Origin of the sequence: Stenotrophomonas sp. pho (assembly GCF_006228405.1) — a bacterium.
In the GTDB taxonomy this organism is placed as follows: Bacteria; Pseudomonadota; Gammaproteobacteria; order Xanthomonadales; family Xanthomonadaceae; genus Stenotrophomonas; species Stenotrophomonas sepilia.
The window spans coordinates 4497501-4555171 of the sequence record NZ_CP029759.1 but is presented as its reverse complement, the minus strand read 5'-3'; the positions used below and the strand labels follow the sequence as shown (position 1 = coordinate 4555171).

The 57671-nt window shown below is 67.8% G+C and carries 43 protein-coding genes and 6 pseudogenes (2 of these 49 cut by a window edge); 26 read left to right on the top strand and 23 right to left on the bottom strand.

Annotated elements, in window-relative coordinates:
* The 5 genes and pseudogenes from rnpA to DL544_RS21175 form a co-directional block, all read left to right on the top strand.
* On the top strand, window positions 1-402 hold the 3' portion of the coding sequence (gene rnpA / locus DL544_RS21195) for a ribonuclease P protein component (protein ID WP_072168770.1). It extends 93 nt beyond the left edge of the window; 402 of the gene's 495 nt are visible here — the last part of the coding sequence; the start codon falls outside the window, past its left edge; its stop codon occupies window positions 400-402.
* Window positions 402-2116: pseudogene (yidC, locus tag DL544_RS21190) on the top strand (membrane protein insertase YidC). Before rnpA ends, yidC begins: the two are co-directional and overlap by 1 nt.
* 115 nt (window positions 2117-2231) lie before the next feature.
* On the top strand, window positions 2232-4904 hold the full coding sequence (locus DL544_RS21185) for a polysaccharide deacetylase family protein (RefSeq protein WP_139728042.1): 2673 nt from the start codon (window positions 2232-2234) through the stop codon (window positions 4902-4904).
* Between the two features lie 3 nt (window positions 4905-4907).
* Window positions 4908-6256: pseudogene (mnmE, locus tag DL544_RS21180) on the top strand (tRNA uridine-5-carboxymethylaminomethyl(34) synthesis GTPase MnmE).
* Window positions 6257-6360: 104 nt separating this feature from the next.
* Window positions 6361-6948 carry a sce7726 family protein gene (locus DL544_RS21175; RefSeq protein ID WP_080104375.1) on the top strand — a complete coding sequence of 196 codons (588 nt, stop codon included), beginning with the start codon at window positions 6361-6363 and terminating at the stop codon, window positions 6946-6948.
* Here DL544_RS21175 and DL544_RS21170 read toward each other — a convergent pair whose 3' ends face one another.
* Window positions 6949-7977 carry a beta family protein gene (locus DL544_RS21170; RefSeq protein ID WP_479692428.1) on the bottom strand — a complete coding sequence of 343 codons (1029 nt, stop codon included), beginning with the start codon at window positions 7975-7977 and terminating at the stop codon, window positions 6949-6951.
* Between the two features lie 203 nt (window positions 7978-8180).
* Between DL544_RS21170 and DL544_RS21165 the strand changes: the two genes are divergently transcribed.
* Window positions 8181-9287, top strand: coding sequence for a glycerophosphodiester phosphodiesterase (locus DL544_RS21165; RefSeq protein ID WP_139728040.1), 1107 nt, complete (start codon window positions 8181-8183; stop codon window positions 9285-9287).
* Between the two features lie 93 nt (window positions 9288-9380).
* Here DL544_RS21165 and DL544_RS21160 read toward each other — a convergent pair whose 3' ends face one another.
* On the bottom strand, window positions 9381-10151 hold the full coding sequence (locus DL544_RS21160) for a rhomboid family intramembrane serine protease (protein ID WP_005421226.1): 771 nt from the start codon (window positions 10149-10151) through the stop codon (window positions 9381-9383).
* Between the two features lie 106 nt (window positions 10152-10257).
* Window positions 10258-11218: pseudogene (locus DL544_RS21155) on the bottom strand (TerC family protein).
* A 342-nt stretch (window positions 11219-11560) separates the two neighbouring features.
* On the opposite strand from DL544_RS21155, the gene DL544_RS21150 reads away from it, so the two are divergent.
* Both DL544_RS21150 and DL544_RS21145 read left to right on the top strand, forming a co-directional pair.
* A complete protein-coding gene (locus DL544_RS21150) occupies window positions 11561-12733 on the top strand; it encodes a class I SAM-dependent rRNA methyltransferase (protein WP_139728038.1) in 1173 nt (390 codons plus the stop codon).
* 138 nt (window positions 12734-12871) lie between these two features.
* Window positions 12872-14113, top strand: coding sequence for a dipeptidase (locus tag DL544_RS21145; protein WP_139728036.1), 1242 nt, complete (start codon window positions 12872-12874; stop codon window positions 14111-14113).
* Between the two features lie 93 nt (window positions 14114-14206).
* On the opposite strand, the pseudogene DL544_RS21140 reads toward DL544_RS21145, so the two are convergent.
* From DL544_RS21140 to DL544_RS21125, 4 genes and pseudogenes are all read right to left on the bottom strand, one after another.
* Window positions 14207-15632 (bottom strand): annotated as a pseudogene (locus DL544_RS21140) (amino acid permease).
* A 205-nt stretch (window positions 15633-15837) separates the two neighbouring features.
* Window positions 15838-16255 (bottom strand): annotated as a pseudogene (locus DL544_RS21135) (hypothetical protein).
* Window positions 16252-16881, bottom strand: coding sequence for a leucine efflux protein LeuE (gene leuE / locus DL544_RS21130; protein ID WP_049417162.1), 630 nt, complete (start codon window positions 16879-16881; stop codon window positions 16252-16254). Before leuE ends, DL544_RS21135 begins: the two are co-directional and overlap by 4 nt.
* A 14-nt stretch (window positions 16882-16895) precedes the next feature.
* On the bottom strand, window positions 16896-17867 hold the full coding sequence (locus tag DL544_RS21125; RefSeq protein ID WP_139728034.1) for a LysR family transcriptional regulator: 972 nt from the start codon (window positions 17865-17867) through the stop codon (window positions 16896-16898).
* 91 nt (window positions 17868-17958) lie between these two features.
* On the opposite strand from DL544_RS21125, the gene DL544_RS21120 reads away from it, so the two are divergent.
* Window positions 17959-18966, top strand: a complete 1008-nt coding sequence (locus DL544_RS21120; protein WP_111126914.1) for a zinc-binding alcohol dehydrogenase family protein — start codon at window positions 17959-17961, stop codon at window positions 18964-18966.
* A gap of 70 nt (window positions 18967-19036) precedes the next feature.
* Here DL544_RS21120 and DL544_RS21115 read toward each other — a convergent pair whose 3' ends face one another.
* Entirely contained in the window at window positions 19037-19642 is a 606-nt protein-coding gene (locus DL544_RS21115; RefSeq protein WP_139728032.1) for a glutathione S-transferase family protein, read from the bottom strand.
* A 45-nt stretch (window positions 19643-19687) separates the two neighbouring features.
* On the opposite strand from DL544_RS21115, the gene DL544_RS21110 reads away from it, so the two are divergent.
* The 3 genes from DL544_RS21110 to DL544_RS21100 all read left to right on the top strand — a co-directional run bounded on the left by DL544_RS21110 (window position 19688) and on the right by DL544_RS21100 (window position 22385).
* Window positions 19688-21238 (top strand): DNA recombination protein RmuC, encoded by a 1551-nt coding sequence (locus tag DL544_RS21110; protein WP_139728030.1) that lies wholly within the window; start codon window positions 19688-19690, stop codon window positions 21236-21238.
* Between the two features lie 83 nt (window positions 21239-21321).
* On the top strand, window positions 21322-21717 hold the full coding sequence (locus DL544_RS21105; RefSeq protein WP_065179037.1) for a hypothetical protein: 396 nt from the start codon (window positions 21322-21324) through the stop codon (window positions 21715-21717).
* A gap of 122 nt (window positions 21718-21839) precedes the next feature.
* Window positions 21840-22385 carry a glutathione peroxidase gene (locus tag DL544_RS21100; protein ID WP_139728028.1) on the top strand — a complete coding sequence of 182 codons (546 nt, stop codon included), beginning with the start codon at window positions 21840-21842 and terminating at the stop codon, window positions 22383-22385.
* Between the two features lie 101 nt (window positions 22386-22486).
* Here the strand turns inward: DL544_RS21100 and DL544_RS21095 are convergent, their stop codons facing one another.
* Genes DL544_RS21095 through DL544_RS21070 form a run of 6 tightly spaced genes read right to left on the bottom strand, consistent with a single transcriptional unit; the run spans window position 22487 to window position 26583 of the window.
* The gene (locus DL544_RS21095) at window positions 22487-23500 is read right to left on the bottom strand and encodes an MlaA family lipoprotein (RefSeq protein WP_139728026.1); all 1014 of its coding nucleotides are present in this window, start codon (window positions 23498-23500) and stop codon (window positions 22487-22489) included.
* Between the two features lies 1 nt (window position 23501).
* Entirely contained in the window at window positions 23502-23813 is a 312-nt protein-coding gene (locus DL544_RS21090) for an STAS domain-containing protein (RefSeq protein WP_111126908.1), read from the bottom strand.
* Window positions 23803-24465: an MlaC/ttg2D family ABC transporter substrate-binding protein gene (locus tag DL544_RS21085; RefSeq protein ID WP_053496740.1), complete on the bottom strand. Its 663-nt coding sequence runs from the start codon at window positions 24463-24465 to the stop codon at window positions 23803-23805. Before DL544_RS21085 ends, DL544_RS21090 begins: the two co-directional genes overlap by 11 nt.
* Window positions 24462-24986 (bottom strand): outer membrane lipid asymmetry maintenance protein MlaD, encoded by a 525-nt coding sequence (gene mlaD / locus DL544_RS21080; protein ID WP_065186607.1) that lies wholly within the window; start codon window positions 24984-24986, stop codon window positions 24462-24464. The genes DL544_RS21085 and mlaD overlap by 4 nt, the downstream gene beginning before the upstream one ends.
* A gap of 59 nt (window positions 24987-25045) precedes the next feature.
* The gene (locus DL544_RS21075; RefSeq protein WP_005414955.1) at window positions 25046-25795 is read right to left on the bottom strand and encodes an MlaE family lipid ABC transporter permease subunit; all 750 of its coding nucleotides are present in this window, start codon (window positions 25793-25795) and stop codon (window positions 25046-25048) included.
* Window positions 25795-26583 (bottom strand): ABC transporter ATP-binding protein, encoded by a 789-nt coding sequence (locus DL544_RS21070; RefSeq protein WP_065179062.1) that lies wholly within the window; start codon window positions 26581-26583, stop codon window positions 25795-25797. Before DL544_RS21070 ends, DL544_RS21075 begins: the two co-directional genes overlap by 1 nt.
* A gap of 189 nt (window positions 26584-26772) precedes the next feature.
* Between DL544_RS21070 and recC the strand changes: the two genes are divergently transcribed.
* Genes recC through recD form a run of 3 tightly spaced genes read left to right on the top strand, consistent with a single transcriptional unit; the run spans window position 26773 to window position 35674 of the window.
* The gene (recC, locus tag DL544_RS21065; RefSeq protein WP_111126906.1) at window positions 26773-30120 is read left to right on the top strand and encodes an exodeoxyribonuclease V subunit gamma; all 3348 of its coding nucleotides are present in this window, start codon (window positions 26773-26775) and stop codon (window positions 30118-30120) included.
* Window positions 30117-33797 (top strand): exodeoxyribonuclease V subunit beta, encoded by a 3681-nt coding sequence (gene recB / locus DL544_RS21060; protein WP_139728024.1) that lies wholly within the window; start codon window positions 30117-30119, stop codon window positions 33795-33797. The genes recC and recB overlap by 4 nt, the downstream gene beginning before the upstream one ends.
* On the top strand, window positions 33794-35674 hold the full coding sequence (recD, locus tag DL544_RS21055; RefSeq protein ID WP_139728022.1) for an exodeoxyribonuclease V subunit alpha: 1881 nt from the start codon (window positions 33794-33796) through the stop codon (window positions 35672-35674). Before recB ends, recD begins: the two co-directional genes overlap by 4 nt.
* 127 nt (window positions 35675-35801) lie before the next feature.
* Here recD and DL544_RS21050 read toward each other — a convergent pair whose 3' ends face one another.
* The 6 genes from DL544_RS21050 to DL544_RS21025 all read right to left on the bottom strand — a co-directional run bounded on the left by DL544_RS21050 (window position 35802) and on the right by DL544_RS21025 (window position 41452).
* Window positions 35802-36197, bottom strand: coding sequence for a hypothetical protein (locus DL544_RS21050; RefSeq protein WP_138953405.1), 396 nt, complete (start codon window positions 36195-36197; stop codon window positions 35802-35804).
* A 94-nt stretch (window positions 36198-36291) separates the two neighbouring features.
* Window positions 36292-38331 (bottom strand): FUSC family protein, encoded by a 2040-nt coding sequence (locus DL544_RS21045; RefSeq protein WP_139728020.1) that lies wholly within the window; start codon window positions 38329-38331, stop codon window positions 36292-36294.
* Window positions 38332-38334: 3 nt separating this feature from the next.
* Window positions 38335-39804: an efflux transporter outer membrane subunit gene (locus DL544_RS21040; RefSeq protein WP_065179029.1), complete on the bottom strand. Its 1470-nt coding sequence runs from the start codon at window positions 39802-39804 to the stop codon at window positions 38335-38337.
* The gene (locus tag DL544_RS21035; RefSeq protein WP_065186602.1) at window positions 39801-40718 is read right to left on the bottom strand and encodes an efflux RND transporter periplasmic adaptor subunit; all 918 of its coding nucleotides are present in this window, start codon (window positions 40716-40718) and stop codon (window positions 39801-39803) included. The genes DL544_RS21040 and DL544_RS21035 overlap by 4 nt, the downstream gene beginning before the upstream one ends.
* Window positions 40715-40924: a DUF1656 domain-containing protein gene (locus tag DL544_RS21030; protein WP_025875651.1), complete on the bottom strand. Its 210-nt coding sequence runs from the start codon at window positions 40922-40924 to the stop codon at window positions 40715-40717. Before DL544_RS21030 ends, DL544_RS21035 begins: the two co-directional genes overlap by 4 nt.
* Before the next feature lie 108 nt (window positions 40925-41032).
* On the bottom strand, window positions 41033-41452 hold the full coding sequence (locus DL544_RS21025; RefSeq protein WP_139728177.1) for a MarR family winged helix-turn-helix transcriptional regulator: 420 nt from the start codon (window positions 41450-41452) through the stop codon (window positions 41033-41035).
* Window positions 41453-42176: 724 nt separating this feature from the next.
* On the opposite strand from DL544_RS21025, the gene folE reads away from it, so the two are divergent.
* From folE to DL544_RS21005, 4 genes are all read left to right on the top strand, one after another.
* Entirely contained in the window at window positions 42177-42788 is a 612-nt protein-coding gene (gene folE / locus DL544_RS21020) for a GTP cyclohydrolase I FolE (RefSeq protein ID WP_065179742.1), read from the top strand.
* Window positions 42789-42900: 112 nt separating this feature from the next.
* Window positions 42901-44370: a DUF3375 domain-containing protein gene (locus tag DL544_RS21015; RefSeq protein WP_053496749.1), complete on the top strand. Its 1470-nt coding sequence runs from the start codon at window positions 42901-42903 to the stop codon at window positions 44368-44370.
* Window positions 44357-45058: a DUF4194 domain-containing protein gene (locus tag DL544_RS21010; RefSeq protein WP_005421303.1), complete on the top strand. Its 702-nt coding sequence runs from the start codon at window positions 44357-44359 to the stop codon at window positions 45056-45058. Before DL544_RS21015 ends, DL544_RS21010 begins: the two co-directional genes overlap by 14 nt.
* Before the next feature lie 16 nt (window positions 45059-45074).
* Window positions 45075-48455 (top strand): ATP-binding protein, encoded by a 3381-nt coding sequence (locus tag DL544_RS21005; protein ID WP_005421304.1) that lies wholly within the window; start codon window positions 45075-45077, stop codon window positions 48453-48455.
* A gap of 89 nt (window positions 48456-48544) precedes the next feature.
* On the opposite strand, the gene DL544_RS21000 is transcribed toward DL544_RS21005, so the two are convergent.
* The gene (locus DL544_RS21000) at window positions 48545-49324 is read right to left on the bottom strand and encodes a sulfite exporter TauE/SafE family protein (RefSeq protein ID WP_053496761.1); all 780 of its coding nucleotides are present in this window, start codon (window positions 49322-49324) and stop codon (window positions 48545-48547) included.
* A gap of 102 nt (window positions 49325-49426) precedes the next feature.
* Here DL544_RS21000 and DL544_RS20995 point away from each other — a divergent pair, with 102 nt between their 5' ends.
* Window positions 49427-49819: a YchJ family metal-binding protein gene (locus DL544_RS20995; protein ID WP_032954755.1), complete on the top strand. Its 393-nt coding sequence runs from the start codon at window positions 49427-49429 to the stop codon at window positions 49817-49819.
* A gap of 3 nt (window positions 49820-49822) precedes the next feature.
* On the opposite strand, the pseudogene DL544_RS20990 reads toward DL544_RS20995, so the two are convergent.
* Window positions 49823-51102 (bottom strand): annotated as a pseudogene (locus DL544_RS20990) (GGDEF domain-containing protein).
* 166 nt (window positions 51103-51268) lie between these two features.
* Here DL544_RS20990 and egtB point away from each other — a divergent pair.
* From egtB to DL544_RS20960, 6 genes are all read left to right on the top strand, one after another.
* Window positions 51269-52540 carry an ergothioneine biosynthesis protein EgtB gene (gene egtB / locus DL544_RS20985; RefSeq protein WP_065186601.1) on the top strand — a complete coding sequence of 424 codons (1272 nt, stop codon included), beginning with the start codon at window positions 51269-51271 and terminating at the stop codon, window positions 52538-52540.
* Complete coding sequence (gene egtD / locus DL544_RS20980) at window positions 52537-53511, top strand: L-histidine N(alpha)-methyltransferase (RefSeq protein WP_065186600.1); 975 nt, start codon at window positions 52537-52539, stop codon at window positions 53509-53511. The genes egtB and egtD overlap by 4 nt, the downstream gene beginning before the upstream one ends.
* Before the next feature lie 83 nt (window positions 53512-53594).
* A complete protein-coding gene (locus DL544_RS20975; protein ID WP_139728019.1) occupies window positions 53595-54863 on the top strand; it encodes a lytic murein transglycosylase in 1269 nt (422 codons plus the stop codon).
* A gap of 40 nt (window positions 54864-54903) precedes the next feature.
* Window positions 54904-55794: a D-hexose-6-phosphate mutarotase gene (locus DL544_RS20970; protein ID WP_065186618.1), complete on the top strand. Its 891-nt coding sequence runs from the start codon at window positions 54904-54906 to the stop codon at window positions 55792-55794.
* A 26-nt stretch (window positions 55795-55820) separates the two neighbouring features.
* Window positions 55821-56591 carry a DUF2628 domain-containing protein gene (locus DL544_RS20965; protein WP_065186598.1) on the top strand — a complete coding sequence of 257 codons (771 nt, stop codon included), beginning with the start codon at window positions 55821-55823 and terminating at the stop codon, window positions 56589-56591.
* A 71-nt stretch (window positions 56592-56662) separates the two neighbouring features.
* Window positions 56663-57208 carry a DUF2628 domain-containing protein gene (locus DL544_RS20960; protein ID WP_065186597.1) on the top strand — a complete coding sequence of 182 codons (546 nt, stop codon included), beginning with the start codon at window positions 56663-56665 and terminating at the stop codon, window positions 57206-57208.
* A gap of 9 nt (window positions 57209-57217) precedes the next feature.
* Here the strand turns inward: DL544_RS20960 and DL544_RS20955 are convergent, their stop codons facing one another.
* A protein-coding gene (locus tag DL544_RS20955; RefSeq protein ID WP_065179736.1) for a benzoate/H(+) symporter BenE family transporter crosses the window boundary here: on the bottom strand, window positions 57218-57671 show its end. It continues 734 nt past the right edge of the window; only the last 454 of its 1188 coding nucleotides appear in the window; its start codon lies beyond the right edge, outside the window — the gene reads right to left on this strand; the stop codon is at window positions 57218-57220.

Genomic DNA, 57671 nt, shown 5'->3' with positions numbered 1-57671 from the left:
GCCGAATACTCAACGGTCTTCAACGGCGCCCGCCGTGTGTCCGATCCGCTGATGACCCTGCACTGGCTGCCGGCTGACCGGCCGGCCAGGCTGGGTCTGGCGGTTTCCCGCAAGGTCGATCCGAACGCCGTTGGGCGTAACCGGATCAAGCGCGTCCTGCGCGACATCCTGCGTCAGACACGTACCGATATCCAGCCAGGCGACTTCGTCGTCGTGGCCCGTAGTGCTGCGCGTTCCGCCAGCAACGACGAGATCCGCCAGGCCTTCCTGCGCCTGCTGCGTCGCCTGCGTGCATTGCCCGCGCCGGGCGTGGACGGCACAATGCCGCCGCCTGATGGCATCGCAACTCCTTCTTTGACCGAGCCGGCATCGCGTCCCGGCCCCGCCGAGCCTGTCCGCTGATGAACCAGACCCGCGTATTCCTCATTTTTGCCTGGCTGATGGTGGCCGTGCTGCTGTGGATGGAGTGGAGCCGTGAAAAGGCTGCTCCGACCCCGCCACCGACGACCACGTCGGCCCCGGCTGCCGTACAGAGTGTTCCGGGCGCTGCCTCGGGCAGCATTCCCAGTGCACAGGTCCCGGGCGCCCCGGGCCAGGCCGCTGTGCAGGCGCAGGCCAGTGCCACCCGGCCAGCCAGCGCGTGACCGTCACCACGGACGTGCTGCGCCTGGTGCTTGATGGTGGCCGCGTGCTCGACGCCGAGCTGCTGCAGTTCCCGCAGACCAAGGACGAAGGCAGCCCGCCGGTTCGCCTGCTGACCGAAGACCCCGCGCATCCGTACAGCGCGATCAGTGGCTGGGCCAGCGAAGACAAGAACACCCCGGTTCCCGGCGCCGACGGCTTCAAGCTGGTCGGTGACACCAAGGACTTCGTGCTGGCCAAGGGCCAGAACGAGCTGCAGATCCCGTTCGTGTGGACTGCCGACAACGGCGTGACCATCAAGCGCACCCTGACTGTCTCGCGCAACGAGTACGCCGTGCGCTTCAAGGACGAAGTCAGCAATGCCGGCGCCGCGCCGTGGAACGGCTACGTCTACCGCACCCTGGACCGCACCCCGACCATCCTGTCGCGGAGCATGACCAACCCGGACTCCTTCAGCTTCAACGGTGCCACCTGGTACGACAACGACAAGAAGTACCAGCGTCGTGCGTTCAAGGACTACCTGGAAGACGGCACGCTCAACCAGAACATCACCGGCGGCTGGCTGGCGATGCTGCAGCACCACTTCTTCACCGCCTGGATCCCGCAGAAGGACCAGACCGCACACTACGTACTGTCGCAGGTGGCCGGTCGTGACCTGATCGAAGCGCGTGGCCCGGCCTTCACCGTGGCCCCGGGCCAGTCCACCAGCACCGAAGCCCGCCTGTGGGTCGGCCCGAAGCTGGTCAACCTGATTGCCAAGGAAGACGTGCCGGGCCTGGACCGCGTGGTCGACTACAGCCGCTTCTCGATGATGGCGGTGATCGGCCAGGGCCTGTTCTGGGTGCTGAACCAGGTGCACAAGCTGGTCGGCAACTGGGGCTGGGCGATCGTCGGCCTGGTGGTGCTGCTGAAGCTGGTGCTGTACCCGCTGTCGGCGACCCAGTACAAGAGCGGTGCCAAGATGCGTCGCTTCCAGCCGCGCATCGCGCAGCTGAAGGAACGCTATGGCGATGACCGCCAGAAGTTCCAGACCGCGATGATGGAGCTGTACAAGAAGGAAAAGATCAATCCGATGGGCGGCTGCCTGCCGATCCTCATCCAGATGCCGATCTTCTTCGCCCTGTACTGGGTGCTGGTGGAATCGGTCGAACTGCGCCAGGCGCCCTGGTTCGGCTGGATCCAGGACCTCACTGCACGCGACCCGTACTTCATCCTGCCGGTGATCAACGTGGCGGTGATGTGGTTCACCCAGAAGCTGACCCCGGCACCGGGCATGGACCCGATGCAGCAGAAGATGATGCAGTTCATGCCGCTGGTGTTCGGCGTCATGATGGCCTTCATGCCGTCCGGCCTGGTCCTGTACTGGGTGGTCAACGGCGGCCTGGGCCTGCTGCAGCAGTGGTGGATGACCAAGCGCCATGGCGGCGAGCCGGTCCCGGCCACCACCACTCCGGCCCCGGTCAAAAAGAAGTAATCGGTAGAGCCGGCCGCTGGCCGGCTGACCCCAGCAGAAGCCCGCCGCAAGGCGGGCTTTTCGCATGCGGCGGTAGAATCGCCGGCACACCGTTCCTCCCACCTTCGAGTCCGCCATGCCGCGTGCGTCGTCGTTCCGCCTGTTCCTGCCCTCGCTGTTGTTGACCCTGGTTGTTGCCGGCTGCGGCGACAAGGACGCGAAGGCGCCGGCGACCACCGTCACCCAGGCGAGCGCGCAGGCTGCGGCCGCCGCCGATCCTGCCGCTTCGCCGTTGCTGGCGGCGCTGCAGAAGCAGCTCGATGGCTACCGCCGGATCATCGTGCTGCTGGCCGACGAGGAGCCGCAGTCGACCGCCGACCGCGGCACCTCCACGCGTGTGGGACAGCAGCTGTTCCACGATGGCCTGGAACAGCGAACGACCATCGCCGCGCAGTTCGACACCCTGCTGCGCGGTTCCAGCCCGCAGCGCTTTGCCACTCTCGGCACGGTGCTGGACTACATCGAGTCTGCGCCGGAACTGTTCGACGCCGATCGCCTGGCCTTCCGTGAAGTGCTGCGTGACCTGCATGAGCGGGTCGGCACCGATTCCTCGCTGCCGGCGGTGAAGCTGCACCAGCGCATCGGTGAGGATCTGGAAGCGCTCGATGAGATCGAGCGCAACTACAACCAGGAACTGACCCGCATCTTCAGCCGCTTCGAGCGCACCCGCGCCATCGAACTGAAGCGCGAGAAGTGGGACGACTACATCGCCCACCTGCACAAGGACTACAGCCGTGAAGCGATCCTGCGCGACTACGGGGTGATCGAGCCGTATCCGATGTCGATGAAGGACAGTGACCGCGAGATCTTCGGCCGAGACCTGCCGGCCAAGACCGTGGTGCTGACCTTCGACGACGGTCCGCACAAGGCCTACACCGATGAAGTGGTGGCCATCCTCAAGCGTTACGACGTGCCGGGCGTGTTCTTCGAAGTGGGCCGCAACCTGGGCAAGGTCGAGGCCGATGGCAAGGTCAGCCTCGGCCCGATGGCGAAGATCAGCCGCAACCTGATGGAACAGGGCTATGCGGTCGGCAACCACAGCCTGACCCACGCCCAGCTGTCGCGCACCACCGGCGACGCCCTGCGCCAGCAGGTGCTGGACACCGACACGCTGCTGAAGGATGTCGACAGCAAGCGCGCGCCGCTGTTCCGCTTCCCGTACGGCGCGCGCAATGCCGAAGGCCTGCAGCTGCTCAACGAAGCCGGGCTGAAGTCGATCATGTGGAACATCGACTCGATGGACTGGGCTGACCCGGTGCCGGAATCGATCGTGCAGCGCGTACTCGACCAGGTGAACAAGGAGCAGCGCGGCATCATCCTGTTCCATGACATCCACGATCGCGCAGTGAAGGCGCTGCCGCAGATCCTCGACCGGCTGATCGCCGAGGGTTACCAGTTTGCCGGCTGGAACGGCCGCGACTTCACCGTGGCCCGTGCGCGCAAGGGTGATGCCGCTGCCGCCACCGTCACCACCGGCTACGAGAAGTCGTGGGCGATCGTGGTCGGCATCGACAACTACGCCAAGTGGCCGAAGCTGGAATACGCCAGCCATGATGCGCAGGCGGTGGCCGATACCCTGACCGGGCAGTTCCGCTTCCCGTCCTCGCAGGTGATCGTGCTGAAGAACGAGCAGGCCACGCGCAACAACATCCTCGCGGCCTTCCACGACCGCCTGGCTGACGATCGCACCGGGAAGAACGACCGCGTGTTCGTATTCTTCGCTGGCCACGGCGCGACCCGCCAGCTCGCCTCCGGGCGCGACCTCGGCTACATCATCCCGGTCGATTCTGATCCGAAGGAATTCGCCACCGACGCGATTGCGATGACCGACATCCAGAACATCGCCGAAAGCATGCAGGCCAAGCATGTGTTGTTCGTGATGGATGCCTGCTACAGCGGCCTGGGCCTGACCCGTGGCGGCCCGTCGTCGTCGTCGTTCCTGCGCGAGAACGCACGTCGCAGCGCGCGGCAGATGCTGACCGCCGGCGGCGCCGACCAGCAGGTGGCCGATGCCGGCCCCAACGGCCACTCGGTGTTCACCTGGGTGCTGCTGCAGGCGCTGGCTGGCAAGGGTGACCTCAACGGCGACGGCCTGATCACCGGTACCGAGCTGGCCGCCTACGTGGCGCCGGCCGTATCGGCGGTCTCGCACCAGACCCCGGCCTTCGGCAGCCTGCCCGGTTCGCAAGGCGGCGAGTTCGTGTTCCAGGTGCCGGACAGCCAGGAATTCCTCAATGCCGATACGCGCCAGCTGACCGCCGATGCGATCGCGCTGAACAACAAGGTGGAGGCCGCCAGCGAGGCCAAGGGCAGCCAGGCACCGGTGACGGTGGCTGACCTGCAGGGCGGCAAGGCCAAGCTGGTAGTGCCCTCCGCCGGACCGGCGTCCGACCGCCAGCGCGCGCAGCAGGCCAACGACCGTGGCCTGCAGCTGTACCGCGAGAAGCAGTACGACGAGGCAGCCGCGCAGTTCACCGAAGCGCTGAAGCTGCGTCCGGACTTTGCCCAGGCCGCCAACAACCTCGGCTTCGTCTACTACCGTCAGCAGCGCTACGCTGAAGCCGCACGCTGGCTGGAGAACACGCTCAAGATCGATCCGTCGCGTGCGGTGGCCTATCTCAACCTGGGCGATGCCTACTTCAACGCCGGCGACAAGGCCAAGGCGAAGCAGGCCTACACGACCTACCTGGCGCTGCAGCCGCAGGGCAGTGGTGCCGCGCAGGCACGCGCGCAGCTGGAGAAACTCTGAGCCATGAATGATGCAATCCGCACCGATACCATCGTGGCCATCGCCAGTGCCCCCGGCGCGGGCGGTGTCGGCCTGCTGCGCCTGTCCGGTCCGCGCGCAGCGGCCATCGCCAACGCGTTGGGTGCGCCTGCATTGCGCCCCGCCATGCGCACTACGCACGCCTGCGCGACGCTGATGGCGAGGTCATCGACGATGGCATCGCGCTGTGGTTCCCGGCGCCGAACAGCTTCACAGGCGAAGAGGTGGTGGAACTGCAGGGGCACGGCAGCCCGGTCCTGCTGCAGCAACTGGTCGCGCGCTGCATTGCGCTCGGTGCGCGCCAGGCGCGGCCGGGTGAGTTCAGCGAACGCGCGTTCCTCAACGGCAAGCTCGACCTGGCCCAGGCCGAGGCCATCGCCGACCTGATCGCGGCCGGCGACAACCGCGCCGCACGCGCCGCGCGACGTTCGCTGGATGGTGTGTTCTCGCGGCGCATCGACGCCGTGGTCGAGCAGTTGGTGCTGCTGCGCATCCACGTGGAAGCAGCCATCGACTTCGCCGACGAACCGCTGGATACCCTCGGTGGCGCGCAGGTGCGGCGTGGCCTGGAACAGGCGCGCAGTGATCTCGCCCTGCTGCGCCGCGACGCCGAACGTGGCCGCCGCCTGCGCGATGGCCTGCATGCCGTGCTGATCGGTCCGCCGAATGCCGGCAAGAGCTCACTGCTGAACGCGCTGGCCGGCAGCGAACGCGCCATCGTTACCGACATCGCCGGCACCACCCGCGACACGTTGCGCGAGACCATCCGCCTGGATGGCCTGGAGCTGACCCTGGTCGACACCGCCGGCCTGCGCGACGGCGGCGATGCCATCGAACGCGAAGGCATGCGCCGCGCGCACGTGGAAATCGAGCGCACCGACCTGGCGCTGATCGTGCTGGATGCGCGCGATCCGGCGGCCGGGCAGGCGGCGTTGGGTGACGCCGTGGCAGCAGTGCCGCACAAGATCTACATCCACAACAAATCGGACCTGCTCGGTGTGCTGCCGGCGCTGGACGACCCGGACCGCGTGTTCGTTTCGGCCGCCACCGGCGCCGGGCTGGACGACCTGCATGCGCGCCTGCGTTCGATTGCCTCGGCCGGGGCAGGGGAGCAGGTGGATGGCGAGTTCTCCGCGCGCACGCGCCATGTGCATGCCATCGAGCGAGCGCAGGAACACGCGCAGCGCGCCGATGGCGAGCTGGCGCACGAGCACCTGGAGCTGGCCGCCGAGGAATTGCGGCTGGCGCATGATGCGCTGGGTGAGATCACCGGGCAGATGAGTGCCGATGATCTGCTGGGAAGGATCTTCTCCAGTTTCTGCATCGGCAAGTAACACGGGGTCACATCCCCGAAGACGCTCTGATCGTCTAGCTTACCCATGACTGGCGGCAATGGGTTTCAAACCTGTGCGCGACACCTCCTTGATATCATCCCGCCATGAACCCGATTACCGACAGTGACGTGCGATCAGCTCTGCTGGGCAAGGTCATTGCTGAGCATGTCGCAAATCCAAACACGCTTGTGGTGGAGGAAATGGGGCTTGCGCGCGGCGCCTGCCGTGTCGATGTATGTGTCATCAATGGCCACCTGCACGGCTACGAGATCAAGAGTGATGTCGACACGCTGCGGAGACTCCCGTTGCAGCAGCAGTTCTACTCCGATGTCCTCGACAAGGCGACGATCGTGGTGGGTCAGCGCCACCTGGACCATGCATTGGAGACGTTGCCTGCTTGGTGGGGGGTCAGGCTGGCATCACGTGGAGCGCGCAACGCAGTGAGGCTAGAACTAGTGCGGCCTGCAAAACTCAATCCATCAGTGAGCGCGACGGCCGTCGCAGCACTCCTATGGCGCGATGAACTTTCTGCTCTGATCGGTGGGCGGACGCCGGAAAGATCAGCGCTGCGCGGCAACCGCGCAACGCTATGCGAACGACTGTCGGAGCTCTACAGTCTTGCGGAAATCCGTGCGCTGGTCAGGGAACAGTTGAAGCGCCGGTCAGACTGGCGAGGTCGCGAACAACCTTAGTCATATGGTGGTTGGTCGCCACCGTTGGCCAGGTCGAGCTTCCCCCGGTACTGGTGACACTGTTTGCGCAGTCTTCGATGTACGCATCGCCCCAGCTGTAGCCGCGCCCATGAAGACCACCGGCAGATCGGAGACCAGGTGCCTGCACAGATCACGGTACTGGTCGCGGCCATTGCGCTTGATCTGGGTACCCACAACAATCCGCCACTGATCATCGATCGTGTACTTGATCTTGGCGTTGGGGTCGAACAGGCGCGGATCCATCAGTTCCGTCTGCGGGGAAGCGCAGCCATAGTCACCAAACCACGGCATCCGTCCAGAATGCATGCCGGCTAGCCGCGTGTACGCGCGCCATTCCCGGCGATTCACATCGCCATGTGGGCGATAGCTCGAAGAGGGGCTCAGACTGGCAGGAAAACTGCCTCCTACGATGGTGATTGATCTCCAGTCGGCCAGATCCGGAACCGCCGCAATCCATGCCTGCCAAGTCGATGCCTGCAGCGTGGGTGAGTCGGCGACGTCGGCCGAGCTATCGAGGATCAGATCCACCTGACCAGATACCACTCCCAACAGTCTCAGCAGCCCGGAGATCCGAGCAAGGCGTCCTCCTTCAAGATCATCCGGTACGAGCCGCAATCCGCAGCCACGATCATCGCGTGCGACAATGCGTGCCACCGCCTGTTGGTAGTCGACGTGCCGGTCAATGCCGGTAACGGGAATGGCCTCGCATCCCGCGGTGCGAATGAGGTCGAAGATCCGCTCCAGATGATGCTGGCCGTCCGCCATGGTGTCGTCCCCAGCAAGATAGGGCGAATCAAACAGGCAGCGGCGCGACTTCCAGTTACTGCTCAGACGTCTGCCCACATTCTTCAGGTGGTCATCGAGTGACTTGGCCGGCGCATCGTTCTCGAAGTCCCACTGCTCGATAGGGATCTCGAACAGAGGATAGATCCCATCCTTGATTCCTTCGTTGGTACGACCCACCGCGAGATACTCACCCTGTCGCCATTTGAGGATCGGCATGTACATCGGTTGTTCCATGATCTGCCCCTGACAACCCGCTTTTGGTCATTCGAGGCTAGTCGCGGGCCATATAGCGCTTCAATCAGAATTGTTTGAAGAGTGGCGGCGGTCAGATCGGAGCCCCTGCCGGCATCCGCTCCCCCCTTCCCCCACCTGTCATATTGCCGCCGCATACTGACAGCCATCACATACCGCTTGGGGAAGTCGCAGTGAAGTCGTGGGGTTGTGCGTTGCTGTTGTCGCTGGCCGTGGCACCATCGGTGGCCATGAGTGCTGAATCCTCCACCCCGGCCGCACCCAAGGTGTCGGTCTATGGTCATCGCGGCGCAAGCGCACTGCTGCCCGAGCACACCCTGGCGTCGTACGCGCAGGCGATCGCCGATGGCGCCGACTACATCGAACCGGACCTGGTGATGACCAGGGACGGGGTGATGGTGGCCCGCCACGAGAACGAGATCGGCGGCACCACCGACGTCGCCTCGCATCCGGAGTTCGCCAGCCGCCGCACGAGCAAGGTGATCGACGGTCAGAAGGTCGACGGCTGGTTCACCGAAGACTTCACCCTGGCCGAGCTGAAGACCCTGTACGCGCGTGAGCGCCTGCCGGAGCTGCGCAGTACTGCCTACGACGGCCAGTTCCGCATCGCCAGCCTGGACGAGATCCTGGCCTTCCTGGTGCAGCAGGCCGGGCGTGCCAACCGCGGCATCGGCCTGGTGCCGGAGATCAAGCACCCGACCTACTTCCAGTCCATCGGCCTGCCGATGGAAGACAAGCTGCTGGCCGCACTGCGTGGCAACGCGTACACCAATGTCGGGCCGGTCACCATCCAGTCATTCGAGACCGCCAACCTGCGCTACCTGCGCGGGAGGATCGGCCGGGGCAGCAACATCCGGCTGCTGCAGCTGCTGTGGAAGGGCGATACCCAGCCGGCCGACATCGTCAAGGCCGGCGGCGCGCTGACCTATGCGCAGATGATGACCCCGGCCGGCCTGAAGGACATTGCCGGCTACGCCGATGGTATCGGCCCCGAGCTGCGTTCGATCATTCCACTGGATGCCAAGGGCGCGCTGGGCACGCCGACCTCGCTGGTACGTGACGCGCATGCCGCTGGCCTGATGGTGATTCCGTACACCTTCCGCCCGGAAAACCACTTCCAGCCCAGCAACCTGCGCCAGGCTGCCGACAGCGCGCGCAATGCCGAGGGATCGATCGCCGAGATGCGGGCTTACCTGGCGACGGGCATCGATGCCTTCTTCACCGACGACCCGGCACTGGGCAGGCAGGCGGTGGATGGGATGGGCGCGGCGGGGAACTGATTCTCCTGGTAGTGCCGGCCGCTGGCCGGCAACGCAAGGATTGCCAACGAAGGTTCATGAGGTTGCCGGCCAGCGGCCGGTACCACCCTCACCTCAACCGCGCGGTTCGTCCGGGCGGCGGAACGGGATCACCACGTAGTCCTGGCCCTCGCGCGGCTGCCACAATACCGGAACGCGCTGCGGTGACGGCGGCTCCAGTTCGTCGTCGGACAGCGGCTCGGCCTCGTCTTCTTCGTCTTCCCAGCTGTAGCGCTGGCGCGGTGGCAGTGGGTCGGCGTTGCGGAACAGCAGCGCGGCGATGATGCCGGCGAAGGCGCCGCCCATGTGCGACTGCCAGGACACACCATCGGCGTGCGGCAGGATGGTCATCAGCATGCCGCCGTAGAACAGCATGCCGATCAGACCGGTGGCGATCGCCGCACGGTCGCGGCGCAGCAGGCCGAGGCTGGCCAGCAGGAACATCAGGCCGTGGGTCACGCCACTGGCGCCCAGGTGCACGCTGCCCGGATTGCCCAGCATCCACGCGCCGAGGCCCGAACCCAGCCACAGCAGGGGCAGCGCGCGTACGGTGGCCTTCGGATACACGCTGCCGGCGAGCGTGCCGAGGATCAGGATGGCGATGCTGTTGGCGGCGATATGCTCGACCGAGGCATGCAGCATCGGGCCGCCGATCAGGCCGAGCAGGCCCTTGGCTTCCAGCGGTGCGACCGCCCACGGTCGCCAGTCGAACGTGCCCTGCAGGGCGAACACGGCCACCAGCACCAGCACGGCGGCCAGGCTGACATTGAACGCCCGCAGGATGCGCGAGCGATCATTGCGGGGGGGCGGCACGTCGCCGGCGGGCAGGGGCGCGTTGTTGTCCATACCTCAGCAATGGCGGTGACTGGCGCGAAACCAAGGCCACCGTAACGGGAGAGTGGAGGCGGCCGGCGGGACAATCCCACCGGCCGCACCGTTCAACGGGTCAGGCTCAGGCCTGGCCTTCGCCTTCCTTCGGCGGGTACTTCAGGCTCAGCACCACGGTGGCGGCGATGATCACCGCGACCACGCCCAGCGAGACCGGGGTCGGGATCTTGAACAGATCGATGATCATCATCTTGATGCCGATGAAGCCCAGTACCAGCGCCAGGCCGTACGGCAGCAGGTGGAAGCGGTCGGCCATGCCGGCCAGCAGGAAGAACATCGCGCGCAGGCCCAGCACCGCGAACACGTTGGAGGTGAGCACGATGAACGGGTCGGTGGTGATCGCGAAGATTGCCGGGATGCTGTCCACGGCGAAGATCACGTCGGTGACCGCAATCAGGATCAGCACCGCGAACAGCGGGGTGAACCAGCGCACGCCATCACGCTTCACGCTCAGCGCGTTGCCGGCGTAGTCCGGCAGCAGGCGCAGGTGCTTGCGCATCCAGCGCAGGCCGGATTGGTCTCCAGGTCCGGCTCCTGGCCGGCGGCGAACCACATCTTCCAGCCGGTGAACAGCAGGAAGGCACCGAACACGTAGAGCAGCCAATGGAACTGGCTGATCAGCACGCTACCGGCGAAGATCATGATCGTACGTAGCACGATCGCACCAGGATGCCGATGATCAGCACCTTCTGGCGCTGCTCTTCCGGCACCACGAAGTAGCTCATGATCATCAGGAAGACAAAGATGTTGTCGACCGCCAGCGCCTTCTCGACCAGGTAGCCGGTCAGGAACTCGAGGCCGACCTTGTTGGCCACGACCTGGCCGGCGGTCTCATTCAGGTAGTACCAGAGGCCGGCGTTGAACAGCAGGGCCAGCGCGACCCAGCCGATGGACCACCACAGGGCCTCCTTGAAGGTGACCTTGTGCGGTCCACCATGGCGCATCAACACGAGGTCGACCAGCAGGGCGATGACCACCACCGCTGCGAAGCCGCCCCACAACCACACGTTACCGATCGTCTGCATTGGGAATGTCCGTTGGAAAGATGAATGCCAGGCCGGACGGCGAGGATCTGCAACGGAGGATCGGGAGGGGATCCAGGGACAGAGCTTCGCCAGTACGGCGAAGGTCTCGCTCGCAGTTCCAGTCGGCTGGAACTGCCGTTGCACCGGAGCCTGCGGGCTCGAAATGACGGCGACAACGTCTGGGAGCTACTCCCCTTCTGGCGCCGATTCTGCCGTCTGGCCCCGCCGCCGTCAAATGGGGAGGCCAGGGGTCGGATCCCCAAAGGGGCTCCGACCTCATCGTCGCCACACTGGGGTCAGAGCCCCTGCGGGGATCCGACCCCGGCGCCCGGTTTACAATGGGTGGATGAATACCCCCTTCCGATTGTCCGCCTCAAGAATGCGTGGCGCTCCAGCCACCCGTGGATCTTCCAGAAACTGGTCGAGAAGCCGACCGTCCGGCCCAAGCCCGGTTCCATCGTCGACGTGGTCGGCATCGATGGCGAGTTCATTGGCCGCGGGTTCTACAACGGGCACTCGCGCATTGCCGTGCGCATCCTTGAAACCGACCAGAACGTACCGGTGGATGCCGGCTGGTTCTCGCGCAAGATCGCCCAGGCAGTGTCGCTGCGCCGTGAGGTACTCAAGCTCGATGCGGTGTCCGATGCCTGGCGCGTCGTGCACAGTGAAGGCGACGGCCTGTCCGGCCTGGTGGTGGACCGCTACGGCGACCTCGTGGTGGTCGAGTTCTTCGCCGCCGGCATGTTCCGCCACCGCGAATGGATCTACGATGCGCTGCGCGAGCAGTTCCCCGGCTGCCGCTTCCACAGCTTCGCCGACGAGCACGTGCAGAAGCAGGAAAGCTTCGACTTCCACGGCAACACCACCACCGAAGCGTCGGTGATCACCGAGTACGGCATCAAGTTCCGCGCCGACCCGGCCGGTGCGCACAAGACCGGTTTCTTCGCCGACCAGCGCGAGAACCGCGAGTGGCTGAGCCAGCAGGTGGAAGGCAAGAGCGTGCTCGACCTGTGCTGCAACACCGGCGGTTTTGCCGTGTACGCGGCGGCGCGTGGTGCTTCGGAAGTGATCGGCATCGACATCGACGAGGACGTGATCCAGATCGCCAAGGGCAATTCGCGCCTGAACAACGTGCGTCCGAAGTTCATCCAGTCCGATATCTTCCCGTGGCTGCGCGACGCCGCCAACCGCGGTGAGCAGTACGACGTGGTGATCCTGGACCCGGCGAAGATGACCCGCGACCGCGACCAGGTCATCACCGCACTGAAGAAGTACCTGGACATGAACAAGCTGGCGCTGGGCGTGGTCAAGCCGGGCGGCCTGTTCGCCACCTTCTCCTGCACCGGCCTGGTGGCCGAGGACCAGTTCCTCGACATGCTGCGCCGCGCGGCCTATTTCTCCGGCCGCACGATCCAAATCCTGAAGGTGGCCGGCGCTGGTCCGGACCATCCGTTCATGGCCCACGTGCAGGAATCGCGTTACCTCAAGGCCGTGTTCTGCCGCGTAGTGGATTGACCGCAGGACGCTGTAGAGCCGAGCCCATGCTCGGCTGATCTGCCTGACAGCCTCAAGATCCGCCGGGCGTGGCCCGGCGCTACCCAATGCGCGGCCACGGCGCTATGGTCGGGCTCTTCCCCATGCCGGTGAGAGCCCATGCCTTCGTTGCGCCATCTGTCCGTCGTGCTCGCCCTGGCGCTGTGCGCGCCGCTGACCGCCCACGCCATCGAGTTCAGCGCGCAGGAACTGGCCCGTGCCAAGGCGCTGCAGCAGCGCCTGGTCACCCTCGACAGCCACCTCGATACACCGGCCAATTTCGGCCGAGCCGGTTTTGACATCGAGCAGCGCCACGACCGCAACGCCCTTTCGCAGGTGGATTATCCACGCATGGTCGAAGGCGCGCTGGATGGCGGCTTCTGGGCGATCTACACCGATCAGGGCGACCGCAGCGCCGCCGCGCATCTGGCCGAGCGTGACCATGGGCTGCAGCGATTGATGCAGATCCGCGAGATGCTGGCGGCCAATCCCGAGCGCTTCGCGCTGGCGCTGACCGCCGATGACGCAGCGCGGATCAAGGCTGCCGGCAAGCGCGTGGTCTACATCAGCATGGAAAACGCCAGCCCGCTGGTGGCCGACCCCAGCCTGCTGTCGTTCTATCACCGCGCCGGCCTGCGCCTGCTCAGCACCGTGCACTTCGCCAACAACGAGTTCGCCGATTCGGCCACCGATCCCAAGGGCGCGGAATGGAAAGGACTTAGCCCGGCCGGCAAGGAGCTGGTGCGGCAGGCGGTCAAGCTGGGCATCGTGATCGACCAGTCACATGCCTCGGATGCGGTGTTCGACGATCTGCTGGCGATGATGCCGGTGCCGTTCGTGCTGTCGCACAGCTCGGCCAAGGCGGTCTACGACCATCCGCGCAATCTTGACGACGCGCGGCTGCGCAGGCTGGCCAAGGCCGGCGGCGTGATCCAGGTGAACGCCTATGGCGGCTACCTGATCGACACCGCAAAGACGCCCGAGCGCAAGCAGGCCGAGGAAGCGCTGAGCAAGCAGCTGGGCGGCTGGGAAGGCATGGGCATCGAACAGGGCGTTGCCCTGCTGAAGGCCGAACAGGCGCTGGACCATGAGCATCCGGTTCGCCACGCCAGCCTGGACGACTTCTTCGCCCACTTCGAGCACATCCTCACGGTGGTCGGCCCCGAGCACGTGGGCATCGGCCTGGACTGGGATGGGGGTGGCGGACTGAGTGACCTGCCCGATGTCAGCCAGCTGCCGAAGATCACCGCGTGGCTGCTGCGCAAGGGCTATACCCAGAAGCAGATTGCCGGCATCTGGGGCGGCAACCTGCTGCGGGTGATGCGCCAGGCGCAGGATTACGCCGCAAAGCAGCGCGGTTGAAACGCCCTGCGGTAGTGCCGGCCGCTGGCCGGCATTGCTCGTATCAACAGGATGCGAGGTGCCGGCCAGCGGCCGGCACTACCGGCGAGCCGGTTACTTCGCGATCAGTGCGTGGCGGCGGCTGTACAGGAAGTACAACACCAGGCCGACCACGTTCCACAGCAGGAAGTACAGCTGAGTGGTGTGCGGCAGGCTGATGAACAGGTAGATGCAGCCCAGTGCGGCCAGCGGGCCGACCACGAAAGCCACCGGCGTGCGGAAGGTGCGCTCGCGGTTCGGCTCGCGCAGGCGCAGCACCACCAGACAGATGCCCACCGCAGTGAACGCGGCCAGGGTACCGGCATTGGCCAGCGCCGCGATCTCGTCCAGGCGCGCCACACCAGCCAGCGCCGACACCACCACCGCAGTGAACAGTGTGGTCGCCACCGGCGTGCCGGTGCGTGCGTTGACCTTGGACAGGCCACGCGGCAGCAGGCCATCGCGGCTCATCACAAAGAAGATGCGGCTCTGGCCGTACAGGAAGGCCAGCAGCACCGTCGGCAGGGCGATGATCGCGATCACGCCGATCACCATTGCCGCGGTCGGATGGCCCAGCTGGCGCATGATCAGCGCCAGCGGCTCGGCGCTGTGGCCGAACACCGCGTAGCTCATCGCACCGACGGCCGCCAGCGCCACCAGCACGTAGACGATGGTGCAGCCGATCATCGAACCGATGATGCCGATCGACAGGTCGCGGCCGGGTTCTTGGTCTCCTCGGCGGCGGTGGAGATCGCATCGAAGCCGTAGAAGGCGAAGAAGATGATGGCTGCCGCCGCCATCACGCCGTGCTCGACGCCGTCGGGGCCCATCGATTTGGCAAAGCCGTACGGCATGAACGGCTGCAGGTTGGCGCTGTCGAAGGCGGGCAGGGCCACGGCGACGAAGATGGCCAGCGCGATCAGCTTGAACACCACCAGGATGGCGTTGAGCGTGGCGCTTTCCTTGGTGCCGGCCATCAGCATGCCGGCCACCAGCCAGGTGATGATGATCGCCGGCAGGTTGATCATGCCGCCTTCCACGTGCGGGCCGGCGGCCAGCCAGGCCGGCAGGTGCACATTCCAGCCGAACTGGGTATGGACCCATTCGAGGAAGCCGACGAAGTAGCCTGACCAGCCCACCGCCACCGTACTCACCACCAGCGAGTACTCCAGGATCAGGCTCCAGCCCACAACCCAGGCGAATACCTCGCCCAGCGCGCTGTAGCTGTAGGTGTAGGCACTGCCGGCGGCCGGCATCATCGTCGACAGTTCGGCGTAGGACAGTGCCGCGCAGGCGCAGACCGCACCGGCAATCGCGAAGGAGATCAGCACGGCCGGGCCGGCCAGGTTGGCACCCACGCCGATCAGCGTATAGATGCCGGTACCGACGATGGCGCCGATGCCCAGCGCGATCAGGTGCGGCCAGCTGAGCGTCGGATCAGGCGCCTGCCGGCTTCGTGGACGGTGACGGAATCTAGGGACTTGCGCCGGAACAGGGACATGCAGGCCTCGGAAGGGGTGACTAAGAACGACAAGTTCCCGAGTGTGACCGAACGCAGCGCAGCATTACCACTGACGGGGGTCATACCCGGGTTGGATGCGTCGCTGATGGAGGCTGAACGCCGTCAATGATGACGAAATCAGCACAATGTGAGCAACAAATCGAACTCGTCCTACGATCGTCCAGCTGGCAGGGCAAACCGAGGGTCAGGGTGATCGCGGCCAATGGCAGCCATCCTCCTGCCAAGCTTCGGGTCGTCGTGGAAGGTCGTGCTGTGGCCGTCGCGGGCGCCTTCGTATCGCAGATCCAGCACCAGCGCGCCCTGGGTGCTCAACAGGTAGCGGCCGTTGAGGCGGCCATCGATGCGCTCTTCCCAGACGCTGTCAAACTGGTACGGGCGATCTTCGGCCAGCACCGTGGTTTGCATCGAGATCCGGCGCAGGGGCAGGCGCTTGCGCTGGCCGGCGTAGCGCACGTCGGACTGTCCGTCCTCCAGCCAGCGCCATTCCAGGTGGATGCTGCCGTTGCGACCGCGGTCAGGCAACGATGGTCCTGTACGGTGGCGCCAGAGGCGGTGCCGGCGAACAGCAGGGCCAGGCCGAGCAGCGGCAGCCGCCCGTTCATCCGTTCAGCCCCAACCGGATGCCGAACCCCACCAGGAACAGGCCGGCCACGCGGCGCAGCGCGTCGCTGATCCGCGGGTGCTGGATCAGCCGGCGACGGGCCAGGTTGCCCACGCCGATCAGCATCGAACAGTAGGCGATGCTGACCACCAGGATGATGCCGGCCAGCGCCGCGAAGGTGGCGATGCCCTGGTGTGCCTTGGGATCGATGAACAACGGCAGGAAGGCCATGTAGAACAGGATCGCCTTCGGGTTGAGCAGGCTGACCAGGATCGCCTGCTGGAAGTAGCGGCCCGGTTGCATGCGGATCGGGCCGGCATCACCGCCCTCGTGCTTCGGTGTGCGCAGCAGGCCGATGCCGACCCACACCAGGTAGGCCGCACCCAGGTACTGCACGGCGTGGAACACCAGCGGGTTGGCCTTGAGCAACGCGGCCACGCCGGCCAGCGCCAGCCACATCAGGATCTGGTCGCCGACCAGCAGGCCGGCCAGTGCGGTGTAGCCGCCGCGCACGCCACCACGGCCGGTGGCGGTCAGCAGGGTGAAGGTACCGGGGCCGGGCAGGGCGAGAAACACCAGCACGGCGACCAGAAACGTCCACAGGTCCTGGATGCCCATCCACGGCATGGCGGCGTTCTCTCTTACGGGGGGCCGCCATTGTCGGCCAGCGCCGGGACCGGCGACAGGGGGCCGGCAGGACCCTCGGGCATGCCAGACAGCAGAGGTTGCAGGTGCTGGCGCAGCTGCGCGTGCAGCTGCCGCACCGCCGGCGAGAACTGCTTGCGGTGCGGGCAGACCAGCTGCACCGGTATGTGGCTGCCGATGCCGTCGAGCAGCAGCTGCAGGCGCCCTGCGAGCACATCCTCGCGCAGGTCCAGCCAGGATTTGTAGGTGATGCCTTCGCCGGCCACCGCCCAGCGCCGCACCACATCGGCGTCATCGCAGACCAGCGGGCCGCGCACCGGAATCACGCTACGGCGCCCGTCGACCTCGAACGACCAGCGATCATAGGCGCGGCCACTGAGCTGGTAGACCAGGCAATGATGCTCGCGCAGATCGTCCAGGCGCGTGGGCGTGCCGCGCCGCTGCAGATAGTCGGGCGACGCCGCGAGTACGCGCCGATTGCCTTCCAGCAGGGGCAGGGCGACGTAGTTGGCGTCGTCGAAGTGGCCGATGCGGATGGCCACGTCGACCGGGTCGCGGAACACGTCGGCCACTTCGTCGGACAGGCGCAGGTGCAGGCGCAGCCGGGGGTGCGCGGCGCGAAAGGCGCTCAGCCAGGGCAGCAGCAGATTTCGACCGAAGTCCGACGGCGCCGACAGCTGCAGGGTGCCGTGCAGTTCGGCGTCTTCGCCCTGAACGCGCGCCTGGCCCTCGCGGAGGGTGGCCAGCACCTCCTGCGCATACGGCAGGTACAGCGCCCCCTCGCCGGTCAGGCGCAGGCTGCGCGTGGTGCGCACGAACAGGCGCAGGTCCAGCTCGCGTTCCAGCCGCGCCACCGCCGCAGCAACCTGCCCCGGCAGCAGGTCGGCTTCGCGGGCCGCCTGCGAGAAGCTGCCCAGTGCGGCAGTACGGACGAACAGCTGCAGATCGTCGAAGCGGATCATCTTCATCGCCAGAGTGAAAGTGCTGCCCGATTCTGCGCCTTTCCGAGGGACCGCGCGCGGCGCAACCTGTCGCCTCCTTCCCCACTGGACCGCTGCCATGCGCGCCATTGCCTACACCCAAGCCGGCCTGCCGATCGATGATGCCCAGGCCCTGATCGACATTGAACTGGAACTGCCGCAGCCCGGCCCGCGTGACCTGCGCGTGGCGGTACGCGCGGTGGCGGTGAACCCGGTCGACACCAAGGTCCGCCGCGGCGTGGCCACCGATGGCCCGCGCGTGCTGGGCTGGGATGCGGTCGGCATTGTTGATGCGGTGGGCAGCGAGGTGACCCTGTTCCAGCCCGGCGACGCGGTCTACTACGCCGGCGTCATCGACCGCCCGGGCAGCAATGCGCAGTACCAGCTGGTGGATGAGCGCAGCGTCGGGCGCAAGCCGGCCAGTCTCGACGATGCCGCCGCCGCAGCGTTGCCACTGACTGCAATCACCGCCTGGGAGCTGCTGTTCGACCGCCTGCGCATCCCGGAGGGTGGTGGCGAAGGCCAGACCCTGCTGGTGATCGGTGCTGCCGGTGGTGTCGGTTCGATCCTGGTGCAGCTGGCACGGAAGCTGACCAGGCTGACCGTGATCGGCACCGCCTCGCGCCCGGATACCCAGGACTGGACGTACGCAATGGGGGCACACCACGTGATCGACCACAGCCTGCCGCTGGCCGAGGGACTGGCGCGGCTCGGCATCAGCGAGGTGCAGCATGTCGCCAGCCTGACCCACTCCGACCAGTACTACGCGCAGATCGTGGAACTGCTGGCACCGCAGGGCCAACTGGGGCTGATCGATGACCCGGGCCAGGTGGACGTGATGGCGCTCAAGCGCAAGGCACTGTCACTGCATTGGGAGTCGATGTTCACCCGGCCGCTGTACCGCACCGCCGACATGCAGCGCCAGCACGACCTGTTGAACCGTGTGGCCGAGCTGATCGATACGGGCGTGCTGCACACCACCCTGGGCGAGCACTTCGGGCGCATCGACGCGGCCAACCTGCGGCGCGCCCACGCGTTGCTGGAAAGCCAGCGCGCCAAGGGCAAGATCGTGCTGGAAGGCTGGTAACACCGGCGGTTCCCGCGCCCCCTTGGGGTCAGATCCCTTTCCCCCCAGGGAAAGGGATCTGACCCCTGCCTCAGGCCACGCCGTTGTCGACGTGGGTGGTGAAACCGGGCTGCTCGCGCAGCCGTTCGAACCACGCCGAGAGGTGTGGCAGCACGGGCTTGTTGCCGGGCGTGCTGCGCCAGCGCTGGGCCGATAGCCCGAGCACGATGTCGGCCAGGGTGAAGGCGTTGCCCGTCACGTGGCAGTGGCCACCGGCCAATTGTGTGTCGAGTACGCCCATCAAGTGGTTCCACTGCGCCAGGCTGGCCTCGGCGCGGGCATCGTCCGGGTAGTCTGGGTGCCGCCGCACGCGCGCCATGAACACGTGCCGCCAGGCGCTGTTGAGGTCGCTGGCCTGCCAGTCCATCCACTGCTCGACCCGGGCGCGGCCCTGCGCCGTGCCGGGCAGCAGGTCATCACGGCCAGCACGTACGGCCAGGTAGCGGCAGATGCTGTTCGATTCCCACAGCACGAAGCCGCCATCGCGCAGGACCGGCACCTGCCGGTTCGGATTCAACGTGGCCAGCAGGTCCGCCGGTGGTTCTGGCTCGTGTTGGAGTGGCAGGTCGAGGCCGGCGCACAGCCACAGCACCTTGCGCACGTTGATGGAGGTGGGCTTTCCGTACAGAGCGAGCATGGTCCTGACGCAGCAGCTGAGACTCGGCCAGCCTACACTTGCCCCATGCAAACCGAATACCTGCTCATTGCCGGCCTTCTATTGGCCGTGCTCATCCTGCAGCTGGTCGCCCTGCTGCGCCGCCCGCCGCATGACCGCCTGGAACAGGCCGTGCGCGAGGAGGCGCGCGCCGGGCGCAGCGAACTGCGCGAACAGCTCGATGGCTTCGCCCGCGCGCTGACCGATCTGTCCACCCGCACCGATCAGCGCCTGGACCTGCTGCGCGAAGCGCTGGGCGAAGATGCCCGCAAAGCGCGCGCTGAAGTGGCCGACAGCCAGCAGCGCGGCGCAGCATTGATGGGGCAGCGGCTGCAGGAACTGCGCGGCCAGCTGGAGACCTTCGGCCAGCAGCAGGAGGCACGCATCCATGCGTTTGGCCAGCAGCTGCAGGAGCTCACTGCGCGCACCGATACCCAGCTCGGGGCGCTGCGCCAGACCCTGGTGGACGATGCACGCAAGGGCCGCGAGGAGGGCGCGCTGTCGCAGCAGCGCCTGACCGACAGTCTGGGCCTGCGCCTGCAGGAACTGACACAGCGCAACGAGCAGCGCATCGCCGAGATGCGTGCCACGCTGGAGGAACAGCTGCGCGCGCTGCAGAACGACAACGCGCAGAAGCTGGAGCAGATGCGCCACACCGTGGACGAGAAGCTGCAGTCGACGCTGGAAACGCGACTGGGCAATTCCTTCAAGCTCGTCTCCGAGCGCTTGGAACAGGTGCAGCGTGGCCTCGGCGAGATGCAGCAGCTGGCCACCGGCGTGGGCGACCTCAAGCGCGTGCTGACCAACGTCAAGAACCGCGGCAGCTGGGGCGAAGTGCAGCTGGAGAATATCCTCGAGCAGACACTCACCCAGGAGCAGTACGCGCGTGCGGTGAGGGTGCGCCCGGATAGTGGCGAGATGGTCGATATCGCCGTGCGCCTGCCGGGCCGCAGCAGCGACGACACGCCGGTGTGGCTGCCGATCGACTCCAAGTTCCCGCGCGAGGACTACGAGCGCCTGCTGGACGCACAGGAACAGGGCGATGCCGAAGGCGTGCGCCTGCAGGGCATCCAGCTGGAGCGCGCGGTGCGCGTGCAGGCCAAGTCGATCTGCGACAAGTACATCGCACCCCCGCATACCACCGATTTCGCAGTGATGTTCCTGCCCACCGAGGGGCTGTACGCCGAAGTGATCCGCCGCCCGGGACTGGTCGATCTGCTGCAGCGCGAGCACCGCGTGGTCGTGGCCGGGCCGACCACGGTCACCGCGCTGCTCAACAGCCTGCAGATGGGGTTCCGCACGCTGGCCATCGAGCAGCGCTCCAGCGAGGTATGGAGCCTGCTGGGCGCAGTGAAAAGCGAGTTCGGCAAGTTCGCCGGCATCCTGGAGAAGGCCGAGAAGCAGATCACCACCGTCGGGCGCAGCATCGGCGAGGCCAGCCGCAAGACGCGCACCATCGAACGGCGCCTGCGGGGTGTCGAGTCGCTGGCTGCCGAGCAGGCCCAGTCGCTGCTCGGCGACCTGGCCGAGGGAGATGCCACGGCCGAGGAAGAGGCGAGCGACGGCGAGGAGGCCTGACCGGGAGGCCTGACCGGCGCCGACACGCCGCCTGCATCGCCGGTGCGTATGCTGGCGGCCTGCCCGCCCGATCCGGTACCACGATGCGCCTGCCCCTTTGCACCAGCCTTGTCCTGACCGCACTGCTTGCTGCCTGCAGCAGCGCGCCACCGAGCGTGGACACGACCGCGCAGGCCACGGCCACCAGCCCTGAAGCTGCCGAGGCCTATCGCGAAGCGCGCGACGTCGACTGCCAGGCCGCCGGTGGCACCCTGCAGCGGCTCGGCCGGCTGCAGCGCGAGCAATGCGTGATTCCCTATGCCGACGCCGGCAAGGCCTGCAGCCGCAAAAGCGACTGCACGGGCCAGTGCCTGGCCGCAGGCGAGGCAATGGCCGGTGATGTGGCGTCCGGTACCTGCCAGCGTGATGCCAGCCAGAACTTCGGTTGCCGCCAGCGTATCGATGACGGCAAGGCGCAGGGCACGATCTGCGTGGATTGAGGATGCCTGTAGAGCCGAGCCCATGCTCGGCTGCCATGGCATCAGCCGAGCATGGGCTCGGCTCTACAACAGCGCGCGCGGCGCTATGCTGGTGGGCCATTCCCGCCGTAGCCGGAGCCCGCGTGAGCACCCCGATCCAGGACATTCCCCTCACCACCATCGACGGCCAGCCGTCCTCGCTTGCCGACTACCAGGGCAAGGTGCTGCTGCTGGTCAACGTCGCCTCCAAGTGCGGCCTGACCCCGCAGTACGAAGGCCTGCAGGCGCTGTATGCGGAAAAGCACGCGCAGGGCCTGGAAGTGCTGGGCTTCCCCGCCAACAACTTCCTCGGCCAGGAGCCGGGCAGCGAGGCCGAGATCCAGCAGTTCTGCCAGCTTACCTACGACGTCAGTTTCCCGATGTTCTCCAAGATCAGCGTGGCTGGCGAGGACACCCACCCGCTGTACCAGCGGCTGACCGCCGCCCAGCCGCAGTCGATCGGCGAAGGCCCGCTGCGTGAGCGCCTGGCGAGCAAGGAGATTCCGATCCACGCAGCACCGGCGGTGCTGTGGAACTTCGAGAAGTTCCTGGTCGGCCGTGATGGCAAGGTGGTTGCACGCTTTGCCCCGGACGTGGCGGCCGATGACGTGCGCCTGCGTGACGCCATCGAGGCCGCGCTGGCGGCCTGAGCAAAGCGTGCCAACCCAGGTTGGCACCTGCCGGAAAAGAAACTCGCTGGAAAAGAAAAACCCCGCCGAGGCGGGGTTTTCTCATGCATCGCAGAGCGATCTCAGTGGGTCCATTGCGGCATCGGCATCGCATCCACGGGGATCGGCGAATTGGCATCATCATGGCCGCGGTCGCGCTTGCTGCGCAGGTCGTTCTCGATCTGGTAGTTGCGGCGCTGCATCCACGCATCGCGCACCAGCGAGTACTCGTCCACGGCGGTGTCGCGCAGATCGTCGATCGCCAGCAGCTGTGCGCGGGTGTCGACCAGCTGCAGGCCCTGCAGGCCAATGCGGACCTTGTCTTCCTCGATGCGGCGGATCGGCGACAACGGGATGTCACCGGCCAGGCCGAACACGTCGCGCACGGTACGCGGGCCGAAGAACGGCAGTTCCACGTAGCGCGAACGACGCCAGCCCCAGGCTCCCAGGGTCTGGCCGAAATCTTCATTGCGACGCGGCACCATCGCCTTGCTGGCCGGATCGAACAGGCCACCGATGCCCAGCGTGCTGTTCATCAGGAAGCGGCCGAGGCTGTCCCACGCATCGGCACCGCGGCCCTGCAGCAGCTGGTTGGTGATGGTCACCGGCGCACGCAGGTTGCTGAAGAAGTTGCTGACGCCGGTACGCGCGAAACGCGGCACCACGTGGGTATAGGCGGTGGCCAGCGGGCGGGCCACACCGCGGTCGACCGCATTGTTGAACTTGTGGACCTTGCGGTTGAACGGTTCCCACGGATCGTAGGCCGCGGCACTGCCGGTGTTGCCGGTGCCACCATACAGGGCGTCGAAATCATCGTCGCTGGCGGCGGTGGATGCTGCGGTCTTCGGTGGGCTGGCCTCTGCGCCCTGCGGCGCAGTTGTCGGCACCGCAGCGGCAGGCGTTGCCGGGCTGGCCACGGGAGCGACCGGAGCAGTACCGACCACCCCGGTATCGGCCGTTGCGGCCGTCGCCTCGGCAGCAGGGCCGGGCGCGACCACGGTGCTGGCGACCGGTGCGTCGCTGCGCGCGGGCTTGCCGGCACAGGCGGTCAGGGCGGTGGCCAGGAGGATCAGGGGGAAAGTGCGTACGACGTTCATGTCAGCTCGCAGCAGAAGTAGCGTTGAAGTCCAGGTCGGGCGACAGCCGGTAGGCTGCGCTCAGCTCGTTGAAGCCGACCGGCGCGCCGGAAATGGCCAGCGCATGGCCCGCCTTGCGTGCCCGGGCGGCCAGTTCGGCCAGCAGGGCCAGGCCGGCGCTGTCCACGCGCTCGACCTCGCCCAGCTCCAGCCGCGCCAGCTGGGCTGGCAGGGCCTGCAGTTGCGGCCACAGTGCAATCACCGCGGCACGGTCGAGCACCCCGCGCAGGCGCAGGGTGTCGCCTTCCAGCAGCGCCAGTGCGTTACTTGCCATTGCCCGCCGGCCCGGCCTGCAGGCTGCCGCTGTGCAGCTCGCTGGCCACCTGCTTGATGCCCTTCTGGCGCAAGGGCGTATCGAACTGGTTGCGGAAGGTCTGCACGTAGGAAATGCCTTCGATGTTGACGTCGAAGATCTTCCACTGGCCGTTCACGTTGCGCATCCAGTACTCGACCGGGGTCGGTTCGTTGCCGGCGCGCACCAGTTCGGTGCTGACGCGCACGCCACGGTTGCCCGGCAGCGGGCTTTCACCCTTCAGGCGGAAGCTCGGCTTGCCCTGGATGTTGAGCAGGGTCGAACCGTAGCGCTGCATCAGGCTGTCGGCCATCGCATCGGCGAACAGCTTGATGTCGCCGTCGGAGGCGCCGCGGGCGTGCGGGCCCAGCACCAGGCGTGCCGCATAGTCGCGGTCAAAGGTGCGGTTCAGTTCGCTGTCGATGTAGCTGCGCAGGCTGGCCGGGTTGCTGCTGAACTCGCTGCGGCGCTGCTGCAGCGTGGTGAGAATGCGCGTGCTGGCATCGATCACCACCTTGCCGGCCTGGCCCTGCGCTGCGGCAGCGGCGGGGGCGGCCGCCTGGGCCTGGGCAAGGAACGGGGTGGCCATCAGCAGCGCCGAGGCGAGCAGGGCGGGAATCAGTTTCATTTTCATGGTTGCGGTTCCGTTGCAGGCGCCTGCGCGCCATCGTTGGGCTTCTGGGCAGGGCCACCACCGGCGCCGCCACTGAACATGTACTTGCCGACCAGCTGGATCAGGTCCACCGCCGGTTGGGTGAAGACGATCTCGTCACCGGCCTTCAGCACGTCCGGGTCACCGCCCGGCTGCAGACCGATATAGCTCTCGCCGAGCAAACCACTGGTGAAGATGCCCGCCGAGGTGTCCGCCGGCAGGTCCTTGACCTTGCTGTCCATGCGCAGGGTCACGATGGATTCGAACTTCACCGGATCCAGGTCGATGGAGGCGACCTGGCCGACGGTGACGCCGCCGATCTTCACCGGCGCCTGCTTGCGCAGCTGGCCGACCTGGGAGAAGCGCGCCTTCAGCTCGTAGCCCTGGCTGCCCCAGCTCCAGCGCTGGTTGGTCGAGGCCACGGCCAGCACCATCAGCGAGGCCAGGGCCAGCAGCAGGAATGCGCCGACAGAGAATTCGAGTCTGGGACCGCGGATGGCCATGTGGATTACCTGATCGAGTCGTGGTGGCCGCGCGCGCATGCGCACCGCCGGTGGAGGGGTTAGGTGAACAACATTGCCGACAGCACGAAGTTGAACATCAGCACCAGCAGCGAGGCATTGACCACCGCACGGGTGGTCGCCACCGAGGTGCCCTCGATGGTCGGCTCGGCGTGGAAACCAACATAGGCGGCGACCAGCGCTGCGGTGCCGCCGAAGATCGCCGACTTCAGCATCGCCACGCCGAAGTCGTCCCAGAAATCGACGCTGTTGCGCAGTGCCGACCAGAACACGCCATTGTCCAGGCCCAGCACATGCACCGCTTCGAAGTAGCTGGCGCTGATCGCCAGCGAGCAGAAGATGCCGGTCAGCAGCGGCACGGTCAGCACCGCCGCCCAGAAGCGCGGCGCGACGGCCTTGGCCACCGGGTCGATCGCCATCAGCTCCAGTGCCTTGATCTGGTCGGTGGCGCGCATCAGGCCCAGTTCGGCGGCGATCGAGCTGCCGGCGCGGCCGATGAACAACAGCGCGGTCAGCACCGGCGCCAGTTCCCGGTACAGCGACAGGCCGAGCAGGGTCGACAGCGCGTCGGCCGCACCGAAGGTGGTCAGCGTGCGGTAGCCCTGCAGGGTCAGCACCAGGCCGACGAAGGCACCACCGACGGCGATGATCGGCAGCGAGCGTGCGCCGATCTTGTAGATCTCGCGGGTCAGCTCGGCCAGGAAATCACGGGTTGGCAGCGAACCACGCAGCACGGTCAGCGAGAACAGGCCGGCGCGACCCAGCGAGCGGGTGGCTTGGACGAACGGCATCAGGCGACCCTCGCGCGCGGCGCGGCATCGAACGGAATGGGGCCATCGGGCTGGCCGTGCAGGAACTGCCGAAGCAGCGGGTCCTGACTGGACTGCAGCGCCTCGGGCGTGCCCTGGAACACGATGCCGCCATTGGCGATGGCGATCACCTGGTCGCAGATCGGCAGGGTCTCGTGCACGTGGTGGCTGACAATGATGCTGGTCAGGCCCAGGCTGTGGTTGAGGCGCTGGATCAGGCTCATGATCACGCCGGAGGCGATCGGGTCCAACCCGGTCAGCGGCTCGTCGTAGATCATCAGTGGCGGATCCAGTGCCAGCGCGCGGGCCAGCGCGACGCGGCGCGCCATGCCGCCGGACAGTTCGCGCGGCCAGGCATCGGCAGCGGCCAGCAGGCCCACGGCATGCAGCTTCATTTCCACCAGGCGGCGCAGCACGGCGGTCGGCAGGCGGGTATGCGTGCGCAGTGGCAGCGCGACGTTTTCGGCGACGGTCAGATCGGTCAGCAGGCCGTTGCCCTGCAGCAGCACACCCACGCTCTTGCGCATCTCCAGCAGCGCGCCGCTGTCATGCGGAACCGGCCTGCCGAACAGGGTGACCTCGCCGGCGACCGGACGCAGTTCGCCGGTCAGTGCCGCCAGCAGGGTCGACTTGCCACTGCCCGACGGGCCCAGCACGGCCGTGATGCTGCCCTTGGGCACCTGCAGCGACACGTCACGCAGGATCGTGCGCCCGCTCCGGTCGATGCGGACGTTGGATAACTGCACCAGACTGGAGGCGGAAGCCGACATGGGCACCATTAACGTTTTTTAGACATCGAAGGATCGGGCCCATCGGCTGAACATAAGCAGACTGGACGGTCCAGTATTGTGGCACGGCATGACCCTTGCCAGGCCGGGACAATCGGCCGGCAGCGCGGAACAATCCGTACCGGCGATGGGCTGGCCATTGAATACTGCCTGCCGTGCTGCACACTGTGCATGATGAGTGACCCGGGCAGCGATTTCCGCCTCTACCATTCCAACTCCCTGGACGTGCTGGCTGCGCTGCTGGCACGCAACGTGCGTGTGCCGGTTCCGGGCCAGCCGTTGCTCGCGCCGGAGGTGGTGCTGATCCCGCAGGTGGCGATGCGGCGTTGGCTGCAAGCGACACTCGCTGCCGAGTATGGCGTGGCCGCCAACCTCGAGTTCCTGACCCCGGGCGAGTTCGTTGCCCGTGCACTCAATGCCAATGTGCCGGGCGAACGCGACGACCTGGACGCGGCGGGCCTGCACTGGAAGCTGTACCAGGCACTGCGCGACCCGGCGCTGCTGGCGCAGCCACCGATGCGCGCGCTGCAGTCCTATCTTGCCGGCGGCGACGCCCTGAAGCCGTGGGCACTGGCCGGTGAACTGGCGTCGGTGTTCGAGAAGTACCAGGCCTGGCGCCGCGACTGGTTGCTGCGCTGGGAGGCCGGCGCCGACCCGGCCGACCCGCAGGCGATCCTCTGGCGCACCATCGCCCATGGCCGCGACTACCGCGCGCGCCGCATCCAGGCGTACCTGGATCGCTTCGAGGGTGCCGGCCAGCCGCTGCCGCAGGGCCTGCCACCGCGGATGTCCGCGTTCGCGACGCTCAACATCTCGCCCGACGTGCTGCGGGTGATGGCCACCCAGGCGCGGGTGGGCGAGCTGCACTTCTATATGCCCACTCCGGTGCAGTCGTACTGGGGTGACCTGCAGACGCTGGCCGAGCGCCTGCGCAGCGGCGCGCCCGATCCCTTCGGTGAAGCGGCCGGTGAGAACCGCCTGCTGGAGGCCTGGGGTGCGGCCGGCCGCGACTTCATGGCGGTGCTGGGCAGCTACGAGGTGGTGCACCCGGCCGGCGAGATTGCCGCGTATTCGGATCCGGAAGAAGACACCCGGCCGACCCTTGACGAAGGCGGCCTGTCCGACAGCCTGCTGCATCGCCTGCAGCGCGATCTTTTCCATCGCCGCGCGTTGCCCTCGGGCGAGCTGCGCGATGGGCTGCGCAGCGACGACCCCAGCCTGCAGGTGCATGCCTGCCACACCCGGCTGCGCGAGCTTCAGGTGCTGCACGACCAGCTGCGCAGCCTGCTGCAGGACCCTCGCTTCGACCCGCCGCTGCAGGCGCGCGAGATCGCGGTGCTGGCGCCGGACATCGATCCCTATGTGCCGTACCTGGAGGCAGTGTTCGGCGGCCGCGGCGGCGAGGAGGAGCACATTCCCTACGCGCTGGCCGACAGCAGCCCACTGGCAGGAGAGCCGCTGGCCGATGTGTTCGTGCACCTGCTGGGCCTGCCGGTCTCGCGTTTCGGCCTGAACGAAGTGCTGGACCTGCTGGCCAGCGCGCCGCTGGCCGAAGCGGCCGGACTGGAGGCGGTGGACTTCGATCGCCTGCACGGCTGGCTGCAGCAGGCCGGCGCACGCTGGGGCCTGGATGCGAAGCACCGCAACCAGCACCAGGCGCCGGCCGACGACGCCTACACCTGGCAGTTCGCACTGGACCGCCTGGTGCTCGGTCACGCCACCGGCAGCGAGGCGGACCTGGCCGGCGTGGCGCCGTGGATCGAACTGGAAGGCGGCGCGCTGGAAGCACTGGACCGGCTGCTGCGGCTGCTGCGCGTGCTGGCGGTCTACCAGCGTCGCCTCGGCGAGCTGCTGACCCCGGCGCAGTGGCGGCAACGGCTGCTGTCGCTGCTGGACGCGCTGCTGCCGACCGCGCCCAGCTCGCCCAACAGCCAGCGTGCCCTCGAGCGCCTGCGCAAGCTGCTGAATCAGTTCGCCGACGATGCCGCCAAGGCCGGTTTCGAAGATGGCGTGCCGCCTGAGGTGGTGCGTTCGCACTTCGCCGGCGTACTGGGCGAGGCCGATACGCGCGCGCCGCTGCTGACCGGTGGCATCAGTTTCGGCCGCATGGTGCCGATGCGCCTGCTGCCGTTCCGGGTGATCTGCGTGCTCGGTCTCAATGACGGCGATTTCCCGCGCCGTGACCCGGCCGCGGGCCTCAACCAGCTCACCGCCGAGCTGGACACGCCACGCCGCCGCCCGGGCGATCGCTCCACCCGCGAAGACGACCGCTTCCTGTTCCTGCAGCTGTTCGCCGCCGCGCAGGAGGTGTTCTACCTCAGCTACCTCGGCGCCGATCCACGCGATGGCAGCGTGCGTGAGCCGTCGGTGCTGGTCAGTGAACTGATCGATGCCGCCGCCGCGTATCACCTCGATCCGCCTGCGGCGGTCCGCGACTTTACCGTGCGCCATGCACTGCAGCCGTTCTCACCGGCGGCGTTCGGAGAGGGTGATCCACGCCGCTTCAGCTATCGGCGGCAATGGCATCCCGCTGCCGGCCGCCTCACCGGCCAGCGTGGTGGCCTGCAGCCGTGGTTCGATGCCCCGCTGCCGCCGCCGCCCGACGATGCCGTGGAAGACGAGCTCGCGCTCGACACCCTGCGCCGCTTCCTGTGCGACCCGGCCGGGCAGTTCCTCGCACAGTCGCTGGGTCTGCGCCTGGCCGACGATGCCGGGGAAGTTGATGACCTGGAACCGCTGGTGCTGTCATCGCGCGGCCCGGAAAAGCGCAGCGTGCAGGCGGCGGTGGTGCGCGCCACGCTCAGCGGTGATACCGAGCCGTTGTACCCGCGGCTGCGCGCGCGTGGCCTGTTGCCGTCCGGTCCATTGGGCCAGCGCCAGTTCGAGGTGGAGCAGCTGAAGACGCGTCCGTATGCCAGTGCGCTGCTGGGCTGGATGCAGGGCGAGCCATTGGAAAGCCGTCGCTACGAAGTGGACATCGATGGCGTGCGCCTGCACGGCCGCGTGGCCGATCGGCATCCCGAAGGCCTGGTGCGGCTGCGCGCCGGCACGCTCAATGGCAATGCAGTGATCCGCCAGGGCCTGGACTGGCTGCTGGCCAACGCCGCCGGCGACGCACTGCCCCTTGTGCAGTTCCACGATGGCGGCGACGCCGGTCCTGGCCCGCATGTACTGCCGGCACTGAGCGCGCCTGCTGCACGCGCGGCGCTGCGCGCGCTGCTGCAGTTGCGCCAGCGCGGCCTGCGTGAGCCGCTGCGCTTTGCCCCGTATACCGGCTGGGCGCTGTACAACGCGCCGGCAGAGAAACAGCGCAGCGAGGGCTGGAAGCAGTGGCACGGCAGCGACCGCAGCTGGGGTGAATCCAGCAGCGACGCCTGGCAGCTGCTGCTGCGGGGGGCCGACCCGTTCGCCTCCGATGCCAGTTATGCCGACCTGCTGCGCAACAGCCAGGTGGTCTTCAGCGCGGTGCGCGAAGGCCGCACCCTCGGCGCCGAAACGCGCCAGGAGGGCAGCGCATGAGCCCCGCCTTCATCGATGAGCGAGCCCAGTGCATGGCGGTCGATCCCTATCTGGCCCTGCCGCTGGATGGCATCCGCCTGATCGAAGCCAGCGCCGGTACCGGCAAGACCTTCACCCTGGCCACGCTGTTTACCCGCCTGGTGGTAGAGCAGGGCCTGCGCATCGGCCAGATCCTGGCGGTGACCTTCACCGATGCGGCTACCCAGGAACTGCGCAAGCGCATCCGCGAGCGCCTGGCGCTGGCGGCGCGACTGGTCGATCTGGAAGCGGTCGAAGGCGAAGCACCGGACGTGCGGCTGACCCGCGAGGTGCTGCAGCGCCATCTGCAGGGAGGTACCGAGCGCGCCACCGCACTGAAGCGCCGCCTGCAGGTCGCCGCCGATGAGATCGACCTTGCGTCCATCCTCACCATCCATGGCTTCTGCACCCGCGTGCTGCGCGAGCATGCGCTGGAGAGCGGCCACACCTTTGATCCGCCGGGGCTGCTGGCCAGCGACCGTGAGTTGCTGGAAGCGCTCGCGGCCGACCTGTGGCGGGTATATGCCAATGACCCGGCCACGCTGGAACCGCTGACCTGGCTGTGGTCCACCCCGGACGCACTGGCCGCCGATCTGCGCGCGCTGCTGGCCGCGCCGCCGCTGCACCCGTTGCCACAGGCGGTGGCGCTGCCCGATCCGCAGGCCGCCCTGCAGAGTGTTGCCGAAGAGCTGTCCGCAAGCGTGCGCGAGCATGGCGAGCAGTTCTTCATCGACCTCTGCGATGCGGTCGACAACAAATGGATCAACGGCGTGTCGTACAAGCTGGGCTGGCTGCACCCGCTGGGCCGGCAACTGCTGGGCTGGGCCGAACGCGCCGACCCGCGCGAGCTGCTGACCAGCGAGCGCCTGCCGGCACTGCTGCCGGAGGCGCTGGCAGCCAAGACCAACAAGAAATTCGCCGAGCGCACGCCATCGTCGCCATTGCAGGCGCCGTTGGCCCGCTATGTCGCGCTTCTGGCCGAACGCGATGCCTGGCTCCGTGCCACCGCGTTGAACTTCCTGCACGTGCTTCGCGACGAAGCCAGACAGCGCCTTCAGGCGCTCAAGCGCACCCGCCGGGTGCAGACCTACGACGATCTGATCGATGGCGTCGCACTGGCCCTGGAAGGCCCGCAGCGCCTGGCATTGGTCAAGCAGCTGCGCGCGCAGTACCGCATCGCGCTGGTCGATGAGTTCCAGGATACCGACGACCGTCAGTGGGGCATTTTCCACACCGTGTTCGGCGATTCACCGGAAGTGCGCGAGCTCGGCCTGGCACCGGCGCTGTTCCTGATCGGCGATCCCAAGCAGGCGATCTACGGTTTCCGCGGCGGTGATATCCACACTTACCTGAAGGCCAAGCGGGTAGCGCAACAGGCGCCGGTGCTTGACCAGAACTTCCGCTCGCGACCGGCCGTGCTGCGCGCGCTGCAGGCGCTGTACGACAACGGTGGCGAAGACGCCTTCCTCGAGCGTGGCATCCAGTTCGAGCCGGTGCGGCCCGGTGGCGTGCGCAGCGATGCGGACTACCAGCGCGACGGCCATGCTGCCCCGGCACTCACTCTGCGCGTGCTGCGCAGTGGCGGTGACAAGGCGATGAGTGCCGATGCCTCGCGCGAAGCAGCCGCCCAGGCCTGTGTGGCGGCGATCCACCAGATCCTGGTCGAGGCGCGCGCCGGCAATGCGGTGCTGCGTGGGCGCCCGGTACAGCCGGGTGACATCGCGGTGCTGGTGCGTTCGCATCGCGAGGCCACGCTGGTGCAGCGCGCGCTGGCCGCGGTCGGCATTCCTGCCGTGGCAGCGGGCAAGCAGAGCCTGTTCGCCACCAGCGAAGCGCGTGATCTGCGTGCACTGCTGCTGGCGCTGCTGCAGCCGGCTGACGAAGGTCGCCTGCGCGCAGCGCTGGCCACAGTGCTGCTCGGCCAGCGCGCCAGTGCGATCGCGGCGATGGAGCACGAGGGCGACCTGCAACGCGGGTTCCAGGCGCAGCTGCTGCATTGGCGCGAGCGCTGGCAGCGCGGCGGCCCGTTCGCGGTGATCGCCGACGTCTGCGCCGCGCAGGGCGAGCGCCTGCTGGCGCTGATCGATGGCGAGCGCCGCCTGACCAACTACCTGCAGCTGGGCGAACTGCTGCAGGAAGCCTCGGCGCAGGCGCTGGGCATGCACGGCCTGCTGGACTGGCTGCAGGGCCAGATGGCCAGCGCCGACCAGGATGACGAGCAGCAGCTGCTGCGCCTGGAATCGGATGCGCGCCGCGTGCAGATCATCACCCTGCACAAGAGCAAGGGCCTGGAGTACCCGCTGGTGTTCCTGCCCTTCGTGGGCATCGACGGCGGTGCGCCCAACACCGCCTCGCACTGCACGGTGCATGTGGGCGGCCAGCGCCAGCTGCACTGGAAGCTGGGCAAGGACGAGGCCTGGGAAGCGGCCACTGCGCAGCGCGAGCGCGAGCAGCGTGCCGAGGATGCCCGCCTGCTGTATGTCGGCCTGACCCGCGCCGAGCACGCGCTGTGGATCGCCGTGGGTGATCTGGCCGGGCTCGGCAGGACGCGGCTGGCACCGCTGCTGGGTGACCTGCAGGCGCTGCGCGCGCATGCCGATGTGCGCATCGATGACAGTGAGGTACCGGCTGCGCTGCCGCAGCTGGCGGCCGAAGTGGAAGGGGATCTTCCGGCGGTGCGTGCACTGACCCGGCGCGTTCCGCACGACTGGTGGGTGTACAGCTTCACCCAGCTGGCCCACGCCGATGCCGGCGCGGGCAGTGACATCGAAGCCGCTGCCACCGCGCTGCCGGCGCCGGCAGCCGACGAACCCACCGGCCCGGAGCTGCCGCTGGAACCGGCACTGCCGGAAGCCGCCGCGGAGGCCGAGGACAGCGCGCCGCTCGACCCGCGTTTCATGGGCAGCCGCTTCGGCAACGTGCTGCACGAGGCAATGGAAAACGTCGACTTCGCCGCATGGGCTGACTGGCAACCAGGCCGGGAAGCTCCCGAGGGCCAGGCCGAGGTGCTGCGCAAGGCGCTGCACGATGAGGGCTATGCCGACGTCGATCTGGACGATGGCGTGGCGGTGCTGGTGCCGCTGGTGGGCCACACGCTGACCGTACCGCTGCCCGAAGGCGGTGCGCTGCACAGCCTCGGTGAAGGCGAGCGCCGCGCCGAAATCGACTTCCATTTCGCCATCGAGGCGACCACCGTGCCGGCGCTGCTGCAGGTGCTGCATGCGCATGGTGTTTCCAGTGGCCGCCGCGGCTTCGGCCAGCGCCGCCGCCTGGAGGGGCTGATGACCGGCATGATCGACCTGACCTACGTGCGTGATGGCCGGTGGTACGTGCTCGACTACAAGTCCAACCGCCTGCCCGGCTACAGCCCGGACCTGCTGGCCATTGCCATGCGCCACAGCGAATACGATCTGCAGGCGCTGATCTACACCGTGGCCCTGCATCGCTGGCTGCGCTTCCGCTTGGGCGCCGCCTACGACTACGAGCGCGACATGGGCGGCATCCGTTACCTGTTCTGCCGCGGCCTGGATGGCACGGGCAACGGCGTGCACGTGGATCGTTTCCCGTTCGCGCTGGTGGATGCACTCGACGCGCTGTTCGCCGGCGGCGAGCAGGCCCAGGCCCAGCTCGCCGCGCGTGCCCGAGGAGCCAGCGCATGAGCCTGCTGAAGGAACTGCACCAGAAGGGCCTGCTGCGCACCCTCGACCACGCATTGGCGACCAGCCTGCAGCGGTTGCGCGACGACACGCCCGACAATGTGGCACTGGCGGCGGCGCTGGCTTCGCTGGCGGTGTCGCAGGGCCACGCCGCGTTCGATCCGGCTCAACCGCAGCGGTTGCTGGAAGGCGTGCCCGAGTGGCCCGCCGCGCAGGCCTGGCTGGCGCAGCTGCGCGCATCGCCATGGGTGGCCACACCGGAGCAGGCTGACGCCATCGCCGGGGATGCCCCCTTGGTGCTGGAGAACGGGCTGCTGTACCTGCGCCGCTACCGCGAGTACGAGCGCCAGTTGGCCACCGGTCTGCAGCGCATCGGCCGGCATCCGCTGCCGGCGCCGGACATGGCAGCGTTGGCGCCATTGTTCGCGCAGCTGTTCCCGCACGCATCGCACGGCGAAGATCACCAGGCACGCGCAGCCGGCGTGACCCTGCGCCATCCGCTGGCGCTGGTCACCGGCGGCCCCGGCACCGGCAAGACCACCACCATCGCACGCCTGTTGCTGCTGCTGGCCGCGCAGGCCCGGCACGCCGGCCAGCCGCTGCCCGAGGTGGCGCTGGCCGCGCCCACCGGTCGCGCCGCCGAGCGGATGGCCGAGAGCCTGCGCATGGCCGTGCAACGCCTGCAGGAACAGGGACTGGATCCGACGCTGTGCGCGGCACTGCCCAGCAGCGGCACCACCCTGCATCGACTGCTCGGCGTGATTCCCGACTCACCACGCTTCCGCCACCACACCGACAATCCGCTGGCGGTGGACGTGGTGGTGGTCGACGAAGCGTCGATGATCGATCTGCCGATGATGGCCAAGCTGGTCGATGCAATTGCCAGCGGCACCCGCCTGATCCTGCTCGGCGACCCCGATCAGTTGCCGTCGGTCGAAGCCGGTGATGTGCTCAGCGCGATCCTGCGCGCCAGCGGCGATGGCATCGGCACCCGCGCCGACGATGCGCTGGCGCTGCATGGCCTGCTGGCACCGGCCACCTTGCAGCCGCAGGCCGCACCACGCGCCTTCGCCGGCCGTCGCGTGCAGCTGCAACGCGGCTACCGGCAGAGTGATGCGCTGGACCTGGCACCGCTGGCGCATGCCGTGCGTGAAGGTGACAGCCGCACTGCATTGCAGCTGCTGCGCGGTGGTGGATTGGCTGGCGTGCACTTCCACGAAGGTGAGGCGGACCCGCTGCGTGGCCAGCGTGAGCACCTGCTGGGCCACTGGCGTGCACTGGCCGAGGCCGCGGATCCGGTACGTGCCCTGCAGCAGGCCGGTCGCCTGCGCGTGCTGACCGCGCTGCGCGAAGGCCCGCAGGGCGCGCGTGGCCTCAACAGTCGTATCGAGCAGTTGCTGGCGGGCAACACCCCGGGCTACTTCCAGGGCCGCCTTCTGCTGGTCACCGAGAACAGCTACCGGCACCGCCTGTTCAACGGCGACATCGGTATCTGCCTGCGCGACGACAGCGGCGCGATCGTGGCCTGGTTCCCGGGCGACACCGTCGAGCAGCCACGCGCCTTCCACCCGGCCGCACTGCCCGCGCACGAAAGCGCCTTTGCGATGACCGTGCACAAGGCACAGGGCTCGGAGTTCGATGAAGTGTGGCTGCAGCTGCCACGCCAGGACAGCCGCGTGCTGTCGCGCGAGCTGGTCTACACCGGCCTGACCCGCGCCCGCCAGGTACTGCATGTGGCCAGCAGCGCCGACGTGCTGCAGGCCGCACTGAAGCGGCACGCCAGCCGGTTGGGCGGCCTGGCCTGGCGGTTGGGTGCCGAAGATGTGGCCGAACAACCGGCGCCCATCGAACAGCCCACGGTGCAGGGCACGTTGTTCTGACGCGGGCGTGATGCGCTGCCTGTAGAGCCGGGCCATGCTCGGCTGATGGGCCACGGAGTCGAGCGTGGCTCGATTCTACAAAAGCGCGCTTCGATCGTTCTGGTGGTCATCCACGCATGGCGTGGATCTACGCGATGAGTACCAACCCATCAGGAAACACGATCGCCGCTTCATCCGCACTCACGTCGAAGAAGCCCACGCCGTGCTTCTCGGCCAGATCCTGCACCCGCCCGTGCGCGCGCTCGGCCACCGAGTAGGCGAACGCGCCGTAGATCACCTGCCGGCCGATGCTGTACTCGGTCACCTCGGCGCGGTCGTCATCGTCGTTGCTCAGTGGTCCGTTCAACGGCGGGAAGTCCTGCGCCATCTCCGCAAACCACGCTTGCAGCGCCGGGCTGCTGACGGCCGGGTCGTCGTACTCGTGGCGCTCGTTCCACTGCGTCTGCTTTTCGAACCAGGCGATGAAAGCCGCCGCCTCGCGTGGCGCGGCGCTGGCCTCGAACACCATCATGTCGTAACTCATTGGAGCTTCCTGTGCAGAGCAGGGGTCAGAGCCTTCGCCCGCGGCGAAGGATCCGACCCCGGCAACGGGGTCTGTGGACGCACAGGGTAGCGCGCTACGGCTGCGTCGCCGTGTCCATGGCCAGGCCCGGCGCCAACGCCCTGGCCTCCGGGAACAGCGCGAAGCGCAGGCCGATCAGGCCCATCAGCGCCTCGTCGCGGGCCTTGCACGCCGCCACGCTGCCAACCCGGCCCAGCGAGGTATCCAGCCGCTCGCGCAGCGCCTGGTCTGCAGCAATCGGCTTGCGCGCCGCGATCTGCCGCCGGTAGTGCCCAGCGATCTCTTCCAGGATGTGCTCGACGGCTTCGCGGCTGCGCTCGGGCAGTTCCAGCCGTGCACGACGCAGCTGCAGGATGTTCAGGCCGATGCGCGCCTCGTTGAGCATGTCCACCGAGGCAATGTCGCTGCCCTCCGGCGTCGCTGCCAGGCGCGGTGCGAGCAGGCCCAGCAGGTCGAGCATGCGTGCGGCGAAGCGTTGCCGATCCTGCTGGCCACGTCCTTCGGCGGCTTCGGCCAGCGTGGTCCAGCCCTGCCGCACCAGCCGGCGCGCGGTCCACTCGGCACCCACCGAACGGAACAGGCGGGTCATCACCACTGCAAAGCCAATGCCGATGAACATCGCGATCGACGAATTGAGGAAGGTCTGGATGTTGGCGCTGTAGGTGTTCTGCAGGCTCAGCAACGCAGCCAGATTGACTGTCAGCGGCAGCGCGAACAGCGCACTCTTGGGATGATGCAGCAGCAGTCCCAGCGGCAGGAAGGCCACCGCCAGCACAAGCGCCAGCAGGCCGAAGTCGTGCACGGCTGGGAACACGCCGAACAGGTACACGCCCGCCACCACCGAGGCGACCATCGCCCACACCAGGAACTGCACCATGCTGGGGGCCGGATCGTCCTGTGCGGCGAAAAATGCGGCCGTCACCGCCGCCATCATCGCGCCGTTGCCGCCGCCTTCCCAGCCCAGCGCGATCCACAGCACGCAGTAGCTCATCAGCGCTACGCCGGCACTGAGCGCGGAGAACAGCGCCATGCCGTAGTCGACGTGCTTGGCGGCGGCCACGCGTTCGGTGCGGATGCGGTAGTGCGCGCGATCCAACGGCGCCGTGCCCTGGTCGATCGCGTGCTGCAGGGTGCGGCAGTCCTGCCACAGGTCCACCAGTTCTTCCAGGCGCAGCAGCAGGCTGGCCAGCTGCAGGTGCTGCAGGTCGCGGTCCACCTGCGGCTTCAGCGCGCTGATGCGCGCGCGCAGCCGCGCGTACTCGCTGGCGTTGGTCGGGCCATCCAGCCACTCGCGGATGTCGTCGACCAGCGCCGGCAGCCCATCCGGCAGGGCCTGCCCATCGCTGCGCAGCGCGCTCAGGCGATCGGCGATCGACGACAACACCGGCAACAGCAACAGCATGCGCTCGCGCAGCCGCTCCATCGACACCGCAGACCCGGCATGGCGTGGATCGTCGCGGCGCAGGAACTCGATCAGTGCCTCGAACTGCACCAGGTCGGCAGCCAGCCGGTTGCGCGGCGCATGCGCGCGGCCACGCTCAAGGATCTGCCGGCACCACTGCGCAGCGTCCTCCATCCAGTTGCCGATCCGGGCGCGCAGCATCGGCCGCACCGAGGCCGGGAACAACAGCGAGGCGAACAGCACGGCCACCACCGTGCCGAGGATGATCTCCTCGCTGCGCGCCACCACGGTGTCGAAGATGGTCTCCGGCGAAGTTACCGCCGGGAAGCCGATGAAGGCGGTGGTGTAGCCGGCCAGCAGGAACGCGTAGCCGCGAGGGCCGCGATTGAGCAGGGCCATGAACAGGCAACCGGCCAGCCAGATCGACATCGCCGCACTCAGCACCAGCGGGGTTTCCACCAGCGCCGGCAGTACCAGCAGCGTGGCCAGCCCGGCCACCAGGGTGCCGACAATGCGGTACACGCCCTTGGCGCGGGTCGGGCCCAGCAGCGGCTGGCTGACGATGTACACCGTGCCCATCGCCCAGTATGGGCGCGACAGGTTGCCGGCCATGGCGATGTACAGCGCGGCCACCGCGGCCAGGTAGGTCTTGATCGAGAACAGCCAGGCCTGGCGATCGGTCAGCGCGTTCATGGCTTACTTCGCCGTGGCCTGTGCGGTGGACGGTGCAGCCGGGGCAACCGATGCCTGCCAGCCGCCACCCAGCACCAGGAACAGGTGGATCTGGTCGCGCGAGACCTGCGCTTCGGCGGCGGCCAGGGTGGCGTCGCTGCTGGCCAGGCTGCGGTCGGCATCCAGGCTGGACAGGTAGGGTGTGCGGCCGCCCTGGTAAAGCCGGCGGTTCTGGTCGGCGGCCAGCGCGGCCTGCTCCTGCGCCACGCGCAGCGATTGCAGCCGGCGCAGGTCCTGCGCATAGCGGTCCAGCGCGGTCTGGGTCTCGCGCAGTGCCTGCAGCACGGTGTGGTCGAACTCGGCCAGGGCCGCGTCGGCACCGGCTTCGGCGGCGTGGATGCGGGCATGCGTGCCCGAAGAGGGCAGTGTCCACGAGATCAGCGGGCCGATCGACCACTGCTGGGTCATCGGCGTGCCGAAGTCTTCCAGCAGGCCGGCGGCGCCCACTGAGGCACCCAGACGGATGTCCGGATACAGCTCGGCGGTGGCCACGCCAATCCGCGCCGTGGCCGAGGCCAGCTTGCGTTCGGCCTGGCGCACGTCCGGGCGGCGCTGCAGCAGCGCACGGCCATCACCGACCGGCAGCGGCTGCGCCAGGCCGGGCGCGTGCGCGCAGTCGATCACCCCGGCCGGCAGCTGGCCCGGGGTCTGGCCCAGCAGTGCGGCCAGCGAATAGGCCGCGGCCGAACGCTGCGCGCGCAGCGGCGGCAGTGCCGCCTCCAGCAGCGCCACCTGTGCATTGGCCCGGGCCAGTTCCGGCGGTGTGCCGCGGCCGGCGGCGATCAGGCGCTCGGTAACGGTGCGGCTGCGCTGCTGCAGCTGCAGCGAATGCTCGGCCACGTGCAGCTCGTGGTTGGCGTGGCAGATCTCCAGGTAGCTGTCGGCCACCTGCGCGACCACGCTGACCTGGGCCAGGTCACGTGCTGCGGCAACCGACTGTTCGTCGGCTCGCGCCGCTTCGGCGCCGCGCTTGAGCTTGCCGAACAGGTCGAACTGGTAGCTGACCGCGAACTTGCCATCGGCCAGGTTGATCACCGGCAGCTCGTGCTCCTGCAGGAACGATTCGGCCGACAACTGCGCGCGGCTGACGCCGGCCTCGGCCTCGTACTCGAAGCCGCCCGCGTCCAGCGCCTGTTCGTACACGGCGGCAGCGCGGCGCAGGTGCGCATCGGCGGCCTTCAGTTCCACGTTGTCACGCAGTGCCTGGGTGATCAGCCCGTCCAGCACCGGGTCGTTGTACAGCGACCACCAGCGGTCGGGCAGCGCCTGGTTGGCGGCAATCTGCGGGTTCTGCGTATCGATGAAGGCCGCATTGGCCTCCGGGCGCTTGAACGCCGAACCTTCCGGCAGTGCATAGTCCGGGCCGACGGTTTTGCACGCGGCCAGGCTGGCCAGTGCGACGATCAGGCCGAGACGGGGCAGGGCGGCGTTCACAGGCCCGCCTGTGTCGGCGAAGTGCCGGCCTTGCCGTTGTGCGGATGGCGGCCGGTGTCCACGGTCACCGTGGCGGTACGGCCGGCAATCAACTCAACGCCCTTGGGCACTTCGTCGATGGCGATGCGCACCGGGATGCGCTGCGCCAGCCGCACCCAGTCGAAGGCCGGGGTCACGTTCGGCAGCAGGGTGCTGCCGTTGCTGCGGTAGCGGTCCTCGATACCGGCGGCAATGCTCTCGACATGGCCGTGCAGCGGTGCCGATTCGCCCATCAGGCGGATGTCCACGCGCTGCCCCGGCGCCACGCCGCGCAGTCGGGTTTCCTCGAAATAGCCATCAATGCGGAACGAGCCGGTATCCAGCAACGCCAGCACCGGCTTGCCGGCCACCACGTAGTCGCCCACGCGCATCGTGCGGTCACTGACCCGGCCATCGGCTGAGGCGCGCACCTCGGTGCGGCCGAGGTTGAGCTCGGCCAGGTCGACCGCAGCCTGTGCGGTGGCCAGCGCCGCCTGTGCGGCCTGCAGCTTGGCGCGGCGCACCTCGGCGTCCTCGGCGGCGACCAGGTCCTGCAGGCTGCGGTCGCGGCCGATCTCGCGGCGCAGCTGTGCCACCGAGGCCTGGCGCTCGGCCAGGCTGGCCTTGGCCTGCTCCAGCGCGATGCGGTAGCGGGCGCGATCGACGACGAACAGCAGGTCGCCCTTCTTCACCGACTGGTTGTCGGCCACGTTCACCGTTTCCACCAGCCCGGACACGTCCGGCGCCACCTGCACCACGTCGGCGCCGACGTGGGCGTCGCGGGTCCAGGGTTCATCCATGTAGTAGACCCACAGCTGGCGCAGCACCAGCAGGGCGACGATCACGGCTGCGCTGGTGAGCAGCACTGGCAGGGTCTTCTTCACGATCTTGTTCACGATTGCATCCAACGCAGGAGGTGGAACAGCAGGCCAAGCACGATCCCGTACAGCGCCAGGTTGAACAGCGCCGGGTGCCATACATGGCGGTAGGCGCCGGCACGCTGCAGCAGCGCGTGCAGGCCGCTGTTGACCAGATAGGCCAACACCATCAACCCAAGCAGGGTCGGGACGAACACTCCGTGGAGACTGAATTCACCGGGCATCGGTAGGGGGCGGGGACGAGGTGGGGGAGGGGAGGGACAACGAAACAACAGCAACGGGCAAAAGCCGCTGGCGTGTGCACGGCAGCGGCGGTGTTCGGGGCAGCGCTCTTACGTGATGCGGTCGGCGGCCTCGGCCAGCAGGCGCCATGCCTTCAGCACGGCGTGCAGTTCATCCATGGAAAGCTCGCCGAACACGTCCTGGCGCAGGCCGATCAACTGATCTTCCAGTTCGCTGACCAGCGCATGGCCCTCGTCGGTCAGCCACAACAGATTGGCGCGGCGGTCGCTGGCGTCGCTCTCGCGGCGGACCAGGCCACTGGCACACAGCTTGTCCAGCAGGCGTACCAGCGAAGGCCCTTCCATGCCCAGCTGCTGGGCCAGCGCCACCTGGCGGATGCCACCGCCGGAGCGGCCGATCATCAGCAACGGCATGGTGCAGGCGGTGGAGATGCCGTAGCTGCCGAGCCGGCTGTCGGCCAGGCGCTGCCACTGCCGCCCTGCATAAAGCAGGCCGGAGCTGAGCTGCATCTGCAGCACGGTGCGCTCGTCGAGGGTCGGTCCATAAGAGATAGATAGGATACTACTAATTTCATTCCTATCAATAGGTTTTTCTGAATGGGTGGGGTGTTAGGAAAGCGTTGCGCCTGCCTGGTGTCGGGTGGGGCAGCGGGCGCCGGACGGTGCAGGACACGCCGTGACCCCCCCTCCAGGGTCCGGCCCAGCCGCTGGCGGCTGTGCGTTCGGGCGCTTGCGAGGCATGCCTCGCAAGCAAAGCGCCCTCACCCTTGGGGGGCTCGGCCGCGGCATCCATGCCGCGGACGGTCCTGCCCCGCCCGGCCCCCGCTTCCCTCCCATCAGCCCGCGGGTGCGGTGGGTTGGCTCTTTGGAGGCAGGAGCAGCAGCCAAAGCTGTGCGGACCAACGGTCCGCACCTACCACAGCAGTCGCGCAGTCGCGCGGCGCTTCCGAAGCCATGAACCCAAGCTTTTGACCCCGCTTTCGGGCGGTTCGGCCGCGCCCGCAGGAAACCGTCAAGGAGGGGGGAGAGGGGGCTGCGCAGGACCGTTGGCGCCATGGATGGCGCCATCGAGCCCCCATGGACGGGTTTACGGCGTGTCCCGCGCAGCCCCCTCTCCCCCTCCAAACCGATAGCAACGAGGCGCCGCAAGAACCCCCCGATGAACCGTCCCAACAGGACGACCCACCCCCCGGTCGGGTACGATGCTCGCCCCCCGTTCGGGACGCTGTACGCAATGAGCAAGAACAACGAAAAGGCCGCCCAGCAGGGCGACGTGACCCAGGACCAGGCCGAGGATGCCGTGCGCACCCTGCTGCGCTGGGCCGGTGAGGACCCGTCCCGCGAAGGCCTGCTGGATACCCCCCGCCGTGTCGCCGAAGCCTATGGCGACTGGTTCAGCGGTTACCGCGATGACCCGCGCGCCTACATGGAGCGCACCTTCGAGGAAGTGGCAGGCTATGACGAACTCATTGTCCTGCGCGACATCGAGTACGAAAGCCACTGCGAACACCACATGGCGCCGATCATCGGCCGCGTGCATGTCGGCTACCTGCCGGCCGGCAAGGTGGTGGGCATCAGCAAGCTGGCCCGCGTCGTCGAAGCCTACGCCCGCCGTTTCCAGGTGCAGGAGAAGATGACCGCGCAGATCGCCCAGTGCATCCAGGATGTGCTGCAACCGATCGGTGTCGGCGTGGTGGTCGAAGGCGCCCACGAATGCATGACCACCCGTGGCATCCACAAGCGCGGCGTCAGCATGGTCACCTCCAAGATGCTGGGCAGCTTCCGCGACGACGCGCGTACCCGCGCCGAGTTCCTGCGCTTCATCGAAGTGGGCGGCAAGCGCTGAGCCGCCTGCCCGCACCCCGCCGGCCCCTGCGGGCCGGCATGTCCACGGATGCCGGCGCGGCCGCCGTGCGTGGCTGCCCCTCCCCGCCAGCCCTCATGACTCCTTTCGCTGCATGAAGCATCGCGAACGCATCTCCCGTTACCGCCATCTGCGCGAACAGCCCCAGTGGAAGCTGCTCGCCGCCGACCACGCTCCGGAAATCATCGGCCTGCTGCAGGGGCTGTTGATGGACGGCGAGCGCACCCTGCCTTCGTCGGTGCTCAACGAGCGCCTGCAGCGTGCGCTGGATCAGCTCAATAGCGACGAACTGTCGCGCGAGCTGCCGCGTACCGCGCAGGCCTACATCGCGCACTGGCTGGCCCAGGGCTGGCTGGAACGCCGCCTGCCCGAGGGCGCCGACCAGGAGCAGTACGAGCTTTCGACCGCGGCGCTTCAGGCGATCCGCTTTGCCGACGGCCTCGAGCAGGCCCGTGTGGCCGCCACCGAGAGCCGGCTGGCGCTGGTCATCGAACAGCTCTCGCAGCTGGCCGCGCAGACCGAATCCGATCCGGACGCCCGCCTGTCGGCGCTGCGCGACGAGCGCGACCGGATCGACGCCGAGATCGCCCGTGTCGGCGCCGGCCGTGTGATCGCGCTGGACGGCAAGCGCGCGCTGGAACGTGCGCGCCAGATCATCGGCCTGGCCGACGAGCTGACCGAGGACTTCCGCCGCGTGCGCGACGACTTCGAGCAGCTCAACCGCGAGTTCCGCGAACGCATCATCGACGACGAGGGCGAGCGCGGCGATGTGCTGTCGCAGCTGTTCGAAGGCGTGGACGTGATTGGCGAAAGTGATGCCGGGCGTAGCTTCCAGGCCTTCTGGCGCCTGCTCAACGACGCCGAGCAGAGCGCCCAGCTCGATGCCGCGCTGGAAGCGGTGCTGGCGCGTGGCTTCGCCCGCCGCCTGGACCGCAACGAACGCAACTTCCTGCGCGGCTTCACCAGCACCATGCTCGAGCGCGGTGGCCAGGTGCACGATGTGCTGCAGAACTTCGCGCGCAGCCTGCGCGGCTTCGTGCAGAGCCGTGGCTATCTGGAACAGCGTCGCCTCAACCAGCTGCTCAAGCAGGCGCAGTCCGAAGCGCTCGCTCTGCGCGACGAGTTCCCCGCACAACGCGGCATCGGCCGCGACCTGCAGCTGACCACCAGCCGCCTGCGCTCGTGGTCGCAATGGAAACTGCACGATCCGCGCAGCGCCCAGGTCGATGGCAACGTCGAATACAACGACGCAGCCGCGATCAGCCTGGAAAGCGTTGGCGATCTGGTCGCTTCGTCCGAAATCGACTTCCGTACCCTGCGCCGCGACCTGCACGACCTGCTCGATGCACAGCCGCGGCTCAGCATCGCCCAGGCCCTTTCGCAGCGCGAAGCGCCGCAGGGTCTTGGCAGCGTCATCGGCTACCTGTCGCTGGGCACGCGCTTCGGCAACGTGATCGCCGGCGAGCAGGAGCTTGCGCAATGGCGTGGTGGCGACGGCCAGATCCGTCGCGCCCGCATCCCGCTGGTTTGGTTCACCCAGGAGAGACGCCATGAGCTGGCATGAAGATCCCATCGACGCACCGCAGGCCGACGTGGCGGAAGACGCCTACGAGGCCGAGCCGGTGGCGGCCGTGGCGCAGCCCCGCCGTGGCAACGACGTGTACTACCTCGGGGATACCGGGCGCCTGCCGCTGGATGCGCGCCGTGCGCTGTGCCAACTGCTGATCGGCCCCAGCATCGACCAGCTGCGCCACGCCAAGCTGTGGCCGGCGCTGATCCGCAGCGAGGCGGCCATCCGCTCGTCGCTGGCCGACCTGTTCCTGGAACTGGTGCTCGACCGCGACAGTGGCGTGGCGTTCACCCGCCAGGCCGATACCGAAGACGTCGATGCGCCGGTGCTGCTGCGCACCTCGCCGCTGACCTTCATCGACTCGGTGCTGCTGCTGTACCTGCGCCAGCAGCTGGCCGAGGCCGATGCGCGCGGCAACCGCGCGGTGGTCGCCGACGCCGAGATGGCCGAAGCGCTGGCCATCTACGAAAAGAACCTGTCCACCGACCGCGCCGGCTTCAACCGTCGCGTCGCATCGGCGGTGCAGAAGATGAAGGACAACCACATCCTGACCCGCCTCAGCGGCCAGGAAGACCGCCACGAAGTCTCGCCGGCGCTGAAGCTGCTGTTCTCCGCCGAAGACGTGTCCCAGCTTTCGGCGGTCTACCGCCAGCTGCGTGAAACCCCGGCCGCCGAGGCCTGAGAGACCCGACCATCGCATGGCTATCTCCAAGCACACTCCCGCCCTGTTCAACGAAGGCCTGCCGGACCCGCGCCTGCAGCAGTTCCGCATGCGCCGCCTGCAGGTGCACAACTGGGGCACCTTCAACGGCCTGACCGAAGTACCGATCGCCGAGCGCGGCTTCCTGTTCGTCGGCCGCTCCGGCTCGGGCAAGTCGACCCTGCTCGATGCCATGTCCGCGCTGCTGACGCCACCGGCCATCGTCGACTTCAACGCCGCTGCACGTGAAGCCGAGCGCAGTGGCCGCGACCGCAACCTGGTGTCCTACGTGCGCGGCGCGTGGGCCGACCAGCAGGACAGCGGCACCGGCGAAATCGCCACCCAGTACCTGCGCAAGGGCGCGACCTGGACCGCGCTGGTGCTGGAATACCGCGCCGGCGATGGCCGCGTGGTCAGCCTGGTGCGCCTGCTTTGGATCTCCGGCAACGGCACCTCGGCCGGCGATGTGCGCAAGCATTACATGATCGCCGAGCGCCCGTTCGACATCGCCAAGGACCTCGGCGGCTTCGACCTGGACCTGCGCAAGCTGAAGCAGAAGCTGCCCGACCTGCACCACTTCGACACGTTCTCCGGCTACGCCGAGCGTTTCCGCGACCTGCTCGGCATCGACAACGAGATGGCGCTGCGACTGCTGCACAAGACGCAGTCGGCGAAGAACCTGGGCGACCTCAACGTCTTCCTGCGCGACTTCATGCTCGACACGCCGAAGACCTTCGACGCCGCCGAGCGCCTGGTCAGCGACTTCGCCGAGCTTGATGGCGCGCACCAAGCGGTGGTCACTGCCCGCCGTCAGGTGGAAACCCTGTTGCCGGCGCGCGCCTACTACAACGATCTGAAGGAAATGCACCGCCGTCGTGGCGACGACGAAGCGCTGAAGCTCGGTGTTGACAGCTTCCGCGAAAGCCGGCGCCAAGCGCTGATCGAGGCGCGCCTGCGCGAGATGGACGTGCGTGACCGCGGCCTGCTTGGCGAAGAAGCCCAGCGCCGTGCCGCACTGGACAATCACACCGAGCGCCTGGCCGAACTGGAGCTGCAGCGCCGCCAGCAGGGCGGTGAGCGCATCGAGGAACTGGAACGCGAGCAGGGTCGTGCCGAAGCTGAGCGCGACCGCCGTCAGGCCAAGCGCGAGCAGGCACGCCAGGCGGCGCAGCAGCTGGGGGCCGAACTGCCGGACGACGCCCATGGCTTCGCCGAACTGGTCGAGCGCGCACAGAACGAGCTGCAGGACCGCCAGCGTGCCTCCTCGGCACTGGACGACGCGATCAGTGACCGCCTGGGCGGCAAGCGCGATGACGAGCGCCGCTTCGGCGAGGTCCGTGCCGAACTTGAAGCGATGCAGCGCACGCCCTCCAACATCCCGGCGCCGATGCAGAAGCTGCGCGCACGCCTGGCCGAGGAAACCGGCATCGCCGAGGCGGCACTGCCCTTCGTCGGCGAACTGATCCAGGTCCGCTCGGAAGAGCAGGGCTGGCAGGGTGCCATCGAGCGCGTGCTGGGTGGCTTCGCGCTGTCGCTGCTGGTCGACGACAAGCATTACAACGACGTCGCCGAATGGGTGAACCGTACCCACCTTGGCATGCGCTTCACCTACTACCGCGTGCGCCGCAACGATGATGCATTCGCCCGTGAGCCGTCGGCGAAGTCGCTGCTGCACAAGCTTGAACTGCGCGAGCATGTATTCGAAAGCTGGCTGCGCCGCGAGCTGGGCAAGCGCTTCGACTACGAATGCGTGGATGCCAGGCAGCTGCGCAACGTCGACCGCGGCATCACCCGCGAAGGCCAGGTCAAGCATCCCGGCGACCGTTTCGAGAAGGACGACCGCAGTGCGGTGGGCGACCGCCGTCGCTGGATCCTCGGCTTCAACAACCACGACAAGGTGGGCGCCTTCGAGCGCGAAGCACAGGAACTGGCCAAGCGCATCGCCAGCTGCGAGACCGACATCGCGCGCCTGCGCGGGCAGCGTGATCGCGACAACGAACGCCGCCTGGCATGCCACGAGCTGGTCAGCATCAGCTGGAACGAGATCGACATCGCCGCTCCGCAGCAGCGCCTGAGCGATATCGAAGCCACCCTGCGCGACCTGCGTGAAGGCAACGCCGATCTCGCCAAGCTGGCCAAGCAGATCGACGCCGTGCGCGCCGACATCGAGCAGTCCCGCCGCACCTATGAAGACGTCCGCGTCGAGCGCGGCCAGCTGGTCAAGGAACGTGATCGCCTTGACCGCGCACGCCAGCAGAGCCGCGCACTGGTGCTGCCGAGCCTGGCCCAGGAGCAGGAAGCCGGCCTCGCCGAGCGCCTGCAGGAACAGGGGCCGCTCAGCCTGGAAACGCTCGAAGCGCACATGCGCCAGGTCAGCAACGCGCTGAACGAGCAGTTGTCGTCCTCGCAGCAGGACCTCAACCGCATCGAGAACCAGCTGATCGGCTGCTTCCGTCGCTTCATCCAGCAGTGGCCGGAGGAGTCGGGCGACTTCACCGTGTCGGTGGCCTCGGCCGAGGACTTCCTCGCACGCCTCGAACGGCTGGAACGCGACGGCCTGCCACAGCACGAAGAGCGCTTCTTCGACCTGCTGCAGAACCAGAGCAAGAACAACCTGCTGGCCCTGCAGCGCCACAGCGCAGAGGCCCGCAAGTCGATCGGCCAGCGCCTGGACGAGGTGAACGCCAGCCTGGAGCAGGTGCCGTTCAACCGTGGCACGCTGCTGACCATCGAACTGAGCGACCGCCGCCTGCCGGAGGTCGCTGAGTTCCACCTGCAGCTGCGCGAGGTGCTGTCGCAGCAGCAGACCGAGCAGCGCGAGCTGGCCGAGTCGCAGTTCACCGTGCTGCGCCAGCTGGTCAACCGCCTCGGCTCGCAGGAAGGCGAGGATAAGCGCTGGCGCGAGCTGGTGCTGGACGTGCGCATGCACGTGGAGTTCATCGGCGTCGAGCTGGATGCGGAAACGCGCCAGCAGGTCGAGATCTACCGCAGCGGCGCCGGCAAGTCCGGTGGCCAGCGCCAGAAGCTGGCCACTACCTGCCTGGCGGCTGCGCTGCGCTACCAGCTCGGCGGCGCCGACAGCCAGCTGCCCAGCTACGCCGCGGTCGTGCTCGACGAGGCCTTCGACAAGGCCGACAACGAGTTCACCGCACTGGCAATGAACATCTTCGACAACTTCGGCTTCCAGATGGTGGTTGCCACCCCGCTGAAGTCGGTGATGACGCTGGAACCGTTCATCGGCGGCGCCTGCTTCGTCGAAATCAGCGGCCGTCACGACTCCGGCGTGCTGCTGATCGAGTACGACGAAGAGGGCAAGCGCCTGAAGCTGCCCGAGCGCAGCCGCCAGCAGGCCAACGAACCGGAAGAAGCCGAGGCCTGACCCGGCCGATTGAAGGGGAATGCCGGCCAGCGGCCGGCACTACCCATGGGCGGGGTTCGGTAGTGCCGGCCGCTGGCCGGCAACCGCATTCACGAACCGCGGAACGTATCCCACGCCATCCGCGCGATCAGCACCACCACCAGCCCCACGAACAGCTTGCGGATGAACGGCGTGCCGCCCTTCAGCGCCAGGCGCGTGCCCACCACCGAGCCGATGATGTTGGCTGTGGCCATCGGCAGCGCAAACAACCACAGGATGTTGCCGGTCGGCACGAAGAACGAGATCGCCGCCACGTTGGTCGCCAGGTTCACCACCTTCGACGCCGCCGAGGCGCGCAGGAAATCCAGGCCGAAGAAGCGCACGAACAGGAAGATCAGGAAGCTGCCGGTGCCCGGCCCGAAGAAGCCGTCGTAGAAGCCGATCGCCGCACCGATCGCCAGCGCGATCACCAGTTCACGGCGGCCGATCTCCTGGGGCCGGTGCAACGCGCCGAAGTCCTTCTTCCACAGCGTATAGGCCAGCATCGCGATCAGCAGCACCAGCACCAGTGGGCGCACCGCGTCCTTGGGCAGCAGGCTTACCGCAGTGGCCCCGGCGAAGGAGAAGATGAAGGCCGTGCCGGCCGCGAACAGTACCGGTTTCCACGGGAAGCGCACATTGCGCGCATAGCGCCACGCAGCCGCACCGGTACCGAACATCGAACTGAACTTGTTGGTACCAAACAGCATCGCCGGCGTCTGCTGCGGCAGCACCGTGAACAGGCCGGGCAGCTGCACCAGGCCACCGCCACCCACGGCGGCATCCACAAGACCGGCGATGAAGGCGATCACCACCAGCCACCACAACTCAGGGGGAACCAGATCCAGCACGGCGATCAATCAAGGTGGGGGCGCGACAGCATACGCCTGTCCTGCTCCAGGTGACTCCCGCCGCGCGTGCATCAATCCCTGCAACCCGGCGACAATGCCGGCATGAGCCGAAAATCCGCCGATCCCTGCCCCTGTGGCCTTCCCGCCGACTATGCCGCCTGCTGTGGTCGTTTTCATGCCGGTGAAGCCGCGCCCGATGCCGAGCACCTGATGCGTTCGCGCTACAGCGCGTATGTGCGGGGCCTGGCCGACTACCTGCGCCACACCTGGCATCCGGATACGCGTCCGGCCGAGTTGTCGCTGGGCGATGCGCCAGGCCAGCGCACCCATTGGCTGGGCCTGACCGTGCACGACCACGCGGTCACCGGCGCAGACAGTGCTGAAGTGCGCTTCACCGCGCGCTACCGCATCGGCGGCGGCAGCGCGGTGAGAATGACCGAGCACAGCCGATTCCGGCGCATCGACGGCCGCTGGTATTACCTCGACGCGGTCTGAGCCCTACGCACTGGATGCAGCCAGCAGGCGCTGGCCGCCGTGCGCGCGGACCTGGTTGCGACCTCCGTCCTTGGCCATGTACAGCGCCTGGTCGGCGGCCTTGAGCACTGCCGTCGGTCGCGGATCCACGCGGCTGTCGGCCAGCCCGATACTGACCGTCACCTGCACCACCTGGCCGGTGCCGCCGCGTCCGCGCTGCTGACGGCCAGCTTCGTCGTCACGGCTGCGGGTGCTGCGGTCGCGCAGTTGCATGCGGGTGTCCTCGATGCTCTGCCGCAGTGCTTCGACGGCCTCGATGCAGGCCGCCGCTGGGCGGTCCAGGAACACCACCGCGAATTCCTCGCCGCCATAGCGGAACGCTCGGCCACCGTCGCCGACACGCGCCAGCCGCGACCCCACCAGGCGCAGCACGTCGTCGCCGGTATCGTGGCCGTGGGTGTCGTTGAACGACTTGAAGTGGTCCACGTCCACCATCGCGATGCTGTAGGTGCCGCGCGCCCGCTGCAGGGTCTCGTTGAACGCCCTTCGCCCGGGCAGGCCGGTCAGCTCATCGCGGAAGGCCATGTGGAAGGATTCCTGCAGCATCGCGCCCAGCATCAGCAGCAGGGCGGCGCTGCTCAGCGCCGGCAGCAGTACCGGCTGCAGGAAGATCCGCGGCAACATCCACCACAGGCACAGCAGGGCCAGCAGCATCGCCGTGTGCAGTGGCCGCGGATGCCGCCACGCCTGCCAGCCCAGCGCTGCGCTCGCCAGCAGGAACAGCAGCGCCGGCAGCTGCGCCAGCGCATTCCAGTCGGCGGGAATCCAGGCCCAGTGACGGCTCGACAGCAGATCGTGCATGCCCTGCGGCTGTTGTGCCGCAAGCAGCAGGAAGATCACCAGGGCCGCGCCGCAGACCACGCTGCGCAGCAGCAGGTCCTGGCGTCGGCGTCCGCGTTCCGGCCACACTGCCAGCCCGGCAAACAGCAGCGGCACCCAGGCCGAGATTGCGTGGAAGCGCAACGGAGTCAAGGCGTCGACATGGCCGCTGCGCAGGTAGCCCCGACGTCCCGGTGCAGCAGGGCGAACACCACCGCCACGACCAGCAGCAGGCACAACGTGCGTATCTGGTGGTAGAGCAGGGCCAGGCCCGCGCCGAGGCAGGCCAGCAGCCAGGGCAGGATGCGTTGGGCGGGGCTGGCCACATCCTCGGTGCCCAGTGCCATCCACAGCACCAGGACGACCAGCACGGCGGGCAGCACGAACAGGTAATGCGCAGGCTGGCGGAGTGGATGCAGGGGCACGCAGGAAGTCCAGTGCGGTGACGATGCGGCCGCAACACTGCCGTTAGCGGCGTCCTCACCCGCTTCTTGAACACGCGCTTCTTGAAAAGGTACGCCCGCAACCATGTGAATGGGGCAGTGTGCCGCCATGACGTCGCACTCACTGCACTGCGCCGATGCTGTAGGCATGGACAGCGTACCCACCGCCGTCGCTGCCCCGCAGCACGACCTCGCCCACCACTTCGCACGTGTTCGTGCCCGCAGCCTGCAGTTGGCCGCACCGCTCAGTGCAGAGGACGCCATGCTGCAGAGCATGGCCGACGCCAGTCCCAGCAAGTGGCACCTGGCCCACACCACCTGGTTCTTCGAACGCTTCGTGCTGGCAGGATTCGCCAGTGCGCCGGCGCGTGATCCAGCCTGGGACTATCTTTTCAACAGCTACTACAAAAGCATCGGTCCGGCGCACGCGCGGCCGCAACGCGGTCTGTTGTCGCGGCCCTCGCTGCAGCAGGTGCGCGACTACCGCCAGCAGGTCGATGCACAGGTGCAATCGCGACTGGCGGCAGGCGACCTTGATGAGCAGGCGCTGCAGCACCTGCAGTTGGGCCTGCAGCACGAACAGCAGCACCAGGAACTGCTGTTGACCGACATCAAGCATGCGTTCTGGTGCAATCCGTTGCAGCCAGCCTACCGTGATGACCTGCAGCCTGCCACCAGCGCTGCCAGTGCGCAGGGCTGGATCGAATCACCCGAACGCATCATTACCATTGGCGCCGCAGCCTGGCCGCAGCACACCGCCTTCGCCTACGACAACGAATCGCCGCCGCACCGCGTGCTGCTGGCTGCACACGCACTGGCAGAGCGTCCCGTCAGCAATGGCGAGTACCTCGTCTTCATCGAGGCTGGCGGCTACCGCGAGCCGCGCTGGTGGCTGAGCGAAGGCTGGGCGTTGCGCGAAGCCGAGGGCTGGCAGCACCCGCTGTACTGGGACGATGCCCTGCAGCGCGAGTACACCCTCGGCGGTTGGCGAGAACTGGACCCGCATGCGCCGGTCTGCCATCTCAGCTATTACGAGGCCGATGCCTGCGCCCGCTGGGCTGGTGCGCGCCTGCCCAGCGAGTTCGAGTGGGAAGCCGCCGCTGCGTCGCAGCCCCTGCGTGGCCATTTTGCCGACGACGATCAGCTGCACCCTCGGGCGGGGCAGGGCAGTGGGCTGCGGCAGCTGTTCGGCGATGTATGGGAATGGACCCACAGCGCGTATGGCGCCTATCCGGGCTTTCGCCCTTTTGCCGGCAACCTCGGTGAATACAACGGCAAGTTCATGTGCGGGCAATGGGTGCTGCGCGGTGGCAGCTGCGCCACGCCGCGTGGCCACGTGCGTGCCAGCTACCGCAACTTCTTCATGCCCCCGGCGCGTTGGCAGTTCTCCGGGCTGCGCCTAGCCAGGGATCTCGCATGAGTACGGTGCAGGACGCGCTGCAGGCGCTGACCGATCTCACTCCCGGCCGCCAGCAGATCCTTGCCGACGTGGTGGCCGGGCTGTTGCGCACGCCCCGCCAGCTGCCGTCCAAGTACTTCTACGATGCACGCGGCTCGCGCCTGTTCGAGCAGATCACGCATACTCCCGAGTACTACCCCACGTGTACCGAGCTGGCCCTGCTTTCACGGGTACTGCCGGACATCGCCCGAAGCGTCGGGCCGCACCTGCACGTGGTGGAGCTGGGCAGCGGCAGTGGCCGCAAGACCGCGTTGCTGCTGGCCGCCCTGCACGACCCGGTGGCCTACACGCCGATTGAAATCTCGCGTGCCGCGCTGCTGTCCAGCATCGACCATCTGGCCCCGGCGCTGCCCGAGGTGGAGATGCTGCCGGTCTGTGCCGACTTTACCCGTCCCGTCGCCGTACCCATGCCCGAACGCGAACCCGCGCGACGGCTGCTGTTCTTCCCGGGTTCCACGCTGGGCAACTTTGAAGGCGAGGACGCGGTCGCGCTGCTGCGCGCGATGCGCCAGACCATGGGGCGTGATGGCCTGGCCCTGGTCGGCATCGACCTGCACAAGGACCCGGCGTTGATCGAGGCGGCCTACAACGATGCGCAGGGCGTCACCGCCGCATTCACCCTCAACCTGCTGGCCCGCCTGAACCGCGAAATCGGCAGCGACTTCGATCTCGATGGCTTCCGTCATCGTGCACGCTACAGCTCTGCGCGGTTGCGCATCGAGACCGATCTGGTCAGCCAGCGGGCACAGGACGTCCACCTGGATGGCCGCATTTTCCACTTCGCCGCCGGTGAACCCATCCGCGTCGAGTACAGCCACAAGTACACCGATGACAGCTTCGACGCGCTGTTGCGGCAGGCGGGCCTGCAGGTGGCGCAGCGATGGGATGCCGAAAGCCCCGCCTATGGCCTGCGCTTGCTGCGGCGCGCCTGAGGTGGTGGCCAGCCGGTGCCCCTTCAGGTTCGGCGGCATCGCTACCCCTAAGATGGCCGTGCAACGGCAACACGGAGGACGCCATGCCTGTTCTGACCACGCTCGGCCTGGCGGCCGCCCTTGCGTCGAACCCGACGCTGCCTGCGGCTTCGGCCGCCAGCACCGATCCGGCGTTCAGCCGCTGCTTGGCGGGCCTGCAGGCCACCGCCGCGACCCAGGGCATCGGCGCCGACCGCTTCAACGAGATCACCGCCGGGCTCACCCCGGACCCCAGCGTGCTCGGCCTGCTCGATGCACAGCCCGAATTCACCACGCCGATCTGGGACTATCTGGCCGCGCTGGTTGATCGCCAACGCGTCGCTGATGGTCGCGCCCTGCTGCAGCAGCACCGCGACCTGCTCGATCGCGTGTCGGCCCAGTATGGCGTCGATCCGGCCACCATCGTCGCGGTCTGGGGCGTGGAGAGCGACTACGGCCGCGTGTTCGGCAAGCGCCCGCTGCTGCAGTCATTGGCCACGCTGTCGTGCGCCGGCCGCCGCCAACCTTTCTTCCGCGGTGAGCTGCTGGCGCTGCTCACGCTGATCGACCGCGGCGACCTGCAGGCACAGGGGCTCACCGGCTCCTGGGCCGGTGCCTTCGGGCACACCCAGTTCATGCCCAGCACCTATGCACGCATCGCCGTGGATGGTGATGGCGATGGCCGCCGCGATCTGGTCGGCAGCATTCCCGATGCACTGGCCTCCACCGCCAACTATCTCAAGCGTGCCGGTTGGCGCAGTGGCGAACCATGGGGCATGGAGGTGCGTGTGCCCGCCGGCTTCAACGCCAGCCAGGCCGGCCGCACCCAGCGTCGCGCCCTGGCCGACTGGCGCGCGCAGGGCGTGACCGCGCTGGATGGCAGCGCGTTGGCTCCGGCCAACCTGCCGGCGGATGCGCGCGCCGCCCTGCTGCTGCCGGCCGGCAACAACGGCCCGGCGCTGCTGGTGTTCCGCAACTACGACGCGATCTACAGCTACAACGCTGCCGAAAGCTATGCGCTGGCGATCGCGACGCTTGCTGACCAGCTGCGTGGCGGCACCGGGTTGGCTACCGCCTGGCCGACCGACGATCCAGGCCTGGGCCGCGATGAGCGCCGCCAGCTGCAGACCCTGCTGCTGGCCCGCGGCCACGACATCGGTGCCGCCGACGGCATGATCGGTACCGCCACGCGTCGCGCGATCCAGGCCGAGCAGCAGCGCCTGGGCTGGAGCGAGGTGGACGGCCGCGCAGGCCAGCGCATCCTGCGCACGCTGCAGGAAGAGGCGGCCGCCATCGCACCCGCTGGGCAGAATGCCTTGCCGGCGGCACGTTGACCGCGACATCATCGCCGCGGTCTTCAAGGAGCGTCATCGCATGCAGTCGAATCCGGACATCAGCACCGGCCTGTATCACGGCCTGGAGGCCTGGCAGGTGCGAACCGCCAATGCCACAGCGGTCGTGAGTGTGTTTGGTGGCCAGCTGCTGTCGTTCATTCCCGATGGGCAGCCCGATCTGCTGTGGCTTTCGCCCACGCGCGCCGAGCTGCCCACGCCTATCCGCGGTGGCGTTCCGGTGTGCTGGCCGTGGTTCGGTCGCCAGGGCAAGAGCGCCGATGCACCGGCGCATGGCCTGGTACGTACCGCACGCTGGGAGCTTCTGCAGGCCACCCGGAGCGATGACGGCGAGGTAGAGCTGCAGTTGGCACCTGCGCCCTGCGCCGATCCCGGCCTGCGCCTGCAGATGCAGCTGCGCGTCGGCCGCCAGCTGCGCCAGCAGCTCGCCACCGAAAACACCGGAACCTCGCCGGTGACCTTCACCCAGGCCCTGCACAGCTACTTCCGGGTCGGCGATGCCACTCGTGTCGAGGTCGATGGCCTCGACGGCCTGCACTACCTGGACAAGTACGAGGACGGCGCGCAGCTGCGCCAGCAGCAGGGGCCCTGGTCGCTGCGTGATCCGCGCGATCCGGGGCGCAGCGACCGCATCTATACCGGTGTCGGCGGCCACTACGTGCTGCGCGATCCCGTCCTGCAGCGGCGGATCGAGATCCGCAGCGAAGGCAGCCAGACCCTGGTGGCCTGGAACCCGGGCATGGAGGCAGCGGCGAAGATGGCCGATGTCGGCGACGGTTGGCACGATTACGTGTGCCTGGAAGTGGCCAACGCCGGGCCAGAGCAGATTACCCTTGCACCCGGCGCGCGCCACCAGCTTGTGCAGGTGCTGGCCAGTGAACCGCTGCAGGCCGTGGCGGGAGTTTCAGAGTAGCGATGGGATCGACAGGAATGGATGGCATGCAGGAAGCACAGTGGTGGTACGCCAACAGCAAGCAGAGCGAAGGGCCGGTGGACCTGGCCGGGTTGCGCCGGTTGCAGCAGGACGGCACCGTAACCGCACGCACGCTGCTGTGGCGCGTAGGGATGGCATCGTGGCGGCCACTGGCCGAACTGGATCCTTCGCTGGCGCAGATGGCTCCGAACCCCTCGCCGGTTGAACCGGTGCCGGCGGTCACCGTCAGCGACACCCGGACCGCTGATCCGTCCGACCCCTACCGTGCACCCGCCGCTTCGCCCGTGGCCGCGACCGTACCGGAGCTGGAAGGCGACATCGCCTTGTACGCCGCCGTGGTCGGCGGCAACTTCCCGATCTATCGACAACGCTGGCGGCTGGACCAGGGCATCGCCGAGGGCAACGGCACCTGGCACTGGCCGGCCTTCCTGGTCGGCGTGATCTGGATGGTGTACCGGCGGATGTACCGGCTGGCGGCGATCTGGGCTGGCATGCTGGTGTTCTTCAGTATCGCCGAGGCGTTGCTGGGCGTACCGGAAGGCGTGTCGATGGTCATCACCCTTGCGATCAACGTCACCGCTGCGGTGTATGCCAATCGCTGGTACCTGGCGCATTGCCAGCGTGAGATCGCCCGCGCGCGCGCCTTGGCGGGCGATGACGAGGCACGCCTGCGCAGCGAGCTGTCCAAGCGGGGTGATACCAATGCAGCGGCCGCAGCCATGGTTGCCATCATTGTCGTTGCGGCGATGTTCGTCGGCCAGGCAATGGCAGGCTGAGACCGGAGCAGCTTCAGATTCACCGATGCCTGCCGCTACTGCGGGTTCATCCCGGGCATGGAATCGCCGACATGAATCATCTGGATACCCCGCCGGTTTCTCCGACGGATGACAATCCCTATCTCGCGCCTGTTGCAGAGGTGGACGGTGCGACCGCTCCATCCGACGCGGACGATCTGAACCTCCTCGTGGGGCCCAACGCAGCGCTCTACCGCCAGCGCTGGCACCTGGACAGCCCAGTGCCGAAGCCGCCGCGGCCGTGGCACTGGCCCGCCTTCCTGGTGCCGACCTACTGGCTGCTGCACCGGAAAATGTACCTGGCGGCCATCCTCTTCGAGCTGGTCCTGTTCGGCATCGCGCTGCTGGCGGCCCGTGCCAATCCGTTGCTCATGGTGGTGTTGCTGGCGGTGCCACGGTTTGCCATCGCGATGACCGCCAATGCCCTGTACCTGCGCTATTGCACGCGGCTGCTGGGCAAAGTGAAGGCTGCTCACGCCGGGCAGCACCACCGCATCCGTACCGAACTGCAGCGTCGTGGCGGGACCAGCGTCTGGGCGGTGGTGATCGGCATGGCGGCTGTCGGGGTGATCAACACCGTCGCCCGCATGGCGGCCTGACACGTTTGCTCAGGCTGGTGCCCGTGCCCGCAATACCAGCAGGCACAGCGCACCGGCCACCAGCCCCCAGAACGCCGAGCCGATGCCGGCCAGTGAGACGCCCGAGGCGGTGACCAGGAAGGTGACCAGTGCCGCCTCGCGGTCCCGCTCTACCGCCAGCGCACTGGCCAGGCTGTTGCCGATGGTGCCGAACAGGGCGATACCGGCCACGCAGGCCACCAGCTCCTTGGGGAAGGCCGCGAACAGTGCGGCCACCGTGGCGCCGAACAGCCCGACGACAATGTAGAAGGCACCGGCCGCCATCGCCGCGGTATAGCGGCGTGCCGGATCCTCATGTGCATCACGGCCCATGCAGATCGCGGCGGTGATCGCGGCCAGGTTCAGCGCGTACGCACCGAACGGCGCCAGTAGTGTATTGACCACACCGATCCAGCCGATCAGCGGTGACACCGGGGCGTCGTAG

What these genes read in the sequence shown, in the direction of transcription:
- DL544_RS21185 (WP_139728042.1), top strand. Translation starts at nt 2,232, where the DNA reads ATGCCGCGTGCGTCGTCGTTCCGCCTGTTCCTGCCCTCGCTGTTGTTG.
- DL544_RS21175 (WP_080104375.1), top strand. Translation starts at nt 6,361, where the DNA reads ATGAACCCGATTACCGACAGTGACGTGCGATCAGCTCTGCTGGGCAAG.
- DL544_RS21170 (WP_479692428.1), bottom strand. Translation starts at nt 7,977, where the DNA reads ATGTACATGCCGATCCTCAAATGGCGACAGGGTGAGTATCTCGCGGTG.
- DL544_RS21160 (WP_005421226.1), bottom strand. Translation starts at nt 10,151, where the DNA reads ATGGACAACAACGCGCCCCTGCCCGCCGGCGACGTGCCGCCCCCCCGC.
- DL544_RS21145 (WP_139728036.1), top strand. Translation starts at nt 12,872, where the DNA reads ATGCCTTCGTTGCGCCATCTGTCCGTCGTGCTCGCCCTGGCGCTGTGC.
- leuE (WP_049417162.1), bottom strand. Translation starts at nt 16,881, where the DNA reads ATGCCGTGGATGGGCATCCAGGACCTGTGGACGTTTCTGGTCGCCGTG.
- DL544_RS21125 (WP_139728034.1), bottom strand. Translation starts at nt 17,867, where the DNA reads ATGAAGATGATCCGCTTCGACGATCTGCAGCTGTTCGTCCGTACTGCC.
- DL544_RS21120 (WP_111126914.1), top strand. Translation starts at nt 17,959, where the DNA reads ATGCGCGCCATTGCCTACACCCAAGCCGGCCTGCCGATCGATGATGCC.
- DL544_RS21115 (WP_139728032.1), bottom strand. Translation starts at nt 19,642, where the DNA reads ATGCTCGCTCTGTACGGAAAGCCCACCTCCATCAACGTGCGCAAGGTG.
- DL544_RS21110 (WP_139728030.1), top strand. Translation starts at nt 19,688, where the DNA reads ATGCAAACCGAATACCTGCTCATTGCCGGCCTTCTATTGGCCGTGCTC.
- DL544_RS21105 (WP_065179037.1), top strand. Translation starts at nt 21,322, where the DNA reads ATGCGCCTGCCCCTTTGCACCAGCCTTGTCCTGACCGCACTGCTTGCT.
- DL544_RS21095 (WP_139728026.1), bottom strand. Translation starts at nt 23,500, where the DNA reads ATGAACGTCGTACGCACTTTCCCCCTGATCCTCCTGGCCACCGCCCTG.
- DL544_RS21090 (WP_111126908.1), bottom strand. Translation starts at nt 23,813, where the DNA reads ATGGCAAGTAACGCACTGGCGCTGCTGGAAGGCGACACCCTGCGCCTG.
- DL544_RS21085 (WP_053496740.1), bottom strand. Translation starts at nt 24,465, where the DNA reads ATGAAAATGAAACTGATTCCCGCCCTGCTCGCCTCGGCGCTGCTGATG.
- mlaD (WP_065186607.1), bottom strand. Translation starts at nt 24,986, where the DNA reads ATGGCCATCCGCGGTCCCAGACTCGAATTCTCTGTCGGCGCATTCCTG.
- DL544_RS21075 (WP_005414955.1), bottom strand. Translation starts at nt 25,795, where the DNA reads ATGCCGTTCGTCCAAGCCACCCGCTCGCTGGGTCGCGCCGGCCTGTTC.
- DL544_RS21070 (WP_065179062.1), bottom strand. Translation starts at nt 26,583, where the DNA reads ATGTCGGCTTCCGCCTCCAGTCTGGTGCAGTTATCCAACGTCCGCATC.
- recC (WP_111126906.1), top strand. Translation starts at nt 26,773, where the DNA reads ATGATGAGTGACCCGGGCAGCGATTTCCGCCTCTACCATTCCAACTCC.
- recB (WP_139728024.1), top strand. Translation starts at nt 30,117, where the DNA reads ATGAGCCCCGCCTTCATCGATGAGCGAGCCCAGTGCATGGCGGTCGAT.
- recD (WP_139728022.1), top strand. Translation starts at nt 33,794, where the DNA reads ATGAGCCTGCTGAAGGAACTGCACCAGAAGGGCCTGCTGCGCACCCTC.
- DL544_RS21050 (WP_138953405.1), bottom strand. Translation starts at nt 36,197, where the DNA reads ATGAGTTACGACATGATGGTGTTCGAGGCCAGCGCCGCGCCACGCGAG.
- DL544_RS21045 (WP_139728020.1), bottom strand. Translation starts at nt 38,331, where the DNA reads ATGAACGCGCTGACCGATCGCCAGGCCTGGCTGTTCTCGATCAAGACC.
- DL544_RS21030 (WP_025875651.1), bottom strand. Translation starts at nt 40,924, where the DNA reads ATGCCCGGTGAATTCAGTCTCCACGGAGTGTTCGTCCCGACCCTGCTT.
- DL544_RS21025 (WP_139728177.1), bottom strand. Translation starts at nt 41,452, where the DNA reads ATGCAGCTCAGCTCCGGCCTGCTTTATGCAGGGCGGCAGTGGCAGCGC.
- folE (WP_065179742.1), top strand. Translation starts at nt 42,177, where the DNA reads ATGAGCAAGAACAACGAAAAGGCCGCCCAGCAGGGCGACGTGACCCAG.
- DL544_RS21015 (WP_053496749.1), top strand. Translation starts at nt 42,901, where the DNA reads ATGAAGCATCGCGAACGCATCTCCCGTTACCGCCATCTGCGCGAACAG.
- DL544_RS21010 (WP_005421303.1), top strand. Translation starts at nt 44,357, where the DNA reads ATGAGCTGGCATGAAGATCCCATCGACGCACCGCAGGCCGACGTGGCG.
- DL544_RS21005 (WP_005421304.1), top strand. Translation starts at nt 45,075, where the DNA reads ATGGCTATCTCCAAGCACACTCCCGCCCTGTTCAACGAAGGCCTGCCG.
- DL544_RS20995 (WP_032954755.1), top strand. Translation starts at nt 49,427, where the DNA reads ATGAGCCGAAAATCCGCCGATCCCTGCCCCTGTGGCCTTCCCGCCGAC.
- egtB (WP_065186601.1), top strand. Translation starts at nt 51,269, where the DNA reads ATGGACAGCGTACCCACCGCCGTCGCTGCCCCGCAGCACGACCTCGCC.
- egtD (WP_065186600.1), top strand. Translation starts at nt 52,537, where the DNA reads ATGAGTACGGTGCAGGACGCGCTGCAGGCGCTGACCGATCTCACTCCC.
- DL544_RS20975 (WP_139728019.1), top strand. Translation starts at nt 53,595, where the DNA reads ATGCCTGTTCTGACCACGCTCGGCCTGGCGGCCGCCCTTGCGTCGAAC.
- DL544_RS20970 (WP_065186618.1), top strand. Translation starts at nt 54,904, where the DNA reads ATGCAGTCGAATCCGGACATCAGCACCGGCCTGTATCACGGCCTGGAG.
- DL544_RS20965 (WP_065186598.1), top strand. Translation starts at nt 55,821, where the DNA reads ATGCAGGAAGCACAGTGGTGGTACGCCAACAGCAAGCAGAGCGAAGGG.
- DL544_RS20960 (WP_065186597.1), top strand. Translation starts at nt 56,663, where the DNA reads ATGAATCATCTGGATACCCCGCCGGTTTCTCCGACGGATGACAATCCC.